General features: G+C 39.4%; 65 protein-coding genes, 2 tRNA genes, 1 pseudogene and 1 riboswitch (2 of these 69 cut by a window edge). Of the genes and pseudogenes, 17 read left to right on the top strand and 51 right to left on the bottom strand.

All coding sequences use genetic code 11. From position 1 onward, the window contains the following. The 6 genes and pseudogenes from KGF34_RS03200 to KGF34_RS11810 all read left to right on the top strand — a co-directional run. Positions 1-719, top strand: the 3' end of a protein-coding gene (locus KGF34_RS03200; RefSeq protein WP_252559783.1) for a type I restriction-modification system subunit M. 2,041 nt of this gene lie to the left of the window's left edge; the window shows 719 of its 2,760 coding nt (coding positions 2,042-2,760); its start codon lies beyond the left edge, outside the window; it ends in the stop codon at positions 717-719. Next, positions 712-1,950, top strand: a complete 1,239-nt coding sequence (locus tag KGF34_RS03205) for a restriction endonuclease subunit S (protein WP_252559784.1) — start codon at positions 712-714, stop codon at positions 1,948-1,950. The genes KGF34_RS03200 and KGF34_RS03205 overlap by 8 nt, the downstream gene beginning before the upstream one ends. Before the next feature lie 15 nt (positions 1,951-1,965). Beyond that, positions 1,966-5,055: an HsdR family type I site-specific deoxyribonuclease gene (locus tag KGF34_RS03210; RefSeq protein WP_252559785.1), complete on the top strand. Its 3,090-nt coding sequence runs from the start codon at positions 1,966-1,968 to the stop codon at positions 5,053-5,055. 39 nt (positions 5,056-5,094) lie between these two features. Continuing rightward, a complete protein-coding gene (locus KGF34_RS03215) occupies positions 5,095-5,658 on the top strand; it encodes an SLATT domain-containing protein (protein WP_252559786.1) in 564 nt (187 codons plus the stop codon). After that, positions 5,655-6,464, top strand: a complete 810-nt coding sequence (locus KGF34_RS03220; protein ID WP_252559787.1) for a nucleotidyltransferase domain-containing protein — start codon at positions 5,655-5,657, stop codon at positions 6,462-6,464. The genes KGF34_RS03215 and KGF34_RS03220 overlap by 4 nt, the downstream gene beginning before the upstream one ends. A gap of 54 nt (positions 6,465-6,518) precedes the next feature. Then, positions 6,519-6,635: pseudogene (locus KGF34_RS11810) on the top strand (KilA-N domain-containing protein); the annotation flags it as partial. 202 nt (positions 6,636-6,837) lie between these two features. Here the strand turns inward: KGF34_RS11810 and KGF34_RS03230 are convergent. The 3 genes from KGF34_RS03230 to KGF34_RS03245 all read right to left on the bottom strand — a co-directional run bounded on the left by KGF34_RS03230 (position 6,838) and on the right by KGF34_RS03245 (position 8,331). Further along, positions 6,838-7,188 (bottom strand): TnpV protein, encoded by a 351-nt coding sequence (locus tag KGF34_RS03230; RefSeq protein ID WP_227176789.1) that lies wholly within the window; start codon positions 7,186-7,188, stop codon positions 6,838-6,840. Positions 7,189-7,339: 151 nt separating this feature from the next. Next, positions 7,340-7,675, bottom strand: a complete 336-nt coding sequence (locus KGF34_RS03240) for a DUF6809 family protein (RefSeq protein ID WP_252559788.1) — start codon at positions 7,673-7,675, stop codon at positions 7,340-7,342. A 335-nt stretch (positions 7,676-8,010) separates the two neighbouring features. Further along, positions 8,011-8,331: a hypothetical protein gene (locus KGF34_RS03245; protein ID WP_252559789.1), complete on the bottom strand. Its 321-nt coding sequence runs from the start codon at positions 8,329-8,331 to the stop codon at positions 8,011-8,013. Positions 8,332-8,507: 176 nt separating this feature from the next. Here KGF34_RS03245 and KGF34_RS03250 point away from each other — a divergent pair, with 176 nt between their 5' ends. Continuing rightward, a complete protein-coding gene (locus KGF34_RS03250; protein WP_252559790.1) occupies positions 8,508-11,879 on the top strand; it encodes a C1 family peptidase in 3,372 nt (1,123 codons plus the stop codon). A 457-nt stretch (positions 11,880-12,336) separates the two neighbouring features. Here KGF34_RS03250 and rpsR read toward each other — a convergent pair whose 3' ends face one another. The 3 genes from rpsR to rpsF are packed head-to-tail and all read right to left on the bottom strand — an operon-like array spanning position 12,337 to position 13,484. Further along, complete coding sequence (gene rpsR, locus KGF34_RS03255) at positions 12,337-12,576, bottom strand: 30S ribosomal protein S18 (protein ID WP_022234226.1); 240 nt, start codon at positions 12,574-12,576, stop codon at positions 12,337-12,339. 44 nt (positions 12,577-12,620) lie between these two features. Beyond that, positions 12,621-13,133, bottom strand: coding sequence for a single-stranded DNA-binding protein (gene ssb / locus KGF34_RS03260; RefSeq protein WP_022234225.1), 513 nt, complete (start codon positions 13,131-13,133; stop codon positions 12,621-12,623). A 54-nt stretch (positions 13,134-13,187) separates the two neighbouring features. After that, positions 13,188-13,484: a 30S ribosomal protein S6 gene (gene rpsF / locus KGF34_RS03265; protein WP_022234224.1), complete on the bottom strand. Its 297-nt coding sequence runs from the start codon at positions 13,482-13,484 to the stop codon at positions 13,188-13,190. A 207-nt stretch (positions 13,485-13,691) separates the two neighbouring features. On the opposite strand from rpsF, the gene KGF34_RS03270 reads away from it, so the two are divergent. Both KGF34_RS03270 and KGF34_RS03275 read left to right on the top strand, forming a co-directional pair. Further along, positions 13,692-14,303, top strand: a complete 612-nt coding sequence (locus tag KGF34_RS03270) for a phosphoribosylanthranilate isomerase (RefSeq protein WP_252559791.1) — start codon at positions 13,692-13,694, stop codon at positions 14,301-14,303. 60 nt (positions 14,304-14,363) lie between these two features. Continuing rightward, entirely contained in the window at positions 14,364-14,858 is a 495-nt protein-coding gene (locus KGF34_RS03275; RefSeq protein WP_022234222.1) for a hypothetical protein, read from the top strand. 609 nt (positions 14,859-15,467) lie between these two features. On the opposite strand, the gene KGF34_RS03280 is transcribed toward KGF34_RS03275, so the two are convergent. Together KGF34_RS03280 and KGF34_RS03285 are read right to left on the bottom strand one after the other, a co-directional pair. Further along, positions 15,468-16,172 carry a hypothetical protein gene (locus KGF34_RS03280; protein ID WP_022234168.1) on the bottom strand — a complete coding sequence of 235 codons (705 nt, stop codon included), beginning with the start codon at positions 16,170-16,172 and terminating at the stop codon, positions 15,468-15,470. A gap of 12 nt (positions 16,173-16,184) precedes the next feature. Further along, a complete protein-coding gene (locus KGF34_RS03285; protein ID WP_022234167.1) occupies positions 16,185-16,628 on the bottom strand; it encodes a cell wall hydrolase in 444 nt (147 codons plus the stop codon). Positions 16,629-16,762: 134 nt separating this feature from the next. On the opposite strand from KGF34_RS03285, the gene KGF34_RS03290 reads away from it, so the two are divergent. Then, positions 16,763-16,854, top strand: a tRNA-Ser gene (locus KGF34_RS03290). A gap of 120 nt (positions 16,855-16,974) precedes the next feature. On the opposite strand, the gene KGF34_RS03295 is transcribed toward KGF34_RS03290, so the two are convergent. The 15 genes from KGF34_RS03295 to KGF34_RS03365 all read right to left on the bottom strand — a co-directional run bounded on the left by KGF34_RS03295 (position 16,975) and on the right by KGF34_RS03365 (position 27,464). Further along, positions 16,975-17,145, bottom strand: coding sequence for a hypothetical protein (locus KGF34_RS03295; RefSeq protein ID WP_022234166.1), 171 nt, complete (start codon positions 17,143-17,145; stop codon positions 16,975-16,977). Positions 17,146-17,552: 407 nt separating this feature from the next. After that, positions 17,553-17,981, bottom strand: a complete 429-nt coding sequence (locus tag KGF34_RS03300; RefSeq protein WP_022234165.1) for a nucleoside 2-deoxyribosyltransferase — start codon at positions 17,979-17,981, stop codon at positions 17,553-17,555. 1 nt (position 17,982) lies between these two features. Then, a complete protein-coding gene (locus tag KGF34_RS03305; protein ID WP_022234164.1) occupies positions 17,983-18,918 on the bottom strand; it encodes an AEC family transporter in 936 nt (311 codons plus the stop codon). A 108-nt stretch (positions 18,919-19,026) separates the two neighbouring features. Continuing rightward, positions 19,027-19,287 carry a hypothetical protein gene (locus KGF34_RS03310; protein WP_022234163.1) on the bottom strand — a complete coding sequence of 87 codons (261 nt, stop codon included), beginning with the start codon at positions 19,285-19,287 and terminating at the stop codon, positions 19,027-19,029. A gap of 33 nt (positions 19,288-19,320) precedes the next feature. Further along, complete coding sequence (locus tag KGF34_RS03315; RefSeq protein ID WP_022234162.1) at positions 19,321-19,527, bottom strand: holin; 207 nt, start codon at positions 19,525-19,527, stop codon at positions 19,321-19,323. A 72-nt stretch (positions 19,528-19,599) separates the two neighbouring features. Next, positions 19,600-19,884, bottom strand: coding sequence for a hypothetical protein (locus KGF34_RS03320; RefSeq protein WP_022234161.1), 285 nt, complete (start codon positions 19,882-19,884; stop codon positions 19,600-19,602). Between the two features lie 206 nt (positions 19,885-20,090). After that, positions 20,091-21,395, bottom strand: a complete 1,305-nt coding sequence (gene thiC, locus KGF34_RS03325; RefSeq protein WP_022234158.1) for a phosphomethylpyrimidine synthase ThiC — start codon at positions 21,393-21,395, stop codon at positions 20,091-20,093. A 15-nt stretch (positions 21,396-21,410) separates the two neighbouring features. Further along, positions 21,411-22,202 (bottom strand): bifunctional hydroxymethylpyrimidine kinase/phosphomethylpyrimidine kinase, encoded by a 792-nt coding sequence (gene thiD / locus KGF34_RS03330; RefSeq protein ID WP_252559792.1) that lies wholly within the window; start codon positions 22,200-22,202, stop codon positions 21,411-21,413. A gap of 1 nt (position 22,203) precedes the next feature. Continuing rightward, entirely contained in the window at positions 22,204-22,848 is a 645-nt protein-coding gene (thiE, locus tag KGF34_RS03335) for a thiamine phosphate synthase (protein ID WP_252559793.1), read from the bottom strand. A 6-nt stretch (positions 22,849-22,854) separates the two neighbouring features. Continuing rightward, positions 22,855-23,454: a thiamine phosphate synthase gene (locus KGF34_RS03340; RefSeq protein WP_252559794.1), complete on the bottom strand. Its 600-nt coding sequence runs from the start codon at positions 23,452-23,454 to the stop codon at positions 22,855-22,857. Further along, complete coding sequence (gene thiH / locus KGF34_RS03345; protein ID WP_022234154.1) at positions 23,447-24,604, bottom strand: 2-iminoacetate synthase ThiH; 1,158 nt, start codon at positions 24,602-24,604, stop codon at positions 23,447-23,449. The genes KGF34_RS03340 and thiH overlap by 8 nt, the downstream gene beginning before the upstream one ends. A gap of 10 nt (positions 24,605-24,614) precedes the next feature. Beyond that, positions 24,615-25,385, bottom strand: coding sequence for a thiazole synthase (locus KGF34_RS03350; RefSeq protein ID WP_022234153.1), 771 nt, complete (start codon positions 25,383-25,385; stop codon positions 24,615-24,617). A 36-nt stretch (positions 25,386-25,421) separates the two neighbouring features. Beyond that, entirely contained in the window at positions 25,422-25,619 is a 198-nt protein-coding gene (gene thiS, locus KGF34_RS03355; RefSeq protein ID WP_022234152.1) for a sulfur carrier protein ThiS, read from the bottom strand. Positions 25,620-25,700: 81 nt separating this feature from the next. Continuing rightward, positions 25,701-25,805: riboswitch (TPP riboswitch) on the bottom strand. Between the two features lie 65 nt (positions 25,806-25,870). Next, entirely contained in the window at positions 25,871-26,800 is a 930-nt protein-coding gene (locus KGF34_RS03360; RefSeq protein WP_252559795.1) for a PH domain-containing protein, read from the bottom strand. Continuing rightward, positions 26,793-27,464, bottom strand: coding sequence for a PH domain-containing protein (locus tag KGF34_RS03365; protein ID WP_252559796.1), 672 nt, complete (start codon positions 27,462-27,464; stop codon positions 26,793-26,795). Before KGF34_RS03365 ends, KGF34_RS03360 begins: the two co-directional genes overlap by 8 nt. A gap of 216 nt (positions 27,465-27,680) precedes the next feature. Between KGF34_RS03365 and pyrB the strand changes: the two genes are divergently transcribed. Next, positions 27,681-28,748, top strand: coding sequence for an aspartate carbamoyltransferase (pyrB, locus tag KGF34_RS03370; RefSeq protein WP_022234149.1), 1,068 nt, complete (start codon positions 27,681-27,683; stop codon positions 28,746-28,748). A 15-nt stretch (positions 28,749-28,763) separates the two neighbouring features. Beyond that, positions 28,764-29,369 (top strand): DUF308 domain-containing protein, encoded by a 606-nt coding sequence (locus tag KGF34_RS03375; protein ID WP_186934694.1) that lies wholly within the window; start codon positions 28,764-28,766, stop codon positions 29,367-29,369. Positions 29,370-29,426: 57 nt separating this feature from the next. Here the strand turns inward: KGF34_RS03375 and KGF34_RS03380 are convergent, their stop codons facing one another. Together KGF34_RS03380 and KGF34_RS03385 are read right to left on the bottom strand one after the other, a co-directional pair. Continuing rightward, positions 29,427-30,767 carry a CCA tRNA nucleotidyltransferase gene (locus KGF34_RS03380; RefSeq protein ID WP_252559797.1) on the bottom strand — a complete coding sequence of 447 codons (1,341 nt, stop codon included), beginning with the start codon at positions 30,765-30,767 and terminating at the stop codon, positions 29,427-29,429. A 16-nt stretch (positions 30,768-30,783) separates the two neighbouring features. Continuing rightward, complete coding sequence (locus tag KGF34_RS03385) at positions 30,784-33,114, bottom strand: HAD-IC family P-type ATPase (RefSeq protein WP_252559798.1); 2,331 nt, start codon at positions 33,112-33,114, stop codon at positions 30,784-30,786. Positions 33,115-33,288: 174 nt separating this feature from the next. Between KGF34_RS03385 and spoIVB the strand changes: the two genes are divergently transcribed. Next, entirely contained in the window at positions 33,289-34,308 is a 1,020-nt protein-coding gene (gene spoIVB / locus KGF34_RS03390; protein ID WP_252559799.1) for a SpoIVB peptidase, read from the top strand. A 149-nt stretch (positions 34,309-34,457) separates the two neighbouring features. Further along, a complete protein-coding gene (spo0A, locus tag KGF34_RS03395; protein WP_022233870.1) occupies positions 34,458-35,228 on the top strand; it encodes a sporulation transcription factor Spo0A in 771 nt (256 codons plus the stop codon). A 160-nt stretch (positions 35,229-35,388) separates the two neighbouring features. Here spo0A and KGF34_RS03400 read toward each other — a convergent pair whose 3' ends face one another. After that, a complete protein-coding gene (locus KGF34_RS03400; RefSeq protein WP_252559800.1) occupies positions 35,389-36,087 on the bottom strand; it encodes a 4Fe-4S binding protein in 699 nt (232 codons plus the stop codon). A gap of 88 nt (positions 36,088-36,175) precedes the next feature. Here KGF34_RS03400 and KGF34_RS03405 point away from each other — a divergent pair, with 88 nt between their 5' ends. Further along, on the top strand, positions 36,176-36,835 hold the full coding sequence (locus tag KGF34_RS03405; RefSeq protein WP_252559801.1) for a Crp/Fnr family transcriptional regulator: 660 nt from the start codon (positions 36,176-36,178) through the stop codon (positions 36,833-36,835). A 166-nt stretch (positions 36,836-37,001) separates the two neighbouring features. On the opposite strand, the gene KGF34_RS03410 is transcribed toward KGF34_RS03405, so the two are convergent. Then, positions 37,002-37,952: an L-lactate dehydrogenase gene (locus KGF34_RS03410; RefSeq protein WP_249377438.1), complete on the bottom strand. Its 951-nt coding sequence runs from the start codon at positions 37,950-37,952 to the stop codon at positions 37,002-37,004. A 210-nt stretch (positions 37,953-38,162) separates the two neighbouring features. On the opposite strand from KGF34_RS03410, the gene KGF34_RS03415 reads away from it, so the two are divergent. Next, positions 38,163-39,524 (top strand): sodium-dependent transporter, encoded by a 1,362-nt coding sequence (locus tag KGF34_RS03415; RefSeq protein ID WP_022233874.1) that lies wholly within the window; start codon positions 38,163-38,165, stop codon positions 39,522-39,524. 175 nt (positions 39,525-39,699) lie between these two features. Here the strand turns inward: KGF34_RS03415 and KGF34_RS03420 are convergent, their stop codons facing one another. From KGF34_RS03420 to KGF34_RS03430, 3 genes are all read right to left on the bottom strand, one after another. Beyond that, positions 39,700-41,907 carry a polyribonucleotide nucleotidyltransferase gene (locus tag KGF34_RS03420; protein ID WP_022233875.1) on the bottom strand — a complete coding sequence of 736 codons (2,208 nt, stop codon included), beginning with the start codon at positions 41,905-41,907 and terminating at the stop codon, positions 39,700-39,702. 196 nt (positions 41,908-42,103) lie between these two features. Then, positions 42,104-42,367, bottom strand: a complete 264-nt coding sequence (rpsO, locus tag KGF34_RS03425) for a 30S ribosomal protein S15 (protein ID WP_022233876.1) — start codon at positions 42,365-42,367, stop codon at positions 42,104-42,106. A 219-nt stretch (positions 42,368-42,586) separates the two neighbouring features. Continuing rightward, complete coding sequence (locus KGF34_RS03430; protein ID WP_252559802.1) at positions 42,587-42,970, bottom strand: helix-turn-helix domain-containing protein; 384 nt, start codon at positions 42,968-42,970, stop codon at positions 42,587-42,589. Between the two features lie 188 nt (positions 42,971-43,158). Between KGF34_RS03430 and KGF34_RS03435 the strand changes: the two genes are divergently transcribed. After that, positions 43,159-43,234 (top strand) — tRNA-Thr (locus KGF34_RS03435). 300 nt (positions 43,235-43,534) lie between these two features. Here the strand turns inward: KGF34_RS03435 and KGF34_RS03440 are convergent. The 21 genes from KGF34_RS03440 to KGF34_RS03540 all read right to left on the bottom strand — a co-directional run. Beyond that, positions 43,535-43,987: a phage holin family protein gene (locus KGF34_RS03440; RefSeq protein WP_252559803.1), complete on the bottom strand. Its 453-nt coding sequence runs from the start codon at positions 43,985-43,987 to the stop codon at positions 43,535-43,537. Continuing rightward, entirely contained in the window at positions 43,987-44,250 is a 264-nt protein-coding gene (locus KGF34_RS03445; protein WP_252559804.1) for a Gp49 family protein, read from the bottom strand. The genes KGF34_RS03440 and KGF34_RS03445 overlap by 1 nt, the downstream gene beginning before the upstream one ends. 15 nt (positions 44,251-44,265) lie before the next feature. Beyond that, positions 44,266-45,291 carry a glycoside hydrolase family 25 protein gene (locus KGF34_RS03450; RefSeq protein ID WP_252559805.1) on the bottom strand — a complete coding sequence of 342 codons (1,026 nt, stop codon included), beginning with the start codon at positions 45,289-45,291 and terminating at the stop codon, positions 44,266-44,268. Positions 45,292-45,293: 2 nt separating this feature from the next. After that, positions 45,294-46,901, bottom strand: coding sequence for a hypothetical protein (locus KGF34_RS03455; RefSeq protein ID WP_252559806.1), 1,608 nt, complete (start codon positions 46,899-46,901; stop codon positions 45,294-45,296). After that, positions 46,882-48,078 (bottom strand): hypothetical protein, encoded by a 1,197-nt coding sequence (locus KGF34_RS03460; RefSeq protein WP_252559807.1) that lies wholly within the window; start codon positions 48,076-48,078, stop codon positions 46,882-46,884. The genes KGF34_RS03455 and KGF34_RS03460 overlap by 20 nt, the downstream gene beginning before the upstream one ends. An 11-nt stretch (positions 48,079-48,089) precedes the next feature. Continuing rightward, a complete protein-coding gene (locus KGF34_RS03465) occupies positions 48,090-48,491 on the bottom strand; it encodes a DUF6711 family protein (protein WP_252559808.1) in 402 nt (133 codons plus the stop codon). A 12-nt stretch (positions 48,492-48,503) separates the two neighbouring features. Beyond that, positions 48,504-51,239 carry a hypothetical protein gene (locus KGF34_RS03470; RefSeq protein ID WP_252559809.1) on the bottom strand — a complete coding sequence of 912 codons (2,736 nt, stop codon included), beginning with the start codon at positions 51,237-51,239 and terminating at the stop codon, positions 48,504-48,506. A 125-nt stretch (positions 51,240-51,364) separates the two neighbouring features. Continuing rightward, positions 51,365-51,769, bottom strand: a complete 405-nt coding sequence (locus KGF34_RS03475) for a TM2 domain-containing protein (protein ID WP_252559810.1) — start codon at positions 51,767-51,769, stop codon at positions 51,365-51,367. 115 nt (positions 51,770-51,884) lie between these two features. Continuing rightward, positions 51,885-52,190 (bottom strand): Gp15 family bacteriophage protein, encoded by a 306-nt coding sequence (locus KGF34_RS03480; RefSeq protein ID WP_354667454.1) that lies wholly within the window; start codon positions 52,188-52,190, stop codon positions 51,885-51,887. Continuing rightward, positions 52,190-52,507, bottom strand: a complete 318-nt coding sequence (locus KGF34_RS03485; protein WP_252559811.1) for a hypothetical protein — start codon at positions 52,505-52,507, stop codon at positions 52,190-52,192. The genes KGF34_RS03480 and KGF34_RS03485 overlap by 1 nt, the downstream gene beginning before the upstream one ends. 13 nt (positions 52,508-52,520) lie before the next feature. After that, on the bottom strand, positions 52,521-52,961 hold the full coding sequence (locus KGF34_RS03490) for a hypothetical protein (protein WP_252559812.1): 441 nt from the start codon (positions 52,959-52,961) through the stop codon (positions 52,521-52,523). A 4-nt stretch (positions 52,962-52,965) separates the two neighbouring features. Beyond that, the gene (locus tag KGF34_RS03495; protein WP_252559813.1) at positions 52,966-53,358 is read right to left on the bottom strand and encodes a minor capsid protein; all 393 of its coding nucleotides are present in this window, start codon (positions 53,356-53,358) and stop codon (positions 52,966-52,968) included. Beyond that, the gene (locus tag KGF34_RS03500; RefSeq protein WP_252559814.1) at positions 53,355-53,741 is read right to left on the bottom strand and encodes a hypothetical protein; all 387 of its coding nucleotides are present in this window, start codon (positions 53,739-53,741) and stop codon (positions 53,355-53,357) included. Before KGF34_RS03500 ends, KGF34_RS03495 begins: the two co-directional genes overlap by 4 nt. Beyond that, entirely contained in the window at positions 53,741-54,133 is a 393-nt protein-coding gene (locus tag KGF34_RS03505) for a hypothetical protein (RefSeq protein WP_252559815.1), read from the bottom strand. Before KGF34_RS03505 ends, KGF34_RS03500 begins: the two co-directional genes overlap by 1 nt. Positions 54,134-54,144: 11 nt before the next feature. Then, complete coding sequence (locus KGF34_RS03510) at positions 54,145-54,474, bottom strand: hypothetical protein (protein ID WP_252559816.1); 330 nt, start codon at positions 54,472-54,474, stop codon at positions 54,145-54,147. Beyond that, positions 54,474-55,412: a phage capsid protein gene (locus KGF34_RS03515; RefSeq protein ID WP_252559817.1), complete on the bottom strand. Its 939-nt coding sequence runs from the start codon at positions 55,410-55,412 to the stop codon at positions 54,474-54,476. Before KGF34_RS03515 ends, KGF34_RS03510 begins: the two co-directional genes overlap by 1 nt. 24 nt (positions 55,413-55,436) lie before the next feature. Continuing rightward, complete coding sequence (locus KGF34_RS03520; protein WP_252559818.1) at positions 55,437-56,021, bottom strand: hypothetical protein; 585 nt, start codon at positions 56,019-56,021, stop codon at positions 55,437-55,439. Positions 56,022-56,165: 144 nt separating this feature from the next. After that, positions 56,166-56,348, bottom strand: a complete 183-nt coding sequence (locus tag KGF34_RS03525) for a hypothetical protein (protein ID WP_252559819.1) — start codon at positions 56,346-56,348, stop codon at positions 56,166-56,168. A gap of 16 nt (positions 56,349-56,364) precedes the next feature. After that, a complete protein-coding gene (locus KGF34_RS03530) occupies positions 56,365-56,559 on the bottom strand; it encodes a hypothetical protein (protein WP_333780951.1) in 195 nt (64 codons plus the stop codon). Positions 56,560-56,674: 115 nt separating this feature from the next. Next, a complete protein-coding gene (locus KGF34_RS03535) occupies positions 56,675-56,863 on the bottom strand; it encodes a hypothetical protein (RefSeq protein ID WP_252559820.1) in 189 nt (62 codons plus the stop codon). 5 nt (positions 56,864-56,868) lie between these two features. After that, on the bottom strand, positions 56,869-57,507 hold the 3' portion of the coding sequence (locus tag KGF34_RS03540; protein ID WP_252559821.1) for a phage minor capsid protein. It continues 1,080 nt past the right edge of the window; the window shows 639 of its 1,719 coding nt (coding positions 1,081-1,719); the start codon falls outside the window, past its right edge; the stop codon is at positions 56,869-56,871.

The raw sequence follows: 57,507 nt of genomic DNA on the forward strand, positions 1-57,507 counted from the left end.
TCTGGGAAGGGCTGGACGATGAGCTCAAGGAAGAACTGAAAAAGAAAGATGACGGTGATGAGCAGTCTGAAGCAAAGCTTGATACAAAGCAGCTAAAAGCAAAGTATCAGGAGGTTTTGGCAACGCTATCTAACGATACAACGAAGATGTACGCGGAATACGCTGCGTTGAAGCCTAAACAGAAGGTGGAGTTTCAGAAAAGGCATCCGGAACTCGTTTGGCCCGATGAAACGGAAAAAGTCAAAAATGGTACCTATAAACAATCGGCGATTAATGCGATTGTTGAGCAAATCAAAAACGACATCGAAATCGACGAGGAAGAAGATGATTATAAGATCCGTCATTTGTACCTCCTCGGTCAGCAGATTTCTGCTCTGAAAAAACAAATCAAAGCACTTAAAACCGACCTTGATATCAAGGCACGAGAAGCGATTGTAAAGCTGTCGGACGATAAAATCAAGATGCTGTTGAAAGAAAAGTGGCTGACGCCTGCTATGGAGAATATCAATGTCATTCCGAACGCTATTATCTCCAATTTGAACCGTTCCGTGAATGATATTATAACCAAATACGATAATCCAATTCTTACCCTTGATACCGATATAGCAAAGACCGAGGAATCATTATCCGTTATGCTTAACGACTTAACAGGTGATGCTTTTGATATGGCGGCAGTTCAGCAATTCAAAACACTGTTGGGAGGAAAAGAAAATGAATAAAACTCCGGCAGTTAGATTTATAGGATTTGCAGAAGATTGGGAACAGCGTAAGTTTGGAGATATAGTTCAAACAAGGCGTGGCTTAACATATAAACCAACAGATATAGAAGAAAGCGGCATTAGAGTTTTACGCTCTTCCAATATTGATGAGGATACTTTTGTTTATGGCGTTGATGATGTATTTGTTAATCCATATGCCGTTAATATTGAACCAGTTAGAAAGAATGACATATTGATTACATCTGCAAATGGTTCTTCGAGACTGGTTGGAAAACATGCCTTAATTAAAAAAATATCTGATGGTTCTGCTGTTCATGGTGGTTTTATGCTTTTGGGTAGAACTAAGAATTATGATTTTGTGAATGCATCAATGAGTTCTTCTTGGTATACAAAATTTATAAATGTTTTTGCGGCTGGAGGAAATGGAGCTATTGGTAATCTAAATAAAAATGATTTAGATGAACAGATTATTTTGATACCTGATGATGCTGAACAAATAAAAATCGGTGAATATTTTGCCGCTCTCGACAACCTCATCACTCTTCATCAGCGCAAGTATGAAAAGTTGAAAAACATCAAAAAATCAATGCTTTACAAAATGTTTCCGAAAAATGGTTCAAATGTACCGGAAATTCGTTTTAAGGGATTTACTGACGCTTGGGAACAGCGTAAGTTTGGAGATATAGTTCAAACAAGGCGTGGCTTAACATATAAACCAACAGATATAGAAGAAAGCGGCATTAGAGTTTTACGCTCTTCCAATATTGATGAGGATACTTTTGTTTATGGCGTTGATGATGTATTTGTTAATCCATATGCCGTTAATATTGAACCAGTTAGAAAGAATGACATATTGATTACATCTGCAAATGGTTCTTCGAGACTGGTTGGAAAACATGCCTTAATTAAAAAAATATCTGATGGTTCTGCTGTTCATGGTGGTTTTATGCTTTTGGGTAGAACTAAGAATTATGATTTTGTGAATGCATCAATGAGTTCTTCTTGGTATACAAAATTTATAAATGTTTTTGCGGCTGGAGGAAATGGAGCTATTGGTAATCTAAATAAAAATGATTTAGATGAACAGGTTATTTTGATACCTGATGATGCTGAACAAATAAAAATCGGTGAATATTTTGCCGCTCTCGACAACCTTATCACCCTTCATCATCGCAAACTTAAAAAACTAGAACAAATAAAACAAGCAATGCTTCACAAAATGTTCGTGTAAGAAGCGGAGGCAACTATGTCATACAAAAACGAAACAGAATTTGAAAACGCCTTGATTGCCAAGCTGACGCAACTCGACAATCAGTGGTCAAGAGAGATTCTGGCATACAAAACCGAAGAAGAGCTGATTGAAAACTGGGCAAAAATTTTGTTCAGCAATAACAATACAACCGATAAGCTCAACGGCTGTCCTCTGACCAAAACGGAAATGGGACAAATCATATCCCAAATCAACGGCGAAACTCCCTTTGCCATCAATCGCCGATTAAACGGCAGATATATTTCTATCATCCGTGATAACTCCAAGGATACACAGCACGTTGGAAAACGTGTGGATCTGTTCCTCTTTGACAAGGATGAGATTGCCGCAGGAAGAAGCGTATACCAGATAGCTCGCCAGCCAAAGCTCCCCATCTCGTCAGAAATTCTCGGCAACCGCAGAGGCGATTTGATGCTATTAATCAACGGTATGCCGCTGTATCATATTGAACTGAAAAACAATCCTGTTCCTGTTGAACAGGCGTGTAATCAAATCAGCAAATATATGCAGCACGGCGTATTTACCGGCTTCTTTTCACTTGTTCAAGTGTTTGTCGCAATGACGCCGACCGAAACACTGTACTTTGCGAATCCCGGACGTGAAAGAGCTTTCAACTCCGACTACTATTTTCATTGGGGTGACTTCAACAATAAGCATATTGTCGACTGGGAAGAAGTTGCAGAAAAGTTCCTTTCTATTCCGATGGCGCACAGACTGATCGGTTACGGTACGATTGCGGACGGAACAGATAACATTCTCAAAGTAATGCGCAGTTATCAGTATCACGCTGCTTATAAAATCTATTCGCAGGTAGTCAAGCGAGTAGATTGGGATGATGACGGACAAAAGGGCGGCTATGTATACCACACTACCGGCAGCGGTAAAACAATGACGAGCTTTAAGTGCGCACAGCTGATAAAGTCCTCCGGTAAAGTTGACAAGATTGTTTTCCTGATGGATCGTGACGAGCTTTGGAAACAAACTTATGATAATTATCGAAACTTCTCGGACTGTGATGATATTGAAGATACCGCTAACACCAACAGCCTACTCTCAAAGCTGGAGAACGACACACCCAATTTGCTGATTGTTACGTCTATTCAGAAGATGAGTAACCTGACAACCGTCAATCCTACTCCGAATGCGGCACGTATTGCAAAGGTGCAAAAGAAAAAACTGGTGTTTATCGTTGATGAAGCCCATCGTTCTACCTTCGGCACAATGCTCCGTGATATAAAGCTGACCTATCCGAGAGCAATGTTCTTTGGCTTTACAGGTACTCCTATTATGAAGGAGAACGCAGTTGACGGTATTACGACCAAAGTCTTATTCGGCACGTGTCTGCACAAATATACAATCTCAGAAGGAATCAGAGATAAAAATGTTTTAGGGTTCAAGCCTTCAAAAGTCGTAACATTTGACGAGGAAGATTTCAGAGAAAAGGTTGCTCTGATGAAGCTCGGCAAAGATAGCGTCGAAGGTCTTACCGATGAAGAATTCAAAAAATATCACGCTCTTGCTTCCCGAGATATGGACAAGGTGGAAGCAGACGTCAGCAACAGTCTGTATGCCGACGGAGATACCGGAAAAGAGCATCGCAAAAATGTGGTTCAGGATATTCTTAATAAATGGGAACGAATCAGCTTCCGTGGTAAATTCCACTATATTCTCGCTACATCCTCAATCCGTGAAGCGATTAAATACTATCGTTTATTAAAAGACAACGATAAAGATTTGTTTGTCACTGCTGTTTTTGATCCGCATACAGATAATACAAGCGATGATATCTTCAAGGATAAGGCAGTAGAAGAAATCCTCATTGATTACAATAACCATTTCAACTTCAAGTTTACAGTCGGCGCTTATCGTCGATTCAAGGATGATGTTTGCTCTCGTCTTGCGCACAAAGAACCTTACAAGGATATTGATACAAGAAGAGAGGAAGCGGTTAATATTGTTATCGTTGTTAATCAGCTTCTTACCGGATTCGACTCGAAATGGATTAACACCTTGTACTTGGATAAAGTAATTGATTACGAGCAGTATATTCAGGCTGTTTCAAGAACAAATCGCCTTAACGGATATGAAAAGCAGTACGGAATTATCAAGTATTGCAGAAAGCCGTACACAATGGAGAAAAACGCAAAGGAAGCTCTGCAACTCTATGCGGAAGCTGGTTATCAAGATGTATATGTTCCGTCTTTAGGACAGAACATCATCGGAATGAATAACGATTATCAAAGCATCATCAAGCTGTTCGAGAAAAACGGTATTGAGAATTTCAGCAGACTTCCCGATAATCAGGGTGACATCAAGCTGTTTGCCGACTTGTTCAATAACATCAGCAACAATTATTATCGCTCTATTCCTCAGCTTTTTACTTGGACGAAGAGAACTTATATCACAGAGGATGCCGGAGAGGTAACAGTTGATCTCGATGAAAGAACATACGAAATTCTTCATCAAAGATACAGCGAAATACCGAGGACTGTTCAGCCCGGCGGCGATATGATTTATGACATCAAGGCTTTTCTTACCGAGGTATCATCAAATGAGATTAACCGTGCGTTTATGGAATCTCAGTTTGCCGAAGTATTGAAAGACCTTTCCAATGGTGCAAAGCCGGAAGAAATCAAAGCATTGCTCAATGATTTGAAATCCAGTTTTGCAGAATTGCCGGCAGAGGATCAGATTACTGCCGAAGCTATTTTGGAAGATATTTACTCCGGTGCGCTAAAAGATTTTGACGAAGGAAAAACTCTTGCTGAGTACATCGAGATTTATAAGAGAAATACACTGAAAGCAAATATCAAAGTATTCAGCGAGGCGTTTGGTTTTGATAAAGATAAGCTGGCAAGAATTATGGTTTTCCACCTAAAGGAAGAAAAGCTGTATGAAGGCGGACTTTTTGATCAGATAATGGAAACACTTGACCGTGCAAAAGCGAAGGAAACTATGGAAAAACTGGAGGATTGCACCATCAGACCGCACCGTGTAGTCCAAAAAGCAGAAGGATATCTGAAGAAGTTTATCCTGTCCGGCGGGAATGTTAGCTTTATGGATTAAAAGCATAAAAACACCTAATAGAGCAAGGAGGTTAATCTTATGCAAGATGATTACACAACACTTGAAGACGTGGTTAGAGCACAATATGCCAACGTTTTTTGGACTCACAAGATACAAGAAAAGCAAGCAGAGATATATGAATTTCGTCACAAGTTGTTTTCTTGGATTAATATAATCTCTGCGTCGCTTACTTCTGCTGGTATTATTTCAATTGTTTTTGTTGACCAGTTTTGGATAAAGTTAGTTTCTGCTATTGTGTCTTTTGTTACCACAACAATGAGTGCTTTATTAGCAACTTTTGATTATAAGAACTTGGCAAAATCGAATAAAACCGCAGCTACGAAACTCGTATGTTATAGAAATGAATTATTATCACTGCTTGGAAGAATAAGAATTAAAGAAAAAACCGCAAAAGAATTGTTTGATGAATTTGAAAATCTGCAAAGCAGTATACACGAAGCATATCAGGACGCTCCAAATACAACTAATCGTGCAGTTGCAAAGGCAGGAAAAGCTATCACTGAAAGTAAAGATGGCACATACTCTGACGAAGAAATTGATAGACTTTTACCTGATACACTAAAGAGGAGGAATATAAAGTGAGCTATAACGTCAAAAAGCACGGAGAAGTTATTTTGACAGACATTAGAACAAGCATCTCAACTCGGTATAAAGCGGTCACTAAAGCAATTAACCGTGAATTTTGGGATTCTCAAAGTGACAAAGAACATAGTCTTTACGTTGGTTCCTATGGACGAGGAACAGCAATTAATACCAGTGATGTTGATATTCTTGTTGAATTACCTGAAGATGAATACAATCGCCATAACGTTTATAAGGGAAATGGGCAGTCCAGACTATTGCAAGCTGTAAGAGAAGCAATACTTAATACATATCCTCGTTCAGATGTACGAGCTGATGGACAGGTTGTTAAAATAGCTTTTTCCGATGGTATGAAATTTGAAATACTGCCTGCGTTTGTTACATACGGATGGAATGGTATAATTTATAAATATCCTGACACAAATATGGGTGGGAATTGGCGTTCAACTAATCCAAAAGCAGAGCAGGATGCTATGCGTGATAAAAACAAATCAAGTAATGGGTTATTATTTGACACCTGTAAACATATGCGATATATTCGAGATAACTACTTTAAAAGTTACCATCTTTCCGGAATAGTTATTGATAGCTTTGTTTATGCTGCAATCAAGAACTGGAGATGGACAACACCAGAAGAATCTTCATCTGCTGCTGAACCAGGTGAGTACGAAAAATTGCTTTATGATTATTATTTGTATAATCTGCGATTCTCAAATACAATCAATGCTCCGGGAAGCAATGATTATGTAGATGTTTCAAGCAGTAAAGATTGCTTAGAAAAAGTTTTATTGAAAATGTGTAAATAGAATCGCGACGCTCAATAGATGGGTGATTTATCGGATACGGAAGGATAATTTGTTATGACAAAAGCAATCAAGAAAGATACCATTCACGCCGGTGGAATTGACATTGGTATTTACACAACAGATTTCAAAAATGAATATATATCACTCACAGATATAGCGAAATACAGAAGTATTCAACCTTCGATTACCATTATGTTAAACGTCGTGCTGTTTGGCAAAACTGCACGATTTAGCTGCACGTCAGTTGAATGTATTAGATTCGGTGAATTTGGAGGATTTGCCGCAGTTGCCAGATATTAAAAAAGAATAGTAAACCATTATTAGCAAGAAAAAGGCTGATGTAATCTCTTATTGGACTACATCAGCCTACGTGTTAGCTATAGATTATTTCAGCGTTCACAACTTCTCTCGCTCGTTGGACGGCGTTATTCATCTTGCGAACCCATAGCATTTGATTGGTGGCTTTGAGTTGTTCGGTGCAGCCTTCTTCTTTGGCGAAAGATTGCACGAGCTCGTTGTATATCTTCTGTGCCTGTTCGTCAATGTCGGCAAGGTATTCGTTCAGTTTGCATTTTGTGAGCATATTGGTATATAAAATCGGGCGGCATCGTTTGATATAGCGAAGGTGTTGTTGTCCCCATAAACCGATAGGTCGTTTATCCTGTTCGGGAAGCGTTAAATTGGGAAGTAAATAATCTCCCTGCTGTGTGTATGTAATCTCCATTGTCAGACCTCCTTGACCTTGACTTTCTTGACTTTGGCTTTTGTAAGCTTGATTAGCAGATCGTCGATGATATCGGTGTACTTGCCCTGTGTTATAAGGTCATTCCTCAAATCAATCAAGCTGTTGATAACCGTGCGCCGTTCATTGGGTGTTAAATACAGGTGGTATTTTGGATTTCTAATTCGCTGTCCTCCTTTAAAAAATCTTCATACGGCGTATCATTGTTCACAAAGGTATCAAGGATAAGCCTTGTGCCTAATCTGAAACCAACCATAAAGCTGTCGAGTTCCGACTGAGCTAAAATACTATTAGAAGTGTTGATGAATGAAAGAAATGCTTTCTTTTCATCACCGGTCAGCTTTTCGGTCAGGAGTGCTTCACTTTCTGAGAGAATAGTAATCTGCTTTTTCAGATAGCTGCCGTTCTTAAAACCTCGTGCCTGCGGATCAATATTGCCGTAGTATAACTCTTTAATAATGTTTTTCATCTGTAATTTCTCCGATTACGTTATTATTGTACGGAGAAATTGAATAAATCACAAATGTGCGAGCGAGAAATGTGTGCAACTACCGATAAAACCTGAATTTTTCATAAATCCGTTATGAACACTCGTACCAAACAACAAAGGGTATCAATACAAAACAGTATTGATACCCTTTGTTCTTATATTCAGCAAATGAACATCTTGTCTTTAATTATGTATAGTTTTGCAATTAATAACAAAACAGTCAAAGCAAAAACTTTAACTGACTGTTATTGTTAAATCCGCTTAAAAAAGATAGAATACAAAATATGATAAAATAAATACCGTATTTGTATATTTTACTCCGCTATTTCTTCTGATTCATCTCGGTAATTTCCAAATTTAAAAACAAAGCTGATTTCGGAACAATTTGTATTAAAACTTACCAAACATTCGGCATCAATATCATTGTCAAACGAATAATCTAAAAACAGTTCGTTAAAGTCAACATTATCGTAAAAATCAGCATTTATATTTTTTGCGTCAAAATACTTTCCAAGCCCTTTAGCAAAACTGTCGCTGATATTGTCGTTTTTATTAAACAAAGCTTTTGAATTTACAGAGCTTATATTTAAATTAAATATCATATGTGACTCATCGTCCATAACAAAACTGATCATCCAAGTCCCATTCCGGCACCGCCCTGTTTTCTTGCTCTTGAAATTAAATAGACAATAAGCTTTATATTTTATAAATATACCATAAATTTAAACGGCATAATATATTTTATATGTAAATATTGCAATAATATAAATTAAATGCTATAATATCAAAAGTAATCATAAAGGAGGAGAATATGAAAAAGTCATTCAAATGTATATCATTAATGCTTTCTTCATTGCTCATTCTCGGCTGCGGTTCTACTGCGTTTTCTGCCGCCACTGTTGAAGATAACGAATCCGTTAAAGCTATTTACGAAAAGATTGAGGAAGGCAGAACCGTTTTATACGACGAAAACAAGAACGAAATTCCTGTTGAAAAACTTAATAACGATACTGAAAATATAAGCAAAAAACTTCCGCAAAAATATGACTTGCGAGATTACGGCAGAGTATCGAAGGTTAAAAATCAGGGTTCCGAGGGATATTGCTGGGCATTTGCATCTGTAGCATCAATGGAATCGAGTATTCTCTCGCAAAATGACCTAAAAAGCAAGCTCGGAGAAAATCCGCAAGACACTATTGACTTATCAGAGGCAGGACAAACCTGGTACATACATTCAGGCATAGTTGACAAGTCATCTCCTTTTTACGGCGATTACATAGACGATTCGTCAAAAGGCAGTAACGGAGGCACTTCCGATACTCTTGCCATCTCGCTTAACTCGGGGTTTGGTACATATCCGCAAAGTCTTTGCCCTTACAATGAAGTGAAGAAAGGCTTTTCAGAAACCCTTAGATATTATTCAGACTACAGACTCAAGGACTACAGTGAAATAAGCAATAACAAAGATACTTTAAAATCAAAGATTGTGTCAAACGGTGCCGTTACCGTTTACTATCCAAGCATTACCGACTGCTATTCTTCCGACTACGCAAACTATTACAGCGATAATACCTGCATTGGAATCGGAGATTCGCATTTAATAGTCGTTGTCGGCTGGGACGATAATTACAGCAAAGATAATTTTACCGGTAAAGTCAAGCCTTCAAATGACGGTGCATGGCTGTGCAAAAACAGTTGGGGTGAGCATTACGGCAATGATGGTTACATTTGGATTTCTTACGATACAACCAATCTTGCTTTTTCTCAATATATAATGCAAGACAACAATGCTTATGACAACGAATATCAGAACTGCTTTGTCACTCAAGGGTACGGTTACAATTATGAAGGTGCAGCAAATGTATTTACCGCCCAATCCGACGAACAGTTAAAACAAATCAGTTTCAAAACCTTGGGTGCTTATGATTATACCGCCTCTGTTTATGCACTTAATGCTGATTTTGATAACCCAAAAGACGGCAGACTTCTCACTGCTTTCAGCGGGAAAATTGAGAATAACGGCGTACATTACATAGATGTAAAAGATCAAGTTTACCTTACATCGGGTGAAAAATTTTCGGTTGTAATTGAGTCAAACAACGATTCAAGCTATATGTCTTTTTCGAGTTCTTTACTTACAAATCAGAATTGCAAAGAAAATAATTCCTATATACTTAGCCATAACCAATGGAGTGATGCATATAATCAGCCTGATATTTCAAGGGCATATGCCTCTATAAAAGCTTTTACTTCCGATTTAGATAACAGTGAAGTTACAGAAAATCTAAAAAAGGCCGTTTCAGATGCCGAAAACATAGATAAAAGCAAAATCTCCTCCGAAAAATACGCAAATCTTCTGAATAATCAGATTGAAGCGTCAAAATCCCTTTTAAGCAATTCATCTTGCTCTGTTCAAGATATGAACAATGCTGTTATCCTTTTAAAATACTATGAAGAAAAAGCCGTTGACGCTCCTTATGAAATAAGCAGTATTGACGATTACTTTACGCTTATTGAAATTTGCAATAATTACGGCTATATTCCGGAAAAAATAAATCTAAATACCGACCTTGATTTCGCCGATTATGATAAAGAAGTACCACCGCTATGCACCAGCGACGGTTATTTCAGTTCTGTATTTTACGGAAATAATCATACAATCAAAAACATTAAAATCGGTTCAACACAAAATGAATTGAACAATATCAGCGGATTCTTCGGTTCTTTGCAAGGTGCAAAAATATATGATTTAACAATAGAAAACGCAAATGTCGCACCTGCAAATGTTAGCGGTGTGCTTGGTGCTTACGCTAAATATGCCGCTATTTTAAACTGCACTGTAAAAAACAGCACTGTAAATTACAACTACTTTTCCGATACTCAATCATCGGGAGCAATATGCGGTGAAGCGTGGTACTCAAGCGTTTCATACTGCAATGTTGAGGGCAATACAATATACGGCAAATACGCAAGTGAATTTGCTTTTTCCGTACAATCAATTTACGGTTACTGCACTCAAAAAAGCAACAAAGTTTATGCAACAAAATCATTGTCTGTATTTGATGAGGCAAACTCAAAGATGAGTAACCTCTCCTTTATTCCTGCTCCGGCAAACAGTGATATTTTTATTGAAATGCGGGACAATTATGTACGAGTTTCGTCATTACTGCATAGCGTAACAAGCTGCAGTTCAGATACGGTCAGCGTAGAAAAATCAGGTGATTATTATTACATTGATAAAAGCACTCTCAACGATGACGATTTTGTACTTGTGAACATCGATTATAAAGACAGTAACAATGATTACAATTATACGGTTGACCTAAGTGACAAGTCATTGATTCTTATTTCAATTAATTATACAGTGTCAGAAACTCTTGAAATCCCTTCCACCTATCTTGGACGACAGGTGAAAAATTTATCCTCATCTATATTTGTAACAACAGATACAAGCAATGTTAAAACCCTTATTTTACCCGATAGCCTTACAACTCTCGATAATACAAATATTAAACCGATTTACACTCTTGAAAATCTTGTGATCGGAAACGGAATTACAGAAATCCCCGACAGTTTTGCAAACTATATGAATAATCTTGAAAATGTAAAACTCGGTAACAATGTAACCAAAATCGGCAAAGATGCATTCTGTGGATGCGCAAGACTGACAGAGATAAAAATTCCCGACAGTGCAAAATACATAGACGATTATGCATTCATCGGTTGTTCTTTCAATAAAGTATTAATCGGCAAAAATGTTGAATACATAGGTGATGAAGCGTTTGGATATTTCGATTATATTTTATCAAACAAAGGAAATTCAAATATATTGAACCCATATTATGTAATCAACGGTTATTCCTCTACCGCAGCCGAAAAATACGCAAAAGAAAACGAAATTAAGTTTATAGACCTTAATAATCAACCCGCTGATACAGAACAGACTTATACATATATAAACGACCTTGTTGCAGGGGACATCAATCTTGACAATAAGATTGATGTAAACGATGTTACTCTTTTGCAAAACTATTCAGCCGGCAATGCTGAATTTAACGATTTTCAGTACAAAAATTCAGCTGTTACCCACTACATCACATCAATTACAATTAATAATGTAACCGAAATTCAGCGTTACCTTTCAGGATATATTGATACTCTTGAAATTTACAGCGTAGGTTAATTAAAAAATATATGCACCTGTAAGCCGCATGATTTACAGGTGCATTTTTTTACAATTAAGTAATACAATAAATTTCCGTAAAACACAAAACAGACCGCTGGCAAACGGTCTGTTCTGTATTGTGTGTTTTATGAAAATGAAGCCCGTTCGTAACAGGCACATTTCAACAATGTTACAGTAACTATATATAGTTACTACTTTAATATTATACCGAAAATCGCCATAAAATCAAGTGTTATTTGCTGTATTTGTAGGAATCGTAAGCCAAAAAGGCAAATTGCACATAATTTGCGAGTAAAGTTTGTTTATTAATTTTCGAGGCTTTTTTAAAGTTTGACCAAAACAAACAAATATTCTTTGATTTATGTCAGAGTTTTTAGATTTTTTAAAAACTGTACTTACAAAAGCAAAATAAAAAGCACCGTGTAAAAACGGTGCTTAAAATACTGATTATAGATTAGTCAGCTGTGTATGGGAGCAAAGCAAGGTGTCTTGCACGCTTAATTGCAACTGTAATTTCACGCTGATGTTTTGCACAAGTACCTGTTACACGGCGAGGAAGGATCTTACCTCTCTCTGACATATAACGACGAAGACGAGCGATGTCCTTATAATCAATGTGTTCAACCTTATCAACGCAGAAACCGCAAACCTTCTTGCGAGCTTTTCTACCACGGTTAATTGGTCTGTCAGCCATTGTGAGAACTCCTTTCAATGAATTATATTATAATTCAGTTAAATTTAAAATGGTAAATCATCATCAAGCGGCATATCCTGAAAATCTGAATTTGAACCGCTCTGATATGACTCAGCAGGAGACTGTGCCTGCTGGTATGGAGCCGAGCCGTAAGACTGGTTAGAGCCATAAGACTGTGCGCCATATGATTGATTGTTGCCGTAAGACTGATTATTGTATCCGTTAGCATTACTGTCACGGCGTTCGCCTGTGAAACTAACATTGTCTGCAACAATCTCTACTACATAACGGTTAGAACCGTCTTTTGCCTGGAACGAACGACTCTGGAGCTGTCCGTCAACAGCAATCATAGAACCCTTGCTGAAATATCTGCAAACAAATTCAGCAGTCTGACGCCAGCAAACAATATTGAAAAAATCCGCCTTGCGTTCTTCACCGCTCTTTACATATGAACGGTCAACCGCAATACTGAAAGATGTTACGCTGACACCGTTAGGGGTTGTCTTAAGTTCCGGATCGGCAGTTAATCTGCCCATTAAAACCACTCTGTTAAGCATTTTTAAGTTCCTTTCGTGTTCGAGGAATAACCCCTACAAAGGTTCATTCGTAAATTATTCTTCTTCTTTTTTGATGATGATTGAACGCATTACACCGTCTGTAATCTTGTAGATACGGTCGAGCTCTGCAGGGAACTCTGCTGTGCTTTCAAAATCAAAGAGAACATAGTAGCCTTCGCTCTCCTTGTTGATAAGGTAAGCAAGCTTTCTCTTGCCCCATTCGTCAACATTCTTTAAAGTGGCATTGTTTTCGATGAGAGCCTTGAATTTCTCTACTACCTTCTGAACGTTCTCTTCGCCGTTCTTAAGAGAAACTACCATTACTGTCTCGTAATTAGCTGTTACTGCCATTATATTGCACCTCCTTCTGGACATTATGGCGGCTTTCGCCGCAAGGATGTTATACTCTTTATATTGCATAACAAAATTATTATACCATTATTTTTGCTTTTGTCAATATTTGAAATCAAAAAATTCGGAAAAAATCCGCAATTTTTCTTTGATTATTGACATTTTACCTCCTTATGGTAACATATTATTAAAGTACAGGAGGCAAGTATGACAAAAGTAAAAATTTGCGGACTTAAAAATCCGACCGATATAAAATGTATTAATACACTCTCCCCCGATTTTGCAGGGTTTGTTATGTTTTTTGAGAAAAGCCATAGGAATATTTCTGTCCAAACGGCGCAGGAATTGCTCGCTTTGCTTGACAAAAATATAAAGAGCGTTGCCGTTACCGTATCACCAACCGAAGAACAGCTTGAGCAGATACACACCCTCGGCTTTGACTATGTGCAAATTCATGGCAAAATCAGCGAAAAGCTTTTGAGCGAGTGCAAAACCCCCGTTATTCGGGCAATTAATGTGAGCGGAATTGAAAGCATTGGCGATATTGAAAATCTTGACAATGTAAAAGGAATTTTATTTGATTCGGCAGTACCCGGCAGCGGCAAGAGTTTCGACTGGTCTATGCTTGAAAGACTCCCGAAAAACCAAAAAATGCTTTTCCTTGCAGGCGGACTTACAGCCGACAATGTAGCCAAAGCCGTTGCTCAGCTGCGCCCCTTTGCGGTAGATGTCAGCTCAGGCGTTGAGCTTGCCGACAAATCGGGCAAGGATTTTGAGCTTGTCAGAACATTTATTGAAAATGCGAGAAATTCTAAATAATCACAAATAATCAAACATTATTCAAATCCACTTAAATATAATTACAAACAGGTGACTGAAATGAAAGAACACAATTATAAAATGAACATATCGCAGGCAGAATTTTTTAATATTCTCGGCAATCACACCCTAAAAGATATGCCGCTTTCAAACCTAAACAGAAACACCGCAAGCGATACAACACTTTACGGCTCTGTAAACGGTAAATCCGCAAAACTCTGTCCTCACCCTGCCGACAAATACAAGCCTTTTAATCCGATAAATGAAATTACAGCCGAAGAGCGTGGAACTCAGCTTGATGTATGCGTTAAATCTTACACAAACAAAAAAGATATAATATTTTGGATCGGTTTTCTTGTATTGGTTACGGTTTCAACCTGCCTTGTCCTTTTCCTAAGCTATCCCGAAATCTATACAGAACTGCCGTTTATATGGTTTTTGCCCGTATTCGATATAATTGCTGTTTCACTGTTATTCGGCTTTATGATAAAAAGCAACAAAAATGTTTTCTTTAAACGCTTTGAAAAGATTTTCAAGGACTACATAGTGCAATAAAAAGTAGGTTCTATGGTAAATTTTATAAAATCAAAATTTAGTTCAACCCTTTTTAAAAGGTGCTGTTTTGAGCAGAGCCAACAAAAGGCAAGTGTAAGTTTAAAAAGGAAATAATTAAATAACTTATTTTGCCAAGTACAAATTTTATTAGAAAAATATAAGTTAGAGGTTCCAAGGTCACTGACCTTGGTCGTCTAAGGAAAAGGGATACTTAAGGGGAAAGGGACTCGAAATCCCTTTCCCCTTAAGCGTGCTTTCTTTTGGAGCTTTTCTTTTCACGCAAAAGAAAAGCGGAATGGTAGGCATTTTATTATAATGTATAAGTAGTTTACAGGCAACAAACTTATAAAATAATCTTTCTGACTTATTCCTACTTACGCAATTAAAAGGCTCTCGCCATTGTATTCAAGCCGCAAACGGCAAGCCATTTGGCTGTCAGACATTGTATAAAAGAAAACTATTTGCGGGCGTTGCCCACACCCACAACCTTTGAAAAGGTTGACCAAACTTTTAACTTCGGGCAGAAAATTTTTCTTTCTCTTAACTTTGTTGTCCGACCGAAAGTCGGCTAAACCATATTCACCCCAACTTTTGAAAAAGCATCTTATTTTAATTAAAATAAAATCTGATGAATTTTATATTATAGAAATCGCAGGTTGTAAGGTCGTTTGTGTCAAGCTCGTTTATAAGAATATAGTTTGCCGCAACGCCGAGCAAATATCCTGATTTTGTGACAATTGTATTTGAACCCACAAGAAAATCAATGGATACTCTTCTTCCGATTTGAGTGCGTATAAAACCGTTTAGATATTGCACACTTTCGGCTGTTACCTCATACGGATTTTTTATGTCGGTCAAAAGGCTTGCCGTCGACATTGCAGTCTGATTGTTTTGCATATTTTGCATATTCTGTTCGTTTATCATTGCGGGGGTCGGCAATGTTTCGGGATTGTACGGCTGGGTTGAATCTATGTTCTGAATTTCACGAACCGCCAAATCATTTGCAACTTCATTATTTTGACTTTCGGCAGGGATTGTCTGTGTAAGTTGATTTATCGACTGCCCCGACGCAGGATTTCTTCTATTCAGTGCCTGTTGATCAGGACTGAAACTTTGATAATTCGGACTTGTGGGGCTAACCAATGTAGCCAGGTCAAGTATGGATGGAATTTCGTAACCGTATTGCTGTATGGTATTTGGAATCTGGTTGTTTATACAATTATAATTATTGCAGGCTGAGGGATTGGTGTCGAGATTATACAGAGTATTTGGGTTGAGCTGCTGCGCCTTTTTATTGTTGATGTAATTTACCAAAACAAATCACTCCTATGTGTTTTTGTAAGCCTGTGTCGGAGAATAAAAACAATGTTTACCGATACGATTGTAAATCACGCCGATATTGGTAGGAAAATAGTTTGGACAGGTTGAGGAATAAGGATTAAAATAGAATAAAGAATTGCCGACCGAGCTGTCAGTATTGCCTGCAAGTGCCCAATCTGCAATTTCGTAGTGTATATCTTCAGGTACAATATTATACACATTTTGCGAATTGTACTGACCCCCTACGGAAGTCTTTAAGCAGGTAAACTGATTTGGCTGTGTAATGATTGCCCGCACATCTCCACCGTTGCTTATCCGTGCAAATTCCCCGTAAGGAACAGTTGACCTGTTGATAATCACAGAGGCAACCGCACGCATACCTTCAATCCCCTCTCCTCCGCTTTCGCATTTTAACAACCGAGCAAACAATTCTCTTGTGTCAAAAGCCATAAAATCACCCGCCTTACGAAAAATAATTCGGTATTGCTTATTCATTTCATTTTATGATAAAATAATAATTTAGTTACAGGTATTGACAATTTTTAATTGAGCCGTTATAATAATTGAGTACGATAATTTAATATGGAGATGTACCCAAGTGGCTGAAGGGTCTGGCTTCGAACACCAGTAGGTCGGTAACTCCGACGCGAGAGTTCAAATCTCTCCATCTCCGCCAAAAGCACTCGAGCAATCGGGTGCTTATTTTTTGTGATAAACACTGAAAAATCGGCTTATTTGCTATGTTTTTCAATCACTCAGCCTTTGCTTTTTGAGTGAATTTCGGTATCAAACAATATCAGCTAAAATCAATAAAGTTACACAGTAAATTATGCCATAGAGAGATTTTTGTACTATCCGAACAAGTCAGTTTACTTAAATAATACTCATCCGGTTCATATTTTGAAACTGTATCAAGAACATAATCAGCAGAAACAATCATAAAATGAATTAATTTATCATCGTCCATAAAACCACCTGCTTGTTCTTTAATCCATTTTATATATGGTAATCAATAACTTAAAAAAAGAATGATTTGGAAATTCTTTTCAGACTTGTTGCCATTCACCTGCAATAAATTTAAAACGCATTTCTTCCGTTGAACGGCAATAACTTTCCACATCCGCCCATCTGATTGAAAACAATTCCATTTCATTATTTTCAAGAATAACTGTTAAACCGTCAAAATCATCACTTACAGATTTTATATTTAAACCGTAACTGTTTATATTTTTTTAAATATCCCATTTTTCGATTTTAGTTGCTATAATTATCACCCGCATTTCTCTGTTAATTTTATAGTAATAAACTTTATAATTACTTAGCTTAAATAATATGCCGGACCATAATTTAAGTATCCGTACTAAACAAATGTATTTACTTCTGTTCGCCTGCATTGCGGACAACGGGCATTTTATCAAAATCATAGTATGAGAGTTCGTCTATTCCGTTTAAAAATGCGTGACAGCCGTTTACTATCATAAGATTGGTCTGCTCAATATTATAGCAACACACTATTACTTTTTTGCCTGACGCATAGGCATATCCGCACTCCCACGCAGTTCCGCTGTCGGAGTACATTCCACCGTAAAGCAAAACAACCGCATCGCAATCGTCAATTCCGCCTTTGTCAATTTTAAAAATTTCCTCTGCCCATTCTGCATTGGTAAGGCTTTCCCTGTTCTCAACATCGTGCTCCATAGGTACAAAAACTTCGTGACCTTTTGCTTTAAGAATTTCAACCGCACGGTGAATATTTGCAATTTCGTTATCGTTAAAAAACGGCGATGCAAGGTAAATCTTCATATTAAAATCTCCTAAAAAATATTAAAAACATTATCGGTATGGTAATCGCCGCCATTGCCTGCGACACAAGAGCAAGGCTTGCGCCTGTTTGCGGACTTTCTCCGTATGCCGATGAAATTATAACGGTGTTAAGTCCTAACGGCATTGCATTTGCACAGAGTGCGGCAAAAACTATTTCATTATCCGTATTCAAAAGCCTTAACGCAGTCACAAAAATTGTAGGAAAAACTATCAGCCTAAGCACCGCCACAATATAAGTCTGCTTTACCTTGAGCAGGCTTTTTATTTCATATCCCGCTATTACAAACCCAGTCAAAATCATTGCAACAGGTGCCATACAGGCGGCACAATCGGTAAGAATTGTACTTACAAGCCGCACCCTCGGTATTTGCAAAAGTCCGAGAATTGCGCCGATAAACAGCGACACAAATATCGGATTCAGCAATGACTTCAAAGAAAATCCGCCCTTGTCCGACGGCACAAGCCAAGCAATTCCGATTGAGTAAGTAAACATATTCAGCGGCAAGGTGAATATTAAATAATCGAAAAGTTCAATGCTGTCAGCGCCGTATATGCCCTGAACAAGCGCAGTTCCGACAAATCCGAAATTTGATACCGAAAGCGAATATCTGTACACTTTACGCAAATACTCGTCTTTGGTAAGAAATTTTGAGATAATAAAAGCAAGCGCTACCGCAACAATCAAAAGCGCAGTGCTGTAAACAAGGAAAATCCATTTTCGGCTTATATTTTCCACCGTACAATTATTCCAAAATGTATTGATTACGACCGCAGGCATAAATATTCCGTTTTCAAGGCGTGACAAAGTCCTGCCACTGCCGTCAGATAAAATATTTTTCTTTTTAAGAACAAAGCCGATAAGAATAAAAGAAAAAAGCACGGCTATGTGATTAAGCGTAGATGAAAGTATTTCCATACGATATTTCCTTTATATTATAATACAAATTTCAGCATAAAACAATAACCGCAGGTCGAGCTGACCTGCGGCTGACAATATTATTATTAATTTTTTGTAAAATTGTATTCATTTGTTTTCTTCATCTTTTGAGCATTTATCGTCACACTCTGCCTGTTCTTCCTTTTTTTCAAGGTTCATAACCGCTGAAAGTCCTGCCGAAACCGAAGAAACCAAAAGTCCGCAGACTGCGCTTTTCCACATTTCTGCATTTGCAAAATCCGTTCCCGTCAGAAACAACGCAAGATTAGCGAGAATATATCCGAGTGCCGTCTGTAGGAATGTACGCAATGCTCTTTTAAGGCAGTTTTTAGTAAAACACATCTTCATATTACATAATATTCCGTTGCCTTAAAAATGTACTTATTTATTATCGGATATTTCGGGCAATCCCGCAATACTTGTAAGCAACGAAAGAATACCCGAAAGCACGCTTGCGGAAGCAACCGCTACCCAATTCACATCACTTAGCACCGCAGACACGCCGATAACCGAAATCGCTGTTTGAGCCACGGTTTTTGCCGCACGGATACCCGCAGCTTTCGCCCATATTTTAAAACCGTTTTTCATAATTTCACCCCCTGTAATACATTTTAATTTAAAAGTTCAATATAAATTTCTGCCCATAAAAGCGATATTAGCTTATTTCTTTTCACTATTTATATGCTCAAGGTCAGCAATTCTATGATTTACAACTCTTATTTCTTCGTCCGTAACGGCTGACATTCGCTCAAGTTTGAAAACACGCTCTTGCAGATGATTATATTTATCCTGCTTATGTTCAAGCTGATCTAACCGATACACAATCAATGATTTGGTCTTTTCGTTTTCGCTTTCCTGTCGCTTACGGTTTGACGCATTTATCAGCAATTGACAAATAATACTTCCGCCCGCAACAATCAGCGCAGTCACAATTTCCGTACTCATATCACGCCCCCCTTACCTATGCGTAAAATACTTTTAAAAATTGCAGTAATTAGGCTAATTTTATTAAAAAAGAATTAAAAAGGCACAAAAAAGCACCCTGCCGTGAGTCGCCCAAAAAAGTTAGACTAAAAATCTAACGATTTGGAGGTCGGTTCACCGAGCAAGGTGCAATTTTGAAATACAGGTATAAAAATGTAACTTGTTAATTAAAGAATGTCGATATGCTCGCCGTTGAGAGCCTTGTTCATACTTCTTACTGCGCAGAATTTACCGCACATTGAGCAAGTATCTTCGTGCTCAGGTTTGCGGTCATCACGGATTTTTCTTGCGGTTTCGGGGTCAATGGCACAATCCCATTGAGCCTCCCAATCAAGCTTTCTTCTTGCGTCTGCCATTTTGTCGTCAATTTCTCTTGCGCCGCGCACACCTTTTGCAATATCGGCTGCGTGCGCCGCAATTTTAGAGGCAATAATTCCCTGCTTTACATCGTCAACATTCGGTAAAGCCAAATGCTCGGCAGGAGTTACATAACAAAGGAATGCGGCACCCGAAGCAGCGGCAATAGCACCGCCGATTGCGGAAGTAATATGGTCATAACCCGGGGCAATATCTGTCACCAACGGGCCTAAAACATAGAACGGAGCGCCGCAGCAGATTGTCTGCTGAATCTTCATATTAGCCTCTATCTGGTCCATCGGCATATGACCCGGACCCTCTACCATTACCTGAACATCTTTTGCCCATGCTCTTTTTGTAAGCTCGCCAAGGCGCACAAGCTCCTCAATCTGACAAACATCGGAAGCGTCTGCAAGGCAGCCCGGACGGCAAGCGTCACCGAGAGAAATTGTTACATCGTACTCACGACAGATGTCGAGAATTTCATCGTAATACTCATAAAACGGGTTTTCGTTACCTGTCATACACATCCAGGCAAACACAAGTGAACCGCCACGGGAAACTATGTTCATCTTTCTCTTATGCTTTTTAATCTGCTCAATAGTCTTTCTTGTAATACCGCAGTGGAGTGTTACAAAGTCCACACCGTCCTGTGCGTGAAGTCTTACAACATCAATAAAATCTTGTGCTGTAAGTGTATCAAGGTCACGCTGATAATGAATAACGGAATCGTAAACAGGTACAGTACCAATCATTGCCGGGCATTCGCTTGTGAGCTTTCTGCGGAAAGGAATTGTGTTGCCGTGCGACGAAAGGTCCATAATTGCGTGAGCGCCCATATTTACAGCCTGCATAACCTTTTCCATTTCAATATCATAATCTTTGCAATCTCTTGAAATACCGAGGTTTACATTTATTTTTGTTTTTAGCATTGAGCCTACGCCCTCGGGGTCAATGCACTTATGGTTTTTATTTGCGCAAATTGCCACCTTGCCCTCTGCTACGAGCGGCATAAGTTCTTCTACTGTCATTCTTTCTTTTTTAGCTACGATTTCAAGTTCCTTTGTTACAATTCCCTTTCTTGCAGCCTCCATCTGTGTTGAATATTCTCTCATATTTCATCTGCCTTTTCATTTAAAATTTTGTAAAATATAGTTATGCATCAGCGATCCTCTGCCTTTGCCGAGGTCAAGTTTTACGCCGATTGCTTTTGTTACATATGTCTTTGCGTTCTCAATGGCTTGAGGAATTTCAAAGCCTTTCGCAAGATTGCTTGCTATTGCGCTTGAAAGCGTACATCCGGTGCCGTGAGTATTGGGATTGTCAATTCTTACCGAGGGGTAAGTATAAAACTCGCCGTCGGAGTAAAGCAAATCATCACTGCAATCCTCTAAATGACCGCCCTTACAGAGTACGGCACAGCCGTATTTATCGGAAATTATTTTAGCGGCATTTTGCATATCCTGTAAATTTTTGATATTAATTCCGCTCAAAATTTCAGCCTCGGGTACATTCGGAGTGGCAAGTGCGGAAATCGGCAAAAGGTATTTTTTCAGATTTTCAAGCCCCTGCTCGCTTATGAGCCTGCTGCCGCTGGTAGATACCATTACAGGGTCGGTCACAATATTTTTTGCTTTGTAAAAATTGAGCTTGTCGGCAATTACTTTTGCGGAATTATTGCCGTAAACCATACCTATTTTTACTGCGTCAGGGAAAATATCGGTAAACACACAGTCAAGCTGATTTGCTATAAACTCGTCGCTCGTCTGCTCAATACCGTATACGCCCGTTGTGTTTTGCGCCGTAAGGGCGGTAATGACGCTCATTGCATAGCAATAGTGCATTGTTATTGTTTTTATATCAGCCTGTATTCCCGCTCCTCCCGAGCAGTCGCTACCGGCTATTGTCAATACAGTTTTCAAACTAACCTCCGTAAATTACGCTGTCTGCAAGTTTTCTTAATTTTTGTGCGGCGGAACAGATATTGTCAGCGCCAAAAATCGCACTCACCACTGCAACGCCGCTTATACCGCAATTTTCAAGCTGCGGTATATTATCTGCGCTTACACCGCCGATTGCCACAACAGGAATACCGACAGTGCCGCATATTTTCTTAAGATTTTCTGTACCGAGGTATTTTGCGTCTGCCTTTGTAAGTGTGCCGAACACCGCACCGCTGCCTATGTAATCCGCTCCGCTCTGCTCTGCTTTTTTTGCAAGTTCAATTGTGCGTGCCGAGCCGCCGATTATTTTATCTTTACCGAGGATTTCTCTCGCCTTGGCAAGCTCCATATCGTTCTGACCGAGGTGCACACCGTCAGCACCTGTCTTTATTACAACATCTGCGTTATCGTTAATGATCAACGGTGCGTTATACTTTTGGCAAATTTTAAGCAGACTGTCTGCCTCTTTACAGAGTGTATCAAAATCGACTTCCTTATCTCTTAACTGAATCATTGTTGCGCCGCCCGATAAAGCCTGCTCAACGCTGTACTCAAGTCCACGGTCGCCTATGCATTTTCTGTCTGTAATCGCATATAACGCAAGCATATTTTTGTCAAATTTCACGCTGTATCACCCCAATTCACGCTTAATTTTCATAACTTCGTCATTTATATTTTCACTCTGCATAAGAAGTGACATAACGCATACACCGGCAAAATTCTTGCTGTTTAGGGATTTTAATTCTTTTGCGGTATCGGCATTTATGCCGCCTATTGCGTAGACGGGAATATTTACACTGTCACACACATTCCGCAAAAAATTTACCCCTTTACCCTTTAGTCCTTTTTTGCAGTCGGTTTCAAAAATATTACCTGCCGTAATGTAATCCGCTCCGTTTTCTTCGGCAAATATTGCGTCCTCCGTACTGTGTATGGAAGTTCCGAGCAAATCAAAATTCTCTCTGCCCTTTAAATCTTTAAACGCACCGAAAGGCAGATGAATTTTTTTAACACCGAGTTTTACAGCGGTTTCGGGAAAATTATGTATAATCAATTTGTCTTTGTCACAAACCGAAAGCACATTTTTTGCAAGATTGAAGTATTCCTGTTCTGAAAGATACTTCTCTCTAAGAATTATATATTGTGTATCGGAATCGGATATTTTTTGTATTTTCTGTAAAAAATCATCTTTGCAAAGCGGCTTTGCCGTCACGCTTACTACATTACACATAGATGTAATCGCTCATAACGGGCTGTAAGCCCTTATCGGTAAGAGCCTTGTAAACCTCGTCAACATTTCTGCTGTCTGAAATTTCAAACTGCTCGTCGCCCTTTTTCTCTCTTTCACCGTCGTGACCGCCTATTCCCACATCTACGCCTGCGGAAATCTTAGTTGCCGCAATGTCAACCACATTGTCACGGAAGCGCTGACACTCCCTCGTTGAAATAGTAATGCTTGCAAACGGCATAAACAATCTGTACGCACAAATAACCTGCAAAAGCTGCGGTTCGTGTACATCTTTCGGATTGATTTTATCGTTATTGATAATCGGTCTTAATCTTGGGCAAGAAAAAGCAATTTCTGCGTGCGGATACTTTCTTTGAATAAGATAAGCGTGCATACCTGTGGCAAATGCGTCTTTACGGAAGTCGCTAAGTCCTAAAAGCGCCGCAAAACCTACGCCACGCATACCGCCCATCAAAGCTCTTTCTTGAGTATTTACTCTGTACGGGAAAATTCTCTTATGACCCGCAAGGTGGAGCGTTTCGTATTTATCGGAATTATAGGTTTCCTGAAAAACGGTTACATAGTCGGCACCGCATTCGTGCACATAACGGTACTCGTCGCTGTTCATCGGATATACTTCAAGTCCTACGACTTTAAAGTACTTTCTCGCAATTTTGCAAGCCTCGCCGATATACTTAACATCCGACATTTTTTTGCTTTCGCCTGTCAGAATAAGTATTTCCTGCAAGCCTGTCTTTGCAATTGCCTGCATTTCGTGCTCGATTTCCTCTGCGTTCAGCTTTGCACGGTGAATTTTATTGTGACAGTTAAAGCCGCAGTAAATACAGTAATTCTCACAATAATTTGAAATGTAAAGCGGTGTAAACATATTTACGGAGTTGCCGAAATGCTTTTTGGTTTCCACTCTCGCAGCCTCTGCGATTTCTTCAAGCAAAGGTAATGCCGCAGGCGAAAGCAAAGCCTTAAAATCGTCAACAGTTTTTTCATCGTGCTCAAGTGCCCGTCTTACATCGTTTTCGGTATAAATTGACGGGTCATATCCGTTCATTTCTGCAATTACTCTGTCGGGTATATCAGAATCAATCTGCTCCATATCGGGCAGATATTTCATATGGTCAATTCTTTCTTCCATTGTTCACGCCTCAACTTTCAAGAAATCCCGTAAGAGGTGATGATGCAGACGCACCGTTCTCAATTACTCTGCCAAGACCTGAAAGATAAGCCTGTCTGCCTGCCTCAATCGCCTTTTTAAATGCGTTTGCCATCATAGGAATATCACCTGCAGTTGCAATGGCGGTATTGCTCATTACAGCCGCCGCACCCATTTCCATAGCCTCGCAAGCCTGCGACGGTCTGCCGATACCTGCGTCAACAATAACAGGCAAGTCTATTTCGTTGATGATGATTTTAATAAATTCCTTTGTTGCTATTCCCTTGTTTGAACCTATCGGAGAGCCGAGCGGCATAATTGCGGCAGCACCCGCATCTCTTAAACTTCTTGCCACATTAAGGTCCGGATACATATACGGAAGTACGATAAAGCCCTCTTTGGCAAGTGCCTCGGTTGCCTTTATTGTTTCGTAATTGTCTGGCAAAAGGTACTTTGAATCTCTGATTACCTCAATTTTAATAAAGTCGCCGCAGCCTGCCTCTCTTGCAAGTCTTGCAATTCTTACAGCCTCATCGGCATTTCTTGCACCCGAGGTATTGGGCAAAAGAGTAACATTCTTAGGAATATAGTCAAGAATATTTGCAACCTTGCCTGTTACAGCTCGTCTTAGTGCAAGAGTAATAATCTCTGCGCCTGCATTTTCAACTGCCGCTTTTATAAGGTCAAGCGAATACTTACCCGAACCGAGAATAAATCGGGAATTAAATTCGTGTCCGCCTAAAATCAGCTTATCATTTTCCATTATTATTATCTCCTTTATAATTTAATGCGGAAAAACTCAACAACCGCCGCCGACAAAATTTACGATTTCTACTACATCTCCGTCTTTGAGAACAGTAGCGGCGTAATTTGCCTTCGGCAGAATTTCCTCGTTAAGCTCAACCGCAATTCTCTGCGGTGAAATTGAATTTTCTTCAAGGTACTGCATAAGTGAAATTTCAATTTTATCAATATCAACTCCGTTTATTCTTATCATAACTTCACCTCCGAAAAGCAAAAAATAAAGTGCGCCGAACCGACGCACTTTGTATGTAAAATATTTACCGTAAGCCTATAGCAAACTTACGCTGCAAAGTCCCTCCGTTGGCATTATCCAAATCAGGTTTACGGTCGAAATGTCAATTCATTTCCTCTCAGCCACTCGGCTCCCGTTTTGTATTGTTTTCTTTATTATAGTACCAAATTAATGAAATGTCAAAACAAATTTATAAAAAATCCGACAAATTATTACTGCTTATCCCAACTGTCTTTCTCTTTTTTAGCCTTGGGATTATCCCAACTGTCGTAATTATTACTGCCTGCATTCACTTCATAACCGTCGTGTGTATCGCAGTTTTCACCTGTAAAGCCGGGATTACTGCTGTAATCGGAATTGAAGTTTTGAGGATTTGCATTATAATTTCTGTTGTAATTTTGCGCATTGTTTTGATTATAATATGCGTTGCGCTGGTTATTGTAGTAAGCGTTCGGATTGCTGTTCTGTCCGTAAAAATTATTTGGATTTACTCCGCCGTTCGGATAATACTTTGTGTTGTATCCGTGGTTGCCCTGCGGTCTGTAATCGTTCGGGAATTGTGTATCGGCATAAATATCTGTCTGATACTTTTTTATAATATTGCAAACTTCAACATAATCGGGAATATCGGAAATAGTAAAATTATCAGAATGTCTGTTGCCCGAACGAACAGCGGCGTAATGATGACATTCGGAAATAACATCGCCTACTCCGAGCCACTGGTCAAAAATACCTCTGTGAATATACACATGCGAAAGGTCTGTAAAAGGCTTAAAATTATACTGTTTGGAAAAACAGCCGTTTGTACTGTAAATGCCTTTATCGGTAATGGCATATTCCGTATTTTTCAGCTTTCTGAAAGAAAAAATAACACCGCCGAGATATATCCATACAGGCATTAAATGAAGAGCGAAAAAGCCGACAAACATCCATACGCTTGAGTCTAACTCAGAAAGGTCACTTGAGAAAATTTGACTTATAAACATAAAGTCAAACATAAACCAAATGAAAGCAAAAATAAGCATTGGGTTAAAAATACACTCAAGCACAAAGCACGACTTCTTAGGTCTGCCCGACCACACAATTCGTTCGTTATTCATCATATTTTTTAAGTCATCGCTTACCTTGTAATCATCATACATAATTTGTTCTCCTCACATTTTCCTGTAACAATTTATAGACTTCCATATAATCTGAAATATTTTTTATTTTAAGCGGAGCCATATTTACGGGCGTCAGACTTCCTATTTTCTGTTCGGGAAACTCAAAACTTAAAGTCACGGTACCCGTCTTACACAAGATGTCAGAAATTTCTTTCCTAATCTGAATATCGTAAATCTCTCTGTACGGCTTATAATACAGCTTTTTTGAAAACAAGCCTTTTGTAAGAAACACTCCGCAGTCGGTTATTGCATACTCGGCATTTTTATACTGCCTCACGGAAAAGGCAAAACCGATTACATACAAAATTGTCGGCAGTATATTCAAAAAGATAAACAGGTAAAATCTGAATGCGTATTTAAATTCATCGGCAGGTTCTCCGAGAAACATCGGTGCTTTAGGCGTAAGAGGTGCATCGCCGTTTATATACGCAATCAAAACATAAACCGAAATCAGCAAAGAAAAAATCAGCATAGGATTAAAAAATCTTTGCAATACCGCACATTTTCTCTCTGGTTTTCCTTTTCGCAAAACTGTCTGACTGCCGACTGCCATTTTTAAAGTATCGGTCAAAGTATAATCGTAATTCAAAATCAATACCCTCTGTGTAACAGTAAAATTTTGTCTATTTGTTGTATATTTCATCTTATTATAATACATAATTTTGCAAAAGTCAAAAGAATATTTTTGAATAAAAAGTATAAAAAATAAGTTTATTCGGCAAATGTAATGTAATCTTAACAAAATATGTAATATACGGTTGTCGGTAAATGTAAATTTAAATGTTATTTTTCTTTATTGATATTAAAACCTTGTATATTTTTGATAAAATAGAAAAAAATTATAAAGGTAGTGTTTTTAATGGCTAATAAAAATCTTATTGACCTTGACGCAATGTCGAAAAAACAGCTTGATATGCTGATTAAAAAAGCTAAAAAAATTATGGAAAATCCTGCTGATTACAGACACGCCTGCGACGGCAAAATTCTTGCCACGCTTTTCTACGAGCCGAGCACAAGAACTCAAATGTCTTTTCAGACTGCAATGCTAAAGCTCGGCGGCAGAACAATCGGTTTTGACAATCCGCTCAATTCTTCCGTTGCCAAAGGTGAAAGTCTTAAAGATACCATGACAATTGTAGGCGGCTATGCCGACATTATCGCAATGCGCCACCCTGTAGAGGGTTCTGCAATGGCTGCGTCTATGTATGCAGGCGTTCCGTTTATCAACTGCGGCGACGGCGGACATCTTCACCCTACACAAACTCTTGCCGATATAGTTACTTTAAGCTGCGAAAAAGGCAGACTTGATAACCTTAAAATCGGTATCTGCGGCGACCTCTTAAACGGCAGAACCGTACATTCACTCATAAAGGCACTTTCGCAGTACGATAACAATTCATTTGTGCTTATTTCCACAAAAGAATTACAAGTACCGCTTTACATTATTGATATTCTTGAAAAGAATAACTGTAAATATGAATTTTCAAATGACCTTGCAAGTTCTATTTCCGACCTTGATGTACTTTATATGACAAGAATACAGCAGGAACGCTTTGCAAGCAAAGAGGAATACGAAAAGCAGAAGTATGTATTTGTTCTTGACAAAGAGAAACTTGCAAAAGCCAAGGAAGATATGATCATTCTTCATCCGCTGCCAAGAGTAAACGAAATCACGGTTGACATAGACGACGACCCCCGTGCCCTGTACTTTAAGCAGGCACTCTACGGTATGTATGGCAGAATGGCACTTATTCTCCTGCTTTTACAGGATGACGACTTTATGCTTAAGGACAGAGAAATCTCTGTTATAGACAAACGCTGTACAAATCCGAGATGCATTACCGCACGGGAAGAATACCTGCCGAATCGTTCATACTTAAAACTCGGTATGCAGATGTGCGACTACTGCGACAAGCGCATTGACTGATGAGGTGATTGATTAATGAGCAAAAGCAAAAATAAAAAACACGGCAAGGCAATTTCTACCGCCATTATCTCGGCTCTTGCCTATATTGTACTCGGCTTTGTTATGATTTTTTATCCCGACAAGGTAAGCATTGCGCTTTGCTATACGCTCGGCGGTGCGCTGACGGTTTACGGACTGTTTAATCTCATAACATATTTCACTTCAAAACAAGCGTCTTTCGGCTTTGAAATGATTGTCGGCATTGCGGCTACCGCATTCGGAGTTTTCTTCTTGATTTCTCCGCAGTCGATTTTAGGAATGATATTCGCAATAATCGGTATTTTGATTATCGTTGACAGTACCATTGATATTAAAAGGTCGTTTCAGTTAAAGTCGTTCGGCGTAAAATATTGGTGGATAAGTTTTGTGGTTTCCGCACTTATTATAATTTTTGCGATTACAACAATTATCTTCCCCGGTTTCTTTGCGGATATAATTATGATTATTTTAGGCATCGCTCTTGTATATGAGGGCATTTCAGGACTTACACTTATCGCTACAATCGGGCACTATGCAAAGAAAATTTCAAACGAATCTCAAATGATAAACATCACTCCCGATAACGAGTATGATGATGATTAAAAACAATTTAACCGCAGATAAGCCGACACTTATCTGCGGTTTTTGTTTGCGATATAATTAATCTATTCCGCTCAATTCTTTTGCTTTCTGCATAAGGATTGAGTTTTTATTTTCGATTTTTTCGTCAATCACCATACCGAGCAATTTATCAAGGATATTTCCGATTTGTTTACCGTCGGTAATTCCTGTTTTTATCAAATCGTGACCGTTAATATCAAGCTGTTTCAGCGTAAAACAATCCTTTTCCTTTAGAACTTCTTCAAATGCGGCACAGGCAAGATTATACTTGCTCATTTTTTCATCTCTAAGGTACATAGACTGTGCCGTTAAATCGGCATACTGCACCTTTAAAAGTCTGCGCATATCAGTTTCACCGATTTTGTTCATCACTCGTTTTATCTGCGGTTTACTGCCTGTAAACCTTACATCATGAAACGCAATCAGCGTTACGCAATCGTCTATAAAATCCCGTGGATACTTAAGGCGCTCAAGTATTTGCTCTGCCATTACTGCGCTGAATTTTGGATGACCCTTAAAATGAGCCGTACCGTCAGGGTCACGCTTGCAAGCCATAGGTTTGCCCAAATCATGAAAAAGCATGGTAATTCGCAAAAGCGGAGTCGGGTCGATATTTGTCATTGCACAGGTGGTGTGCCTCCAAAGCGTTTTGTTATGATGTTTGGTATGTTGGTCGTACCCAAACATAATTGATATTTCGGGCAAAAATACCGCAAACACATCTTTAAACCTGCGCATTATGTACTCACAGCTTTCTCCGCATACAAGTTTGTTGAACTCGACGGTTATGCGTTCGGCGGCAATATTATTCAAAAGTTTTTTACATTCAAAAATTGCATTGGCGGTATGCTTTTCTATCGCCATATTATAGCACGAGGCAAAGCGCAGAGCACGCATAATACGCAATGCGTCCTCGGTAAAGCGCTCAACGGGATTACCTACACAGCGCACCGCCATAAGCTCAAGGTCGTATGCGCCGTCAAACGGATCTACAAGACCTGTACGGTCGCTGTAAGCCATAGCGTTTACGGTAAAATCTCTGCGTGACAAATCCGTAACCAAATCATCCGTAAATTCTACCTTTTCAGGGTGACGATTATCGAAATACTCTCCGTCAATGCGAAAAGTTGTAATTTCATACACGGAAGAATTTATCACTACAGACACAGTACCGTGCTTTATTCCGGTGTCGAAAGTATGAAAATCAGAAAAAAGACGAAGAATATCCTGCGGCAAAGCATCGGTACAAATATCCCAATCATTTGGCTCTTTTTGCAGTAAAGAATCACGCACACAGCCGCCCACCGCATATGCGGAAAAACCGTTTTTCTCAAATCTGTCAATTATCATTCTGACATCGGTCGGTAATTTAATTTTCACACTTTCAACCCCTTTCTTATTTATATTTGTTTTTATTTTTCTCAATCAGCTTTTCGGCATAATTATAAAGAAGATTGAATGATACAATTGTAAATGCCGACAGCAAACCGAACAAAATAAGTCCGTCAACCGAAAGCCATACAAGCGAGAAGAATCCGGCAAAGAATACACAACCGAGCACAATGCCGACCGCCGACACAGTAAGCATAGCAATTCTCAATGCATTAAACGGATATGAAAGTCTTAAGATGAGCATATAAGCACACAATGCCGTCATATATACACATATTGTAGAATACTCGTCAGGTGCAAGCGTTGTAAACTTCGTAATAACAGCCATACCTATTATATTGAGAACGGTACAGAATGCGGCAGGCACCGCTCTTGCAATTATATTGTAGGTAAAATTACCTTTAATTCGGTTTTTATTAGGCTGCAAAGCAAGCACAAAGGACGGCAAACCTACCGTAAGAGCACCGACAAGTGAAAAATGAATAGGCTCAAACGGATACGGCATATGAAAGAATATGAAGAATACCGAAAGTATGATTGTATAAATTGTTTTTACAATATACAAAGCCGAACTGCGTTCAAGGTTATTGATTGTTCGTCTGCCCTCTGCCACAACACCCGGCATTGATGCAAAATCATTATTAACGAGCACAAGCTGTGACACATTTCTTGCGGCGTCGCTTCCTGCCGCCATTGCGATTGAACAGTCTGCCTCTTTTAATGCAAGCACATCGTTTACACCGTCGCCCGTCATAGCAACAGAATGACCGTTTTTCTTAAGCGCAATTACAAGCTGTTTTTTCTGTTGAGGAGTAACTCTGCCGAACACACTGCAATTTTCCGCCGCTTTTTCAAGTTCTTCCTGTGTTTTTACAGTAGTCATATCAATTGCGTTTTCCGCACCTGTTATGCCCGTATCTTTTGCGATATTCTGAACGGTTTTTACACTGTCGCCCGAAATAACCTTAAGTGCCACTCCCTGTTCTTTAAAATAATTTATGGTATCGTTTACATTTTCACGGAGTTTATCTTTAATAAGAACAACGGCAAGCGGAGTAATATCGTCGGGCAAACCGTTACAGAGCGACTTTTCGGAAGAGGCAAGAACAATAATTCTTACCGTATCGTTAATGCTTTCAATGGTATCAAATACCTCTTTATACTTATTCTTATCCTTAAATATAAATTCAGCAGCACCCATTACATAGGATTTACCGTTATCAAAATCGCCGCCCGACCACTTGGTTTCGGACGAGAACGGATAGAATTTTTTACAGCCGATATGCTTTTGTCCTTTTGCGTACTTTTCAATTGCAAGCAAAGTTGCGTTTTTGTCATCGGAATATTTTGCGATTGAGGCAAGCGCCGTGCCGATTTCTTCCTTATTACACATAGTGATAACATCAGTAACATTCATCTCATCGGTAGTGAGAGTGCCCGTTTTGTCAAGGCAGAGTACATCAACCCTTGCGAGAGTTTCTATGCAATACATCTCCTGCACAAGCACCTTTTTCCGTGTCAATCGTATAATAGAAACAGCGAGCACGGAACTTGTAAGCAAAATCATACCCTTAGGAATCATACCGAGCAAAGCCGCAACCGTACTTACAACAGTAGCCTGCAAATCGCCGTCATTGATACCAAACTGTCTTATAAAGAAAGCGATGCCTACGGGAAAAAGAATAAAAGTACATATTTTTATAATAAAATTAAAGGAACGCAAAATTTCCGAATTAACTTTCTTTATGTACTTTGCCTCATCGTTAATTTTTGCCGCATAGCTTTCTGCGCCGACTTTGTTTGCCTTTGCGTAACATTTGCCAAGACTGATAAAACTGCCCGAAAGCAGTTCGTCACCGACCTTTTTTTCTATAAGATCCGATTCGCCTGTAAGCAGGCTTTCATTTACCTTGCATTCGCCCTCACACACAATACAGTCGGCGGGAATCTGGGAGCCTCTGGAAAGAACAACCAAATCGTCCTGTACAATTTCATCTCTGCTTATTTCGCACTCTCTGCCGTCACGCACGACAGTAACTTTCTTTTCGGAAAGGATAGTCAGTTTATCTACACTTTTCTTTGAACGAATTTCCTGCACTATACCGATTGTTGTGTTGGCAATCATAATGCCGATAAAAAGCATATTCTTGTAAGAGCCGACAAACGCAAGCGCCGCAAGCAACACAACATTGATTGCGTTAAACAAAGTACAAATGTTATCTCTGAATATTCTTCCGATTGATTTTGTTTTTAAATTTGAGGTAATATTTATCTTACCTTCCGCTACTCTGCGACTTACCTCTTGCGAAGTAAGTCCTTTTAAATTAGTATCCATTCTAATTCCTTTCAATGTAAAATTTTTTAATTTATAAAAATAATAACATTTTTGAGTTACAAGCTGCTTTAATTACTTTTTATCTTCCAAAAAAATTTTTAATAATAAAAAATCCTGTTTTCTTATATTATAAATGCAAAAACTAAGAATGGCAACGGAAAGTAGGTGATTTTTTTGATTTTTTTTAAATTTTTTAATAAATTTTTATCAGTTGCCCTTACAGCTATTATTTCACTTTCTGCCACTGCTATTCCCTGCAACAGCGGAGAACTGCCGGAATATGTTTATCTCGGCGGTGAACCGTTCGGACTTAAAATGTATTCGGACGGTGTTATGATAGTTGAACTTGAAAGTTATTTTGACGGCAGTAAATATGTTTGTCCCGCAAAAAAAGGCGGACTTAAAGAAAGCGATATTATAAAGGAAATTAACGGTACTAAAATTACAAGCAATGAAACACTGCGTGAAGCTACGCTTAATTCAGACGGAAATACCCTTGAAGTAACCTTTGAGCGTGACAACAAAACGCTTACAAAAGAGATAGCTCCTATAAAAAACACGGCCGACAATTATCTCATAGGCGCTTGGGTGCGTGACAGCAGTGCAGGCATAGGCACTGTAACCTATTATGACAAAAGCGAAAATTACTTTGCGGGTCTTGGTCACGGCATTTGCGACTGCGACACTTACACGCTTATGCCGCTTGCCTCGGGTGAAGCGGTTATAGCGGAAATAAGCAGTGTGACAAAAAGCACAAACGGCTCCCCCGGCAGTCTTAACGGATATTTCTCCGACAAAGTTATAGGAAAAATTACCGATAACTGCGACATCGGAATATACGGCACATTTGATACTTCGCTTACAGAAAATAAAGAAAAACTTGAAGTTGCAAAAGAATCCGAACTAAAAACGGGTAAAGCGACTGTTTATACCACTCTTGAGGGCAATACGCCGAAAGCATACAGCATTGAAATTACAAGCATAAGCAGAAACACAAACTCTGCCGAAAGTTTTACGCTTAAAGTAACCGATGAAGAATTACTTGATAAAGCGGGCGGTATTGTTCAGGGTATGAGCGGCAGTCCTATTGTTATGGACGGTAAACTTGTAGGCGCTGTTACCCATGTTTTTGTAAACTCCACTAACGAGGGTTACGGAATATATGTTGGTAATATGATGCAAAATTACAAATAATTTAGCTAAATCCGTTGATTTTTGGCAGTTAATTATTTTAACCAAAAAAATTTTATTATTTATTGAATTTTTTTGCTTGGAAAGTATTGCCAAAATTACCAATTTATGGTAATATAATCTCATAGAAAAATTACTGGGGGAAATAATCAATGGAAAAAGCAATCAAACTCATCATCACAGAAGAAGCATCCGAATTTTCGCAGGAAAGCAATGCAACAATGGAAAATTACAACATTACGCCTGCTTTCTGCTCAAAAGACGGAGAAGAACTGTTGAACCGCATTAAGGCAGAACAGCCGGATGTAGTCCTTATGGATTCATTTATGACCAGACTCGACGCAATAGGCGTAATGCGCAGTGTAAGACGAGATAAACTTAAAGCTCCGCTTTTCATAGTATTCTCATCATTCCACAACGCAATTCTCGAACAGCAGGTTATGAATTCGGGAGCATCTTATTTTGTACTCAAGCCGTATGACATTTCAGAACTTTGTCAGAATATTGTAAATATGACAAAGCGCAGTAAAGAAAGTTTCATCGGAAATCCCGTAACTTTTGACGCATTCGGCATTGAGCTTAAAGTAACTGAAATTTTGCACGAAATCGGCGTTCCCGCTCACATCAAAGGCTATCACTATTTAAGGGATTCAATTATTATGTCGGTTGAACATCCCGAAATAATCAATGCGGTTACAAAACAATTATATCCGTCTGTAGCAAAGAAATACGAAACCACATCATCCAGAGTTGAAAGAGCAATTCGCCATGCAATTGAAGTTGCTTGGGACAGAGGAGATGTTGATGTGCTTAATTCCTACTTTGGCTACACTATCCACAACGACAGAGGCAAGCCAACCAACAGCGAATTTATTGCTATGATTTCTGATAAGTTAAGATTACAGATTAAAAACGCAAGCTGATAAATTTTACTCAAGGGCTGTCCGAATGGGCAGTCCTTGAAAATATTATACCGTTTTATTCCGTGAATATTCTTTTTTAAATTTAATCGAAATCCGCACTCCCCCGCCTACATAAAAAAGCCTCTACAAATATGTAAAGGCTTTAGTTGAAATTTATTATTTAATCTAAAATTTTACCGTCAGTGGAAATTGTAACAACCTGCCACGGTATAAACTTTCCGCTGTTTTGCAACGCTCTTTTTACGGCGTACTCAAGACCTCCGCAGCACGGTACTTCCATACGAACTACGGTTACGCTCCAAATATTGTTATTTGCAATTATACTTTCTAGTTTTTCGCTGTAATCGATATCGTCAAGTTTAGGGCAGCCTATGAGTGTAATTTTCCCACGCATAAAATCATTGTGCATCTGCGCATAAGCATATGCTGTGCAATCGGCGGCAATAAGCAGCTTTGCACCGTCAAAGTACGGAGCGTTTACAGGCACAAGTTTTATCTGACACGGCCACTGACCAAGGTGTGACGGCATTTTTACATCTTCCGCAAAAGCAGTATTTTTAGAGCTTTCTCTGTTAAATGTCTGTAGTCTGTGTCCGGGGCAGCCACCGAATGTTTCTGACTTTTTCTTCATATTGGCTTTTACCGCCTCTTCATCATATGCGAGAGCCTCACGCTCAACAAAAGAAATCGCACCCGTAGGGCAGGTTGGCAGACAGTCACCGAGTCCGTCGCAATAATCATCACGCAAAAGTTTAGCCTTACCGTTTACCATTGTAATCGCACCCTCGTGACAGGCATTTGCACAAGCACCGCAACCGTTACACTTTTCTTCATCTATATTTATAATTCTTCTTATCATCTTAAATACCTCCGTATTGATTTTGCAAATAAATTATAATATAATCAGAAAAGAAATTATGTTGTTATAGCAACGAAATGAGGCTTTTATGAAATTTTGTGATATACTTTTATTTAAAAATATGTCCGAACAGGAAATTACTCAAATGAACAAGAGTAAATTTATGAAAAAACGCATTTATGCCAAAAACACACATATTTATCATATGGGAGATGTTATAGACAGCGTAGGAATTGTGTTCTCTGGAAATGTCATTATAGAGAACATTGATATATGGGGCAATAAAAGTATAATCAGTTATGCAAACGAAGGAGAAATTTTTGCGGAAACCTATGCCCTTTCGCAAACTCCGATGATGGTCGATGTTGTATGCGCCGAATGTTGCGAAATTTTATTTATAAATTTAAAAAACGCTCTTAAACCGGAAAACAGCAATCAGCCGTGGTACCCGAAATTTATGAACAGTCTGCTTATGCTTTCGGCTCAAAAAAATCTTGCTCTTTCACGAAGAATTTTTTGCACTTCATCAAAAGCAGTGCGTACAAGAGTTCTTGCCTATCTGTCGGAAGAATCGGTAAAAGCCGATTCTACAGACTTTGAAATACCGTTTGACCGTCAGCAGATGGCAGATTACTTAAATCTCGACCGCAGTGCTCTTTCTAAAGAACTTAGCAAAATGAAATCAGACGGTATTTTAGACTACAGAAAAAATCATTTTGTTTTGCTTGATACAGAAACTGATTTGTAAGAGATTATTTGGGATTTATAGTATTGGGAAATTTTTTAATTGCATAACGAAACACTACGCTATCCCCTAATTATCATACTATCATAAAAATTCATTACAACTTATCGCACAATTAAATATAAAAGCAAAAAGGTGACTGAATTTTCAGACACCTTTTACTCGTCTTTTAAATTTCGCAATCATCAAGAATACTGCGCAAAGTATCGGCAGATTTCTTAAGATTGATTTCTTCGTCCTCGCTAAGAGAAATCGGAACTTTAGTTTCAATACCGTTTGCACCCACAATCGACGGCATACTAAGCACTACATCGTCAATACCAAACTCGCCGTGCATCAGTGAAGAAATAGGAAGTATGGATTTTTCGTCACGGATAATTGCCTCGCAAATTCTCTTTACCGCCATAGCAACACCGTAATATGTAGCACGCTTTTTCGCAATTATTTCATAGGCACTGTTTTTAACCTTTTCTGCGATATTTTCCTGCGATTTATCGTGATTATAGTGACCTCTCATCTCGCAGAAATCATCAAGCGGAATACCCGAAACATTCGCACTGCTCCATACGGCAATTTCGCTGTCACCGTGCTCACCTATAATATATGCGTGCACACTCTGACTGTCAACCGACAAATGCTCACCGAGCTGACATTTGAGTCTTGCGGTATCAAGCACTGTACCCGAACCGATAACCCTGTTCTCCTCAAAACCCGAAAGTTTAAGAGCCGTATATGTAAGAATATCAACAGGGTTTGCAACCACAAGCAATATGCCGCGGCAGTTTCTTTTTGCAATTTCAGGAATAATACTCTTAAAAATTCCGACATTCTTATGTACAAGGTCAAGTCTTGTTTCACCCGGCTTTTGTCCCGCACCGGCAGTAATTACAATAATTGAAGCGTCAACTATATCGTCATAGCTACCTGCATAGATTTTCATATTTCCGACAAAAGGAATACCGTGGCTTATATCCATAGCCTCGCCCTCTGCCTTATCTTTGTCTGCGTCAATCAACACGATTTCCGAAAACATTTTGCTCTGCATTAACGCAAAAGCCGATGCCGAACCTACAAATCCGCAACCTATTATTGCGATTTTTCTTAAATTAACTTTATCCATTGTTTAACCCCCTAAAATAAAGTTTCTATTACGCTAAATCAGATAATTTAGTAATCACTACTTATTTTACTTTATTATATCACATATTTTGGAAAAATCAAGTAAAATAATAATAATTCTTATTTTATATACTTTATTTTTAAATTGCTTGACAATGTATATTAATATTTTATATAATTATAATGTATTTTGCCTTTTAGGAGATTATTTATGGAAAGAGAAAATTTTAAATCCAAACTCGGATTTATACTTGTCAGCGCAGGCTGTGCAATCGGTATCGGCAATGTATGGCGATTTCCTTTTGTTACAGGTCAGAACGGCGGCGGAATATTTGTACTCCTTTACCTGCTGTTCCTCGTAATTATGGGCATACCCGTGCTGACTATGGAACTTGCAATCGGCAGAGCAAGTAAAAAAAGTGCCGTACTCGCATACAAAAAACTTGAAAAGCCAAAAAGCAAGTGGCACATTCACGGTTGGTTCTGCATACTCGGCTGCTATCTGCTTATGATGTACTACACACCTGTATCGGGTTGGATGCTAAGCTACTTTTTCAAATTTGCAACGGGTACATTTGAAAGCGGAATGACAGCGGAACAGGTCGGCAATGTATTTTCAAATCTGATGTCTAATCCTGTTGAGATGATAATATGGATGGCTGTTATGGCTATTGCAGGATTTTTTGTGTGCAGCAAAGGCATACAAAACGGAATTGAAAAAGTCAGCAAGGTTATGATGATTTTATTGCTTGCGCTGATTATTATTCTTGCGATAAACAGTCTTACTTTATCGGGTGCTGCCGAGGGCATAAAGTTTTACCTTGTGCCTGATTTAGAAAAAGTGCAGTCAATCGGAATCGGACATATAATTACATCAGCAATGAGTCAGGCATTCTTTACACTAAGCCTTGGCATTGCTTCTATGGAAATTTTAGGCAGTTATATGACAAGAGAAAAGACTTTGCCGAGCGAATCAATTAAAATTTGCATACTTGATACTTTTGTCGCTATCACCGCAGGACTTATCATCTTCCCTGCCTGTTTTTCATACGGAGTTGAACCGAATCAAGGTCCTGCTCTTATATTTGTTACACTGCCGAATGTATTTGTAAATATGGCAGGCGGCAGAATCTGGGGCACGCTGTTCTTTATGTTTATGACCTTTGCGTGTTTCTCAACCGTAATTGCGGTGTTTGAAAATCTGATTTCATTCTGTATTGATATGTTCAATATGAGCCGCACAAAATCCGTAATTATAAATGCGATAATTATGCTTATAGGCTGTCTGCCTTGTATTTTCGGATTTAATCTTTTAAGCGGATTCAATATTTTAGGCAAAGGCGTACTTGATATTGAGGACTTTGCGGTAAGCAATATTCTTCTTCCTGTAGGCGCATTCTTGTATTCGCTCTTCTGTTCAACAAAATTCGGTTGGGGATTTGACGGCTATTTGAATGAGTGTAATCAGGGCGAGGGTATCAAATTTCCAAGATTTTTTAAACCGTATATAAAATATGTATTACCTGTTCTTGTATTGATTGTATTTATTTCGGGATTCATTCCGCAGGGATAAATTTAAAGCTCATTGGTTTTGCAAATAATCTAAAACCAATGAGCTTTTCGTTTTATTTTTTTAATTAAAAAATATTAATAATTTATGGTTTAGCGTATTTGAGGCTAAATAATTAAAACAAACACTCCGCCTTGGCAATCCAAAGCGGAGTGTTTCACTGCTTTTTCAGCAGAATTTATCTTCTGTTGTTGTTTCTTCTCTCGTTAAAAGGTCTGCGTGGGCGTGGCTTTCTCTCTGTATCTACATCGTTTTCAGGAGTAAGACCGTCAACATCTATGAGAACCTGACGACGGGAAAGGTTAAGTCTGCCCTTATCGTCGATTTCCATTACTTTTACACGAATCACATCGCCTACATTTACTACATCAGTTACCTTGTCTACACGCTTTACATCAAGCTGTGAAATGTGAACAAGTCCCTCTTTGCCAGGTGCAATCTCAACGAATGCGCCAAAGTCCATAAGTCTTGTTACCTTGCCGAGGTACATTGCGCCCGGCTCCGGATCAATAGCAATAGTCTTGATAATCTCAATAGCTCTGTTGCACTTGTCAGCGTCAATGCCCGATACGAACACCTTGCCGTAATCGCCGTCTTCCTCAATGTCAACCTTAACTTCGCACTCAGCCTGAATTTCTTTGATAACCTTACCGCTCTTACCGATAACCTCGCTGATTTTCTCGGCAGGAATTGTAGTTGTGTACATCTTAGGAGCATATGGTGAAAGCTCTTTTCTTGGCTCTGGGATAGCCTTGAGCATAACCTCGTCAAGAATGTAGTTACGAGCCTTGTGTGTTTTTGCAAGAGCCTCTTTAATCATTTCAGGTGTAAGACCGCTGATTTTAAGGTCCATCTGAATAGCTGTAATGCCGTCTTTTGTACCTGCTACCTTAAAGTCCATATCGCCAAAGAAGTCCTCAAGACCCTGAATGTCAACCATTGTCATCCAACGCTCGCCCTCTGTAATAAGACCGCAAGAAATACCTGCAACAGGGGCTTTAATCGGAACACCGGCGTCCATAAGTGCAAGTGTAGAACCGCAGATTGAACCCTGTGAGGTTGAGCCATTTGAAGAAAGAACCTCTGATACAAGTCTTAATGCATATGGGAACTCCTCAACAGGCGGAATTACAGGAACGAGAGCACGCTCTGCAAGTGCGCCGTGACCGATTTCTCTTCTGCCCGGACCTCTGCTTGGCTTTGTTTCGCCTACTGAATAGCTCGGGAAGTTATAGTGGTGAATGTAACGCTTCTCTGTTTCTCCGTCAATACCGTCAAGCAACTGCTTGTCAGATACAGGGCCGAGAGTAGCGATTGTAAGAACTTGTGTCTGTCCTCTTGTAAACAAACCCGAACCGTGAACTCTCGGAAGTACAGAAACTTCTGCTGCGAGCGGACGAATATCATCCATACCTCTGCCGTCAACACGCTTCTGCTCGTCAAGCAACCAACGACGAACGATGAACTTCTGTGTCTTGTAAAGGCACTCGTCAATAAGCGCTTCACTGTCAGGATAAATCTCATCAAATTTTGCGTGAACAGCCTCGTAAATAGGCTTTAATCTCTCGTCACGAACTGTCTTGTCATCGGTATCAAGAGCAACCTTTACATCTTCCTCTGCAAATGCCTTGATAGCCTCAAACATATCGTGGTCAGGCTCAAGACTTGCAAACTCAAACTTAGGCTTGCCGATTTCGGCCTTGATGTCCTCGATAAACTTAATAATCTTCTGGTTAGCCTCGTGACCTGCCATAATGGCATTGTACATCTCATCATCTGTAACGCAGTCAGCGCCTGCCTCAATCATAGCAATTCTTGTGCTTGTTGACGCAACAGTAGTAGCCATCTTAGAAACAGCTCTCTGTGCCTCTGTCGGGTTGATGATGTACTCGCCGTCAATCATACCTACAGAACAGCCTGAAATAGGGCCGTTCCACGGAACATCAGAAATTGAAATAGCGATTGACGCACCTATCATAGCTGTAATTTCAGGTGAGCAGTCCAAGTCAACGCTCATTACGGTACAAACGATAGAAACGTCGTTTCTCATGCTCTTGTCAAAAAGCGGACGGATCGGACGGTCAATTACACGGCTTGTAAGGATAGCCTTTTCTGACGGTCTGCCCTCCCTCTTGAGATAGGCACCCGGAATCTTACCTACGGCATACATCTTTTCTTCATAGTCAACTGAAAGTGGGAAGAAGTCAACGCCCTCTCTCGGCTTTGGAGATGCGGTAACAGCAACATGAACTGTTGTATCACCGTAATGTACAAGACAAGCACCGTTGGCAAGCTGTGTCATTTTACCTGTTTCAACCTTTAAAGGTCTGCCGGCAAATTCTGTTTCAAACACTCTGTATTTGTCGAATGTCATTAATCTGTTCATTGTAAAAATCCTTTCTGAAATCATACGATTTCTGTAATAAACATCTTGCGGATTTTCACGCTGTTTTAGCAATAAAACCGATAAAAACAATAAAATATTACAGATTTTTTACCCGTTTTACCGCTAAAATACAGCTGAGAAAATTTACGCAAAAACGGAATTTAGGGCAAGCTTGCGCTTGCCCTGATTTGCAAAATTACTTACGGATACCAAGTCTTGCAATAATAGAACGGTATCTCTCAATGTCTACCTTAATGAGGTAGTTGAGAAGGCTTCTTCTCTGACCAACCATCTTAAGAAGACCTCTTCTGCTGTGATGGTCTTTCTTATGAACCTTGAGGTGCTCTGTAAGGTCATTAATTCTCTTTGTAAGGAGAGCAATCTGTACCTCAGGAGAACCTGTGTCGCCTTCGTGAGTAGCGTACTCGGCCATGATAGCCTGCTTTTCTTCTTTTAACATCTGCGTTTCCACCTTTGTAAAAATTTTAGCCAACCGTCCCAGAGTAAGGCTGTGAAAATCCGAATTATCGGCTTAACCCTTGTTCCGAGGCAGCGGTCAACAAGTTGATTATAACACAAAGGATAATAAATGTAAAGGATTTTTACAAATTTTTACGTTCATTTTATGCGTGATTTTATTACATTTATTAATCCAAAATTAACCCCATGCTATCCGAAATCACTTATTAGCAATTTTCAATTTTTCTTTCATCTTATTAAGTGTATCCGCTTTATTTTCGTCGGACATTGCTCTGTAAGCAATCAAAAGCTTTTTTTCGTCATTTGAAAGATTATACAGTTTCAAAGTATCGTCAGGATCCTGAACTATCGGTAAGAAAGAACTTCCGTTACCAAGCAAAGTGTTATAATCCGTGCCGAAAATAGAAACAATTTTTCTTAAAACTTCATGGCTCGGCTCGGACACACCTGTTTCGTACTTTGTATAGGTTGTTCTGTTAATATTCAAAATATCGGCAACCTGCTGCTGTGTAAGTCTGCAAAGTTCACGATGTTGTTTTAGTCTTAATGCAAAAGAACTGTTTTTTCCTTCGTATTTAGCCAATTCTACACACCCTTTGTATATAAATGCTTGATATATATTTTAACTATTACAACAATTATAATACAAAGTTTATAATAATTCCACAAAAGTGAATATAAATCACTGTAAATTATTACCATATTGTTCCCAAAATAAGTCTTGAAATTTTCAAATATTCGTTGTATAATAATTGTTGTTAGTCACGATTTGCTGGTGTGGCGCAGTTGGTAGCGCAACTGATTCGTAATCAGTAGGTCGACGGTTCAAGTCCGTTCACCAGCTCCACAAATAAACCGCATAACCAAGCCGTTTTTAAGGCTTGTATGCGGTTTTTCTTTTTGCCTGTTTCCCGTAAAACACCGCCTAAAACTGCTTTAAATTTCAAAAATGTTAGTCAAATGTTAGTCAGCTTTAAAGTTCAAAAAATCGGGTGTTTACTGACTTTTTCTTACATACTCAATCTATATTTATTCATTGCGAATATCTGATAACACGAAAAAGTTTTAAAAATAGTTTATTGATGATAACAATTAAAAACAGCCCCACACTTCTTACTTAGCAAGTGTGGGGCTAAACTTATATATGCTATTCTTTTGTGTCTGTATCGGTTTTGCTTTCAACTGTATTTTTCAATCGGCGGACGATATTTACAAGGAATTTCGGAATTGGCGTGCCTAACTCCGAGAGATTTTCGAGAATTGAGATTAATTCGTTGATGATGAGCCAAATCGTTACAATTAAACCGCAACAATATGTGACACCTATATTTACATTTGCCGCCGCTAAGCCTGTGCAGATTAAATAATCGACAACACCCGCAACAACCACAAGAGCGAGATAGCTTGCTTTTTTCAAAATTCCGATTAAACCTGTTTTACTTTTTAATTCGCCGTTTCTGTACGCCGATGTCAATCCTGTAATATAATCAATAAGCATTACAGCGATGAGCACGAGAATTGGGATAAGTAAGATATTAAAATATGATATCAGAGCACCGATAGCTACTGAAACAGTAGCCTGAATAATATTGTCTTTCATTATTTCACCTCATCGTAAAGCTGTTTTGCGAGAGCATATCCTTCGAGTTCCCACAACTTATTTTCAATTCTTTCCATACAGATTTTTTTGCCAATTTTTTCATCGTAATTAGCAGGATCAACTGCTCCGCTTGCTTCATTTATAACAAAACCATTTGGTAATTTACAGCTTACCATAGTTACTTTGTTATAAACTGTTTCAATTCTAAATTCTGATTTTTTGAGCAATTCATCAATCTGCTGCTTTGTTACTGCATTTTTCATTTTATACCTCCAAAATTATGTCAATGTAATCTGCAAGCCGTCAATCTTATTACCGAAAAGTCCTGCGTAGCCGTCCTGTGAGCTGTCCTGCTCTGAGTTGTACTGCCAATCAAAGAAACTGCTCTTGCCCTGCTTTCTGACACGGTATGTAGCTTTATAATTGCCGACTCCCTCAAACTCGACCTGTACGGCATCAATGACTTTGCCTTTAATGCCTGCATAACCATTGTCGCTATCGCTGATGTCATAGCCGTTTACCCACGGCAGCCAGTCACCATTAAGCAAGTGCACACGATAGCGAGTTTTACCTTTTGATACTTTAAGAGCAATAGCTGAAATAGCTTGTTTCTTTCGTCCTGCTACATTTGACAAGCCCTTGACCTCGCTGTACCACTTGCCGTCTGCAAAGACTCTATATGTCAGCGTTGGTTTTGCGACTTTGCTTTCAGACTTGCCGAAGATGTTATCGTTGTAAATTACATTTGTGTCAATGTTACCGCTGTAGCCGCTGACCCTGCCTGTCGAGCTGTTCTGCCAAATGTCGCAGTCAAGTTCTGCTTTATCGTTATACTGAGCAAGCCAAATGCTATATTTTGATTTTAACCTTTTATAATCAAGATAGTTGTTAAACCAATTTAAGTTAGCATACACACCTGCTCTGTAACCGTTTTCCTTGACTGTTTCGCAAAAGCGTTCTGCAATTTCTGTAATTTTAGTTTTACCAAGGTGCAACTGCGAACTGTCCTCAAGGTCATAATAAATTGGCATATCAAGGCTTTTATTTTTAATGCACTCAAGGCAAGCCTTTGCCTCTTTTTCAGCATCATTAACGCTGTCGGCATAGCTGTACCAATACACTCCGATTTTTAAATTTGCGTTTTTTGCATTTCTAAAATGGCTTTCAAACATACTGTCTTTTTGCGATACTTCTCTGCCGTATCCTGCCCTTATTATTACAGCTTTTATGCCGTCATTTTTCATTTTGTTGAAGTCGATATTCTGCTGAAATTCTGAAATATCAACACAAGTTACTTTTGTCATATTCATACCCCTTCATTTAGATTTTCGACGACCGTCCAATCGCATTTCGTTGCCGGAGCTGCATACAACTTCTTAATTTCAGATATATTGACGCAGCGGTCAACAGTAAGTACATTCGGCGTGTCAGAATATTCACCTTTCAGCGTTCTTACCTGAATTTCAGTATTACCAAAATCACAGTTGCGAATAGTAATACTTGAACCTGTTTTGATTAACAATCCAAAATCGCTATTGTCAGCATTTTCGTGATTCTGATAGCCAACAGTGCAATGTGTAGGGATAATTTTACAGTTTTCAATCAATCCTACCTCACCAAAGCTGTGACCACATCCGAGCGCTGGAACCGTTGTTTTGCCAGAATAATCAACGCAATCAGCACGACCGCCCCACTTGAAGATACAATTAGATACCGTCCATTCAGTTGCATAGCCTGTGCCGCCGCTTTCGAGGTGAAGAGCATAACGGATATTTTTACAATCAAATGTAAAACCTTTGATGTGAGTATGGACATTCAAATCAAGATGAAACGGACATTTTTTGATTATATCTTCCGACTTCAAAGTTAACTTATCAAAGCCTGTTGCACCGTCCCACTTAATTATTGTAGCCTGTGGATTGTATATATTTTCAGACTCATAATAGACATAGTCTTTCATCATTACCCCACGATAACCGATTAATTTTACATCGGACAAACCTGCGTATCTATCTTGCATATCTGTATATGTGCCTTGTGCAACGATGATTGTGTAGCGATTATGGTAGTTGTTGTCTGTTATGCTATCATTAGCAGACAGAATAGAGTTGAACTTTGTAACACCAAACCCATCTGTATTCTCGTTGTAATCATTTGAAACATACAAATAATGCATAGCGTAGTCGGAAGCTTGGTACAACTCAGGTTTAATGCTTTCGCTTATAAAATCAGGATTTGCATACGCTGATTTTTTGTTGTTCTGTTCAAGTTGAAGATTACAACTGTTGTCAACAAGTCTATTTGTAGCAACCGCAATTTTAATCGAATTTACGGTTGCATTTTCTGTCGCTCTATAAGTGGCCGCTGCATTTTTAAAAGCACTAACTTCTGACAAGAGCCAAGATGAACTAATTGCCGTCTGCTCATTTGCAGGATAGAACACACAACCGCCGTTTGTAATATTAGCAAAATTCTGCAACGATAAGCAATACGCTTTGCCTTGTTCAAGAGTAACCGCACGCTTGAGCTTGAGATAAAAATTAACCGCAGCGGTAGATGTGCCACTCAAGCTAATTTTATTGTTCTTGACTGAAATAGTAACTCCGTTCGCTGTCTGTTCTGTGTCCTCAAGCGATGTGAGATTAATGCTTGTAGATGTATTGAGCAAAGAGTCTTTTGCTATCATTTTTGCAGATGCGGTTTCGATTGCTGCATTTGTGTCATCAATACGCTTTTCGATATTTTTATTGCTTTCTCTGATTTCAACAACACTATGACTAAGTGTTTCAATATTAGTGCCCATTACTGCTATATCAACACTGTTGCTGTAGATACCGTCGTCCATACGATTTAAGTTTGTTGCGTTCAGCGCCGGAACAGCTCCGTCAACCCAATTAATTTTGCTGTAACTCATTTATCTCATCCTTTCCTAAATATTCTGTACCTTCTGCCGTCAGCCTTACTCTCATGCCGTTAGTGCCTTTCAGCGTTCGTTCAAGAATAAAACTGTCGACCGTTTCCGTGTCCGTAAAGCCTGTTTTTATGCTCACCTTGTCGCCGCATTCGAGCCACCACCTACCGTAAACATCAGCTTTAAAAGGCCTGTAAGCATACAAATTGTAAAAGATGTAGTTGTTATCTTTATTATCGTTAAAACTTGTAACAATACCTGCAATGTCTGTACAGCAAGCAGTAATTATGTTGTCCGATATATACCAACTTTGTTTTTCTTCTTCTGTATGACCGTACGAAAAATAGCTGTCCTTGTTGTACTTAAACTTAATAAGATTAATACTGCGTGTTGTGTATTCCTCAAAGTCGAGGTTGCTGTAGTTGTCAACGACCTCGGTTTTAGGATTTAAAATTTGAATAAACTTTATCTTGCCCTCTCCGCTCATAATTGCAAAACAAGCATTAAGTTCGCAGTACGCGCTCAACAAGTCCGCTATCGTGGTTCTGTCATTGAGAACCGATTTTACAAGATCCAATTTCAGCGACAGCTTATTGCTGTCATTAAAGCCTGTGAATTCGTTTTCGTAATCATAATCCTTTAAAAAGCTGCTGCAGAGATATACTCTCAAGTCATATAAACTTATTTTTGGCGAATAAATCGCAAGGCTTGTAAAGTAGTTGTAAGCGTATTTTTGCGAAGCGAGGTATAAATCGTCATATGCGATAATTTCCTTTACCGCCCTGTTTTTCTGTCTCGATGAGCTGTTGACAGTACCGCAGAATAGCGACACCTCAATAACTCCAGACTGATAACCGCAATATAAATCTGCACTCGGCAATACTGTATCCGAGGGAAATAAAAGCCCCTTGCTGTATGACTGTTTCATCATAACTTTAATGCGTTTGCCGTTGAGCTCTGTGTCAACATTTATCACTCTTACAGTAAGCTGACCCGCAATACAGCCGCCGAGTTTAAACTCCTTGCCGTCACTGATTGCCTGCGTAAGTTCAAGACTTTCAGATACAATATTCTCGCCCGTGATGTCTGGAATATCGTCGTCAGGAAAGCTGATAATTATTTCCCTTTGCAAGCTGTCGTTCAACAGTTGCTTTTTGACCTCATCTGTTAAATTTATCATACCGCACCCCCTTAATACTCAATAAGTTCAATGCTTATCGGGTTGTAGAGAATATCGGTCTTGCTTGCGTCCATAACCGAAAACTCAATATCTGGAATATAGAAATATCCGCTGTCATATGAGTTGGTTTCATCGTTCCAATATGTAACATAGCATTTGCGTTGTACTGTGTTCACGATTGCGGAATTAATAATATTCTGCATATTGATTTTCTCGTTCAAGTGCAGAATGTGGGTAGAAAAAGTAATGCTTGTCTTACCTGTCGGCAGTGTTGAACGCTGTAAACTGCCGTTATCGTCACGCTCGGCATCGTTGTCCATACGCTGATCAGGTGTTGACGAATATTCAGCAAAATAGTTATTAGGAAATTCGGTATTTCCGAATTTTAGTAAATAACCTTTATAATTTGACATACTGCACCTCCTTTACGCAAATGCCGATTTGCCGTTATGGCGGTTTTTATAAAGTTCGTTTTGCTTTACAATTTCGTTAAAAATATCATTGCCGTTAATTTCAGCGACAAACTGATAGTAGTTACCGCCGTTGTTTCTGAATATTACGAACATCTCATACAGCTTTTTAAGATACGACAGAATTTCGCCGAGAATCACCGTATCCTGACCGCCCGAATTGTCGAGCATACCCTGTAACTTGTTAAGAGGCGCAATAACTTCCGGATTGCCCGAATTAGCGCCTGCGTTATCTCCGACTACCGCAAGCGTAGGTGCTTTGACAAGTCCGCCTGTTGCAAGATGTGGAATAAGAACAGGTTCGTTAGGCATTGACCAACCCCATTCCTGCCCGAAAATCGAACCGATTGCGTCAGCTATACCGCCGATAGTATTAACGATAGCGGCTACAACCGTATATATACCTGTCAGCAATAGGTTTATACCGTCAATTATCAGATTAACAAAGCCTTTGATAATACCCCATATGCCGTCCCATATACCGCCGAAAAAGTCTTTGATACCGTTCCAAGCCTTTTTCCAGTTGCCCGAAAAAACACCTGTTATAAAGTCAATAAGACCGCCGAACGATTTTAAAATACCGCCCACAACATCGCCTATAACTCTGAATACTGTTTCAAAAATGCTTTGAATATTTCTCAGTACCGTATTAAACACAGGGCCTAATGTATCGCTTATGAAGTTACAAAGCGGGGAAAGCCAATTATTCCATATTGTTGCAATACAGTCGCAAACCTTGCCGAAAACAGTCCATAGCTGTTCAAAAATCGGTTTAAGGCAATCTGTCCATGCGGACTGAAATACTCCGACAATGAAATTCCACGCAGGCATAATCCAATCGTTGTAAACATTCATAAGAGTTGTGCCGATATTAAGGAACATATCGCACACATTCTGAAAAATCTCAGAACCGCCCTCGCCGTCCCACCAGCCAAGCAGGAAGTTACCGATGTCTGAAAATACGCCGCCCACGAAGTTCATAACATCTGCCATTTGAAGTTGAATATTGTCAAAAAATTCTCCGATAGTTGCACCGTCATTGTCAATCCATTTTACAAGTGATTCGGTAGCTAAACTAAAGCCCTCCGAGAAAATCGTTCCGACCGCACCGCCGAAATCTGTAAAACCGCTGAGCAGATTTGAAATTGCGTCCTCCATTTGTGGGCGAACTCTGTCAACGCTCTGCCCGATGACATCAAAACTCTTTTCAAAGAATGTCGATAAATTATCGTAGCCTTTGCTGAAATTATCGCCAATGGTTGTAATAAAGCCGTTGATTTTATTCTTGTCTTTATCAAGCCATTTTGCAACGCCGCCCGTCAGTGTTTGCAGCCGTTTACCGCTAACCTGTACCACTCCGCCGACAAATGAACCTACCGCACCGAATGCAGATTTACCGACCTTTTGCACCTGTGTAAGATAATTTTGAGCTATCGGAACAGAATTTTTGAATATCGACTCACAATTTTTGCCGATAGCTGACCAATCAACCTTATTAATGCCCTTTTGAACATTATCCACAAAGGCTTTAAATCCGCTCTTTTCGTATAGATTTTTAAAAGCACCCGAAACACCGCTGTTTGTGTCTTTAACAACAGTATTTGCGACAGAAGTTCCGCTGCTGCTTGCTGTATCACTTGCGGAAGCATCTGAACCGCCGCTATCGGATTTAGTGAGAACATTCAGCTTGTCAAAACCTGCAACGCTGTTCTTTGCTTTTTCTGCACTATCCGCAACACTTTCTAATGAGTTTGAACCGCTTTCTGCCTCATCGGTCAAATTTTCTGCCGAGCTTGCAGCGGCTGAAATGCTGTTTGCTGTATCATCTCCGTCCCAGTTGAACAGCTTTGAAAGCGCATTTATCGCCCCTTTGGCGTACTCTGTAAGTTTTGCGATAGCCGAAGAAAGCTTTTGCACAATATTCGTTGCTACTTGCAAAATTGGCTTGCCAATAACCGCAAGCAACTGATTCCAACTCTCTTTTAAGTTGCCTGTTACATTTTCCCAACCGTCTGATTCTCTGCTTGCCTGGCCCAATGCACCTGAGAGCTTGTTAGCGTCCTTTACCATTTCAAGCAAGGTAAGCTGTTTTTGTGATTCTGACAGTTCGACAAAAGATTTGCCATACAGCTTATTAGCCGCTGCGTTTCTTGTAGTTTCTGTACAAGACAGACCAAGTGCTGCATCGTTTTCAAAGTTGCCTTTGAGAAAAGATTTAAGGCTTTCGGCGGTATCTTCAAGCGAACGGTCATAATACGCCGCACTGTCGGCTGTTACCTGTAAAGCTTCTTGCATCATATTCAATGCATTGGCACTGTCCATACCTGTGGTTTTTGCAAAAGCATAAATACTCGTTCCCACACCCTGCAATCGGGTTTCGAGAATACCACTTTCCTTTGCAACACTCTGAATTGCACTTTTTGCTTGTGATTCCATTGAACCGAAAGTCTGCTCAAACTGAGAATTTGCCGCATTGACCTGTGCCGCCGATTCAATGCACTGCTGGCCAAACTGCTTAATCGCCGCTACCGAAAACGCAGCAACAATGGCAGAGCCGAGCTTTTTAAGTGAGCTTTTCATATTATTGCTTACGCTGTTTGCCTGCTCCTGCACTGCATTAAGCGATTTAGAAAAGCCTTGCCTGTTCAGTACAAGATTTAAGCCGATTTCGCCCACGGTTGTGTTATCCAATATGTTTCACATCCTTTCTGCATAAAAATAAGGGCGTTGCAAAATGCTACACCCTGTGGTATAAAAACAGCGCACACCCGAAGATGTACGCTGTAATTAGCTTATTTAGTTGTTATGCTACATTTTTAAACATAATACGGATTAGATTTACCGAGCAAAGCAATAATATCTATAATTACACCAACGATAAATAAGCCTCCGGTGAAAAGATAAAGAATACCCATTCCGATTTTGCCTTCATAAAATTTATGAGCGCCGAGATATCCAAGAAAAATGCATAAAATTAATGCTACCCATTTGCTTTTAGGTTTTCCTTGCATTCCACCATTGGCGACCGCTGTCGCAGAGGCTGCACTTGTGTTATTGTTAGTGTTATTAATAACAATAGGTTGTGTACCTTGTGTATTTGTAATTTGCTCAACTTGACATCCACACAGTGGGCAGATAACAGCCTCTTTCGCAATTTTCCCACCACAATGTTTACAAAACTTTGTGGTTTCTTGTGTCTGCACAGTATTTTGATTTTCCATTTGTATCTCTCCTTTTATAATAAAATGTTACTTTATTTCACATTTTCTTTATATTACCAAAAATATACATAAAAGTCAAGATTTTTATAAAAATAAACAAAATTGTATGCAATATTTACATATTAGCAAATATCATTTCAAAGTCGTGCAAGGCGGTATTGATGTTCTCTTGTGTGCGCTGTTTTGCTGTGCGTGAACGCCACTTGTTGCGTATTTTATGTTGAGATGATGTAAAGTTCTTCAAAACATTTTCATCGTTCTCAAGGCGAATTTGAGCCGTTCTCGCAAGAGGCGTGTCAGTTCCCAAGCCGCACAGCAGGGAGCTGAACTCCGCCCAAGTCATCTTTTTAAAATCTTCGGAGTAAATGCTCACCCCGTACTCCGACTTAAAGCTCGATACGATTAAATCGAAATCATCTATTAAGTCGTAGCCGGGGTCTGAATTTCCCCCTCGCTGTCATTGTCTGCGATAAGCTCGGTCGCTGTCTTAATAACAGTTGAGAGGTCGGCAAACGAGAGATGAAGTTTTGCAATCTTTTCTCTGTTCTCCTCGTCAAAGAGAAGCTCAAGCGCAGATAAAAGGTCAGAGCTTGACACACCGTTCTCGCTGTCGAAAAGAGCAATAGCCTTGATAAAAGAAATTGCGTCGTTGTTGACCTCAATTTCAGTGCCCTTAACCAAAATTTTTGGCTTTTCGTCAAAATTAAGTTTGTTTGTAATATCAATAATTTTTGACATACTTTATACCTCCTTAGGCTGCAGGTGTGTATTCGGGCTTGCCGTTTGACATAACCTCAAATTCAAGAGGTGCAACACTTGTGCTTGCGGCTGCACCGTTTGCTGTTACAGAGATAACCGCATTCTTGAAGAGTACGCTTGCACCGTTCGGGAAAGTCCACTTAAACGGAAGCTGTACGGCTGTGCCGTTCTTAAACGCAAGCTCTGCGATTTCATCGTTGCCTGCGTCACCGATTGTACGCTTGCCCTTTACAGAGATTGTAACGCTCTTGGCTGTCATAAGTCTTGACTTCCAACCCTCGTTCTCAAACGCTGTCCATTCCTCAACGCCGTTGTCAAATGCCACCGAAAACTCCTCACAATTTGCGATTGGAGTTGTGGCTGTGTCTGTGCCCGATTTACCGATTGCAAACTGATTTTCGTAGCAAGGATAAACTCCGCTTTTTACTGCCATAATATCATTTCCTTTCATAGTAAAATTTAACTTCAATGACCTGCTCATATATGCCCTTGTCATCTGTACCCACATCAATAGGCTCAGGGGTGAGCAGCTCGATTATATAAATTGTGTGTTCGTTGATTTTAACATTCTTAATGCTGTATAGTGTTTCAAACAGCTTGCGTGCCGCTTGCTCCGTTTCCTTTGCGTTGTTGTTCCAATGCAGGAGCAAGGACACACACATTGTGCTGTATGTGCTCTCATCACCTATTGCCCTTGCAGGAGCGCCCGACTGCTTGAGAGAGTACACGCCGATTGACTTATCCTGTTTGTTGTCGAGCTTGCCAATGTAGTAATGCTCGGCATTTGTTACACTTTTCAGCCAATCTCTGACGTCTGATAAATAAATCAAAGTCCTGCCTCCTGCTTGTAAAATCGTGTAAATGCCTTTTGACAAAAGTTTTGTCGTGTACCGTCCTTGAGCCAAGGTGCAAGCCACTTGCCGCCGGCGGCAATGTTTTCCTCACGGCTGAAATTATATTCGGGATGAAAATACAACCGTCTGGCATACGGTGTACTCGATACGATTTTTGTTTCGCCCTCGGCAAGATTTGCGTAATCGGCAAAGGTGCTTTCGTTCTGCAAATTACCTGTATCAAACGGCATAACCTGACTGTTTTTAATCTGTGTAAGCAATGCGTCTGTGGTTTTACGCAATGCCGTTTGCTGTGCTGTATCAAGCTGTTTTAGTACAGGCAAATTCAGCTTGATTTTTGATGTTACAGAAAAGCTCATTAAATCACATCCAATTCCGTATAATTCACTGTACCGTCAGGGTTGCGGTGTTTAATGCCTTGTACGATGTTACGCTTTACTCCGTCAAGCACTACAAAGCCTGCGCTCAAAGTCGGGGTGTCGGGAGCAATGTCACCGTCAAAAAGCAGCACTGCAGACACCTGCACGATTTTCTGTTCTTTTGTGTATATGGTCTTTGCTTTTGACTGCATATTGCAATGAGCATTACCCGCAAACAAATTAGTGTTCGGCAATAAGGTGTCTGACGGGTATATTTCTCCGCAGCGAAAGGCAACAACAGGAGAGCCGTCCTCGGAAACACTCTCATCGTAGATTGTGACCTCGACAGGAGTTTTACAGAACTGCTTTTTTACAAGTGACGGAAACTTCAAAACATATCACCTCATATTGCAGGATAACAAAGCCCTGTTGATTTAAGCAGAGAGTAAAGGTCCGCAGGAATTGCCACACCGCTTATGCACATCAAATTCCAACTTGCGCCAAACTCCATACCCACACCGTTGATGTTGTAATTTTTCAGATAGGAAGAAATCATATCGGCATTTTCTTCTTCAAAAGCAGTAAGTCTGCTATGCACTCTGCTGATGATTCTCTTCTGCATTTCCGAAAGTTTTTCAAAATTAATGCGGTTAAAGGTCAGAATGTCGATGTGAGCGGCGGAGATAATGCTGTTTTCATCTCCGCCCTGCTGTTCAATGTAATCGGCATACATTACGCAACCGCCGTTGTGTCAACATCAACATAAATACTGTCAATCTTGCCGTCTTTGCCGTTAGGGAAAACAAATGTATCGGAAAGTGTACGGTTCTGATAGAGCCAACCGTCACCCTCTGTATGTGCCCCCGGTGCAAAGAAGTAAATACTTGAAATTTTCGGTACAGTCTTGCAGGTATCACCACAAGCGACAAGAACATTGATTTTGTGACCGCCTGTGGCAGGTTCAAAACCACCGTTAGCAGGATTGAAGTTGAAACTATCATAGAAACGCTCATCGTCAATAACCTCGATAATAGGGCAGCCGTCAATCTCGGTTACTCTTGTTTCAATTCCCATACCGCCCTCGGCAATCTGGGTAAGCTCAATCTTGCGAGTGAATTCTGTTGACTGCTCAAGGCAATCCATAATGTTTGATGTTACATAAGCAACAAGTGTGCCTCTTGCTTTATATCTGCGGAGCTTGCCGGCTGAAAGAATAGTCTTGAGCTTTGAGTAAGCGCTTGCTTTGGTCCATTCGGTTGACTTGGTAGCTGAATGATAGCCGTCTGTTGCCTGCGCCTTTGCGGCAACCTTTGAGAAGAAAAGTGCGTCTGTTTCCGGTGCGACCTGTGTCTGCTCAAACACCTTTGAAATATTCTCAACCTTTGCGGTTGCGTTAGTTTCGTCAACATCTGCCTTATCCACGAGGAACTCAATATCTCTGTCGTGCTCACAAGTGAAAGGAACATCTGTCTGTGTATATTTGCCTTTGTTCCAACCGCCCTCTCTGCTGTGGTTCTTAAAGCCTGTTGTTGACATCTGTGTAAAGTGGAATGTTCTTGCACCCACCCACTTTACATTTGAAGTGATGAATGGTGAAGTAAGTGTGCCCTGCATAAGAATTTCGAGCAAATCCGGGCTGAACTGCTCTGCATAGTTATTTGTGTTTGCCATAGTTAAATTGTCCTTTCTTAAATCTTAAATATTAAATCTGTTCCATTTCTTTGTCGGAACGCTTGAATTTGGTTTAGTACCGTCTGATGTACCGTTACCGTCACCGCCGATTTTCTGAACACCTACGCTGTTATCGGCGGTCTTTTTTAGCGCAGGAATATCGTCAAGCACTTTCTTAACCGCCTCTGTAAGCTTTTCTGTGTTGATTTTGCCGTCTGTTATAACGGCCGAAAAGTCCGCCATTTTGAGTACATAAGGAACTGTTGCAATGTCAACGCCCTGTTTTACGGCTTCGAGGGTTGCTGACTGATTGACTTCTGCCGTGAGCTTTGCGTTGTTTGCGGATTCAACTTCCGACTGCATTTTCGCAATGTCGGGTGTGTTCTTGGCTTTCTGCTCCTTAAAAGCACCGATTGCCTGTTTCATCTCATCTGCTGACAATCCCTGCTCCTTGAAGTATGACTTTAAAACTGTGTCCTCTGTCACGCTCTGCTTGCCTGTGATAAGGCTTGCGAGCTTGTCATAATCAAAGCTCGGTGTCTGCTGATTGTTGCCCTGCGGTGTCGGCTGTGTTTCGTTTGGGTTAGGTGTTGGGTTTGTTTCTGCCATATTTTATCAATCCTTTCAGTTATCGGGTGTCTCCCATAGTCAGTTTATAGAGTGTCTCTCTGTTTCAGTTTTGCTCGGTGTCTCCCGTAGTTTAATGTCTTCGGACAATAAAAAAGCACCTGTGCAGTCACTCACAAGTGCGTTTTAAGCTGTTTTTGTTGTCTTTCTTTTCGGCTTTTCCGTAGCGTTGGACTTAACCTCTGTCACAAAACCGCCGTCAATGAGTTCCTTTGCTCTGCTCTCGGAGCACTCAAATACTTCATTAATCGGTCTGTTAATAAACCCCTCGGTTTTATCGTTAAACGACACAACTACTCTTACTTTCATTTTGTCACCTCATTATTTATTGTTCTACTAATTCGTAAGTCTTTCTAAATATGTCAGGTTTACAAGGGTATTTTTCACCATTAACACCAGTAATAATATAATCACCGGGACTTGCTGTCATATCACCTTCAAGTGTATGTATAACGATTTTTTTGTCGGTTTGATATGCTTCTACTACAACAGCTTTTTTCCGATATTTTTTCACATTCATTTTGTCACCGCCTTTCAAATTTTTGGTATAAAAAAAGCACTCAATCTGATTGATTAAGTGCTTTGGTTGGTTATTGAATTTTTAGTATAACAAACCCTCTCTTGTTACGGAACGGTTAAATTATGCCATTATCTTCAAGAAATTGTTTTCTTTCTTTTTCCATAAGTTCATTGCAAAGGACTTCAGCTTTCTTTATATCATCGGGAGCATCATCTTTCAACTTAGGGGGAAATTTATTCCACTCGACATATGGCTCAATTAATTTAGTCAAGTCTTTTACCTTATCCGAATAAATAATCCTCATATATCTCACCTCTGTAAAAGTTGCTTAACACAAAATTCGGCATGTACCTCATCAAATTCATTTTTACGAAATTCCAATTTTGCATACTCGCTTATATCACTTATATTATAACCGCTTTTTATCAATTTTTCAACCTTTGGAGCATAAATTTTATTAAGATAATCGCAATATGCGTTATAATCGGTAATTTCGCCGTATTTTTGTCTGTATTTCTCGGCATCTTGCCAATGGATAAGCTCATGAAGTACCGAACTCAATTCACTGTCAGGACAAGCAAACGGTTTCTGCAATTCGGCTAAATTCTTAGTTATAAAATAAGCTGAATTTACAGTTAAAACATTATCAGTCGGTATGTAAGTTGCAACTGCATTTTTGCCCATTTCTTCGGGGGATAATATGCAAATAGCAGGTTTGTTTTCAGATTTGCTCTGACCGAGCATTTCATAAATCTTTGTAACATTCTTATCAAACTTATGGAATTGCTTGCGTTTCAGCTTTACTTTATCGGATAAATAAATATCATTACTGCCCGTGGTCTTATGTGCTTTTACTGTAATTTTTTTACCGCTGTTTTTTCTGTTAAAGTCTTTTTCTTCACCGTCGTCAACTACAGGCTTATAATATTTCTGCTTACTGTCGTCGAT

The organism is Ruminococcus sp. FMBCY1, from assembly GCF_023921805.1.
GTDB classification, from domain to species: Bacteria; Bacillota; Clostridia; order Oscillospirales; family Acutalibacteraceae; genus Ruminococcoides; species Ruminococcoides intestinale_A.

Coding starts and splice junctions, on each gene's coding strand:
- KGF34_RS03205 (WP_252559784.1), top strand. CDS start 712: ATGAATAAAACTCCGGCAGTTAGATTTATAGGATTTGCAGAAGATTGG.
- KGF34_RS03210 (WP_252559785.1), top strand. CDS start 1,966: ATGTCATACAAAAACGAAACAGAATTTGAAAACGCCTTGATTGCCAAG.
- KGF34_RS03215 (WP_252559786.1), top strand. CDS start 5,095: ATGCAAGATGATTACACAACACTTGAAGACGTGGTTAGAGCACAATAT.
- KGF34_RS03230 (WP_227176789.1), bottom strand. CDS start 7,188: ATGGAGATTACATACACACAGCAGGGAGATTATTTACTTCCCAATTTA.
- KGF34_RS03240 (WP_252559788.1), bottom strand. CDS start 7,675: ATGAAAAACATTATTAAAGAGTTATACTACGGCAATATTGATCCGCAG.
- KGF34_RS03245 (WP_252559789.1), bottom strand. CDS start 8,331: ATGATCAGTTTTGTTATGGACGATGAGTCACATATGATATTTAATTTA.
- KGF34_RS03250 (WP_252559790.1), top strand. CDS start 8,508: ATGAAAAAGTCATTCAAATGTATATCATTAATGCTTTCTTCATTGCTC.
- rpsR (WP_022234226.1), bottom strand. CDS start 12,576: ATGGCTGACAGACCAATTAACCGTGGTAGAAAAGCTCGCAAGAAGGTT.
- ssb (WP_022234225.1), bottom strand. CDS start 13,133: ATGCTTAACAGAGTGGTTTTAATGGGCAGATTAACTGCCGATCCGGAA.
- rpsF (WP_022234224.1), bottom strand. CDS start 13,484: ATGGCAGTAACAGCTAATTACGAGACAGTAATGGTAGTTTCTCTTAAG.
- KGF34_RS03270 (WP_252559791.1), top strand. CDS start 13,692: ATGACAAAAGTAAAAATTTGCGGACTTAAAAATCCGACCGATATAAAA.
- KGF34_RS03275 (WP_022234222.1), top strand. CDS start 14,364: ATGAAAGAACACAATTATAAAATGAACATATCGCAGGCAGAATTTTTT.
- KGF34_RS03285 (WP_022234167.1), bottom strand. CDS start 16,628: ATGGCTTTTGACACAAGAGAATTGTTTGCTCGGTTGTTAAAATGCGAA.
- KGF34_RS03295 (WP_022234166.1), bottom strand. CDS start 17,145: ATGGACGATGATAAATTAATTCATTTTATGATTGTTTCTGCTGATTAT.
- KGF34_RS03300 (WP_022234165.1), bottom strand. CDS start 17,981: ATGAAGATTTACCTTGCATCGCCGTTTTTTAACGATAACGAAATTGCA.
- KGF34_RS03305 (WP_022234164.1), bottom strand. CDS start 18,918: ATGGAAATACTTTCATCTACGCTTAATCACATAGCCGTGCTTTTTTCT.
- KGF34_RS03310 (WP_022234163.1), bottom strand. CDS start 19,287: ATGAAGATGTGTTTTACTAAAAACTGCCTTAAAAGAGCATTGCGTACA.
- KGF34_RS03315 (WP_022234162.1), bottom strand. CDS start 19,527: ATGAAAAACGGTTTTAAAATATGGGCGAAAGCTGCGGGTATCCGTGCG.
- KGF34_RS03320 (WP_022234161.1), bottom strand. CDS start 19,884: ATGAGTACGGAAATTGTGACTGCGCTGATTGTTGCGGGCGGAAGTATT.
- thiC (WP_022234158.1), bottom strand. CDS start 21,395: ATGAGAGAATATTCAACACAGATGGAGGCTGCAAGAAAGGGAATTGTA.
- KGF34_RS03340 (WP_252559794.1), bottom strand. CDS start 23,454: ATGTGTAATGTAGTAAGCGTGACGGCAAAGCCGCTTTGCAAAGATGAT.
- thiH (WP_022234154.1), bottom strand. CDS start 24,604: ATGGAAGAAAGAATTGACCATATGAAATATCTGCCCGATATGGAGCAG.
- KGF34_RS03350 (WP_022234153.1), bottom strand. CDS start 25,385: ATGGAAAATGATAAGCTGATTTTAGGCGGACACGAATTTAATTCCCGA.
- thiS (WP_022234152.1), bottom strand. CDS start 25,619: ATGATAAGAATAAACGGAGTTGATATTGATAAAATTGAAATTTCACTT.
- KGF34_RS03360 (WP_252559795.1), bottom strand. CDS start 26,800: ATGTATGATGATTACAAGGTAAGCGATGACTTAAAAAATATGATGAAT.
- KGF34_RS03365 (WP_252559796.1), bottom strand. CDS start 27,464: ATGAAATATACAACAAATAGACAAAATTTTACTGTTACACAGAGGGTA.
- pyrB (WP_022234149.1), top strand. CDS start 27,681: ATGGCTAATAAAAATCTTATTGACCTTGACGCAATGTCGAAAAAACAG.
- KGF34_RS03375 (WP_186934694.1), top strand. CDS start 28,764: ATGAGCAAAAGCAAAAATAAAAAACACGGCAAGGCAATTTCTACCGCC.
- KGF34_RS03385 (WP_252559798.1), bottom strand. CDS start 33,114: ATGGATACTAATTTAAAAGGACTTACTTCGCAAGAGGTAAGTCGCAGA.
- spo0A (WP_022233870.1), top strand. CDS start 34,458: ATGGAAAAAGCAATCAAACTCATCATCACAGAAGAAGCATCCGAATTT.
- KGF34_RS03400 (WP_252559800.1), bottom strand. CDS start 36,087: ATGATAAGAAGAATTATAAATATAGATGAAGAAAAGTGTAACGGTTGC.
- KGF34_RS03405 (WP_252559801.1), top strand. CDS start 36,176: ATGAAATTTTGTGATATACTTTTATTTAAAAATATGTCCGAACAGGAA.
- KGF34_RS03410 (WP_249377438.1), bottom strand. CDS start 37,952: ATGGATAAAGTTAATTTAAGAAAAATCGCAATAATAGGTTGCGGATTT.
- KGF34_RS03415 (WP_022233874.1), top strand. CDS start 38,163: ATGGAAAGAGAAAATTTTAAATCCAAACTCGGATTTATACTTGTCAGC.
- KGF34_RS03420 (WP_022233875.1), bottom strand. CDS start 41,907: ATGAACAGATTAATGACATTCGACAAATACAGAGTGTTTGAAACAGAA.
- rpsO (WP_022233876.1), bottom strand. CDS start 42,367: ATGTTAAAAGAAGAAAAGCAGGCTATCATGGCCGAGTACGCTACTCAC.
- KGF34_RS03440 (WP_252559803.1), bottom strand. CDS start 43,987: ATGAAAGACAATATTATTCAGGCTACTGTTTCAGTAGCTATCGGTGCT.
- KGF34_RS03445 (WP_252559804.1), bottom strand. CDS start 44,250: ATGAAAAATGCAGTAACAAAGCAGCAGATTGATGAATTGCTCAAAAAA.
- KGF34_RS03450 (WP_252559805.1), bottom strand. CDS start 45,291: ATGACAAAAGTAACTTGTGTTGATATTTCAGAATTTCAGCAGAATATC.
- KGF34_RS03455 (WP_252559806.1), bottom strand. CDS start 46,901: ATGAGTTACAGCAAAATTAATTGGGTTGACGGAGCTGTTCCGGCGCTG.
- KGF34_RS03460 (WP_252559807.1), bottom strand. CDS start 48,078: ATGATAAATTTAACAGATGAGGTCAAAAAGCAACTGTTGAACGACAGC.
- KGF34_RS03465 (WP_252559808.1), bottom strand. CDS start 48,491: ATGTCAAATTATAAAGGTTATTTACTAAAATTCGGAAATACCGAATTT.
- KGF34_RS03475 (WP_252559810.1), bottom strand. CDS start 51,769: ATGGAAAATCAAAATACTGTGCAGACACAAGAAACCACAAAGTTTTGT.
- KGF34_RS03485 (WP_252559811.1), bottom strand. CDS start 52,507: ATGTCAAAAATTATTGATATTACAAACAAACTTAATTTTGACGAAAAG.
- KGF34_RS03490 (WP_252559812.1), bottom strand. CDS start 52,961: ATGGCAGTAAAAAGCGGAGTTTATCCTTGCTACGAAAATCAGTTTGCA.
- KGF34_RS03500 (WP_252559814.1), bottom strand. CDS start 53,741: ATGAGCTTTTCTGTAACATCAAAAATCAAGCTGAATTTGCCTGTACTA.
- KGF34_RS03510 (WP_252559816.1), bottom strand. CDS start 54,474: ATGTATGCCGATTACATTGAACAGCAGGGCGGAGATGAAAACAGCATT.
- KGF34_RS03515 (WP_252559817.1), bottom strand. CDS start 55,412: ATGGCAAACACAAATAACTATGCAGAGCAGTTCAGCCCGGATTTGCTC.
- KGF34_RS03520 (WP_252559818.1), bottom strand. CDS start 56,021: ATGGCAGAAACAAACCCAACACCTAACCCAAACGAAACACAGCCGACA.
- KGF34_RS03525 (WP_252559819.1), bottom strand. CDS start 56,348: ATGAAAGTAAGAGTAGTTGTGTCGTTTAACGATAAAACCGAGGGGTTT.
- KGF34_RS03530 (WP_333780951.1), bottom strand. CDS start 56,559: ATGAATGTGAAAAAATATCGGAAAAAAGCTGTTGTAGTAGAAGCATAT.
- KGF34_RS03535 (WP_252559820.1), bottom strand. CDS start 56,863: ATGAGGATTATTTATTCGGATAAGGTAAAAGACTTGACTAAATTAATT.